Raw genomic sequence first — 57671 nt, forward strand, 5'->3', positions numbered from 1 at the left:
GTCCGGGCGTCTCCGGGGCCGCCCCCCCACCTCGCACGCGGGGCCCCCTATTCCGTTACCACCCTGGTGGGGGTCGATAACCCCCCCACAACTCTGCTAGATCCGAATCTGGGCGGCCGCGTTTGGCCGGTGCCGGGGAGACTGGCACACGGTCGCGGTGGGAGGAGTAGCGGATGGGCATGCTCGTGGAGTGCGACGGGGTCACGGTCTGGGATGCGGGAATGGTGTCGGCGAGGCTGTTCGCGGGCCAGGTGCGGCTGCTGGAAGACGTGTTCGGACTGGACAGCGGCATGATCGGACCGGACGCCGACTTCCTGTACGTCGACGCGCAGCGCTGGCGCGAGTTCGCACGAGCCCTGCTGGAGCAGCTCGCCAGGGTGGATTCGCAGGTGCCGCACGCCATGGTCGCGGGAATCGTGCAGCTTGTGCTCATCGTGGACGCGCGGGCGTCGGGGGTATGGCTCGACGTGCCGCCACGCTTCGTGCACCTACGACACGGGGCGGAGGGTCTGCAACACAGCATGGGGGGCGACCTGATCGCGATCGACCATCACCCGTGCGCCCGCACAGCGCGGGGGTAGGCATCAGCGGCGGATGGACCATCACTCGCCGGACGATCGCCCACCGGACCCCTCTGCGGGAGGACCTGTCGCAGGTCGTGACCAAACCCGGTAAGAAGGGCACCTTCTTATACGCGTAGCGATAAGAAGGTGCCCTTCCTTCGCCTTTAGGCGAGGTTGGCGGAACGGGGGTAGGCGTCGGCGGGGTCGGTGATGACGTTGACGAGGTAGGGGACGCCGGCGGAGAAGGCGCGGGACAGGGCGGCGGGGAGGTCGGCGGCCTTGGCGACGGTTTCGCCACCGCCGCCGAGTGCCTTGACGACCTCGTCGTAGCGCAGGCCGGGCTGGAGGTCGGCGGCGACGTCGTAGCCGTACATGGCGCGCATGGGGTGCTTCTCCAGGCCCCAGATGCCGTTGTTGCCGACGACCATGACGACCGGCAGCTTCTGGCGGACCAGGGACTCGACGTCCATCAGGGAGAAGCCGGCCGCGCCGTCGCCCATCAGGACGCAGATCTGGCGGTCGGGGTAGGTGACGCGGGCGCCCATGGCGTAACCCATGCCGGTGCCGAGGCAGCCGTACGGGCCGGGGTCGAGCCAGCTGCCGGGAACCGACGGCTCCAGGTAGCGCCCGGCGTACGAGACGAAGTCGCCGCCGTCGCCGATGGTGACCGCGTCGGCGGCCAGCACCTTGCGCAGTTCGCCGTAGACCCGGGCCGGTTTGATCAGCTCGGTGTCGGCCTGCATCTCCAGCTCGTGCTTGGCGGCCTGGGCCTGCTCGGCGTCCCGCAGCGTGGCCACCCAGTCCCCGTGGTCCACCCGCTCCCCCGCGTACGCCGCGAGGCCGGTCAGGATCGTGCGCAGGTCGCCGGCGGGCGAGACGGCGACGGTGACGTGCCCGGCGCGCTGGCTCGGCGCGTCCACGATGTGCACGACCTGGGCCGCGCCGAAGTCGCCGAAGCCGAGCCGGAAGTCGAGCGGGGTGCCCACGACGACGACCACGTCGGCCCCGTCCAGGGCCTTGCGGCGGGACTTGGCGAAGGCCAGCGGGTGGCTCGGGGGCAGCGAGCCGCGGCCCATGCCGTTGGCGAAGACGGGCACGGTCAGCGCCTCGGCGGCGGCCCGCAGCGCCTCGGTCGCGTCCCCGCCGTACACGTCGGAACCGGCGATGATCACGGGGCGCTGCGCGGCGGCGACGAGCCGGGCGGCCCGCTCGACCAGGTCCGGGTCCGGCTCCAGGACGCCGACCTGCGGCGCGACGGCCTTGCCGTCGCCGGTGCTGAAGACGACTTCGAGCGGCAGGTCCAGGAAGGACGGCCCGCGGTGCGGGGTGAGCGCGTGCTCCAGCGCGGTGGTCACGGCCGCGGTGATGTCGTCGGTGGACGTGACGGTGGCGGCGTGTTTGGTGACCGGCGCGACGATCGGCAGGTGGTCGATCTCCTGCAGCGAACCGGAACCCCAGCGGAACTGCGGGGCGCGCCCGCCCAGCACCAGCACCGGGGCGGCGTTGAAGAAGGCGCTGGTCAGGCCGGAGACGCCGTTGGTGACGCCGGGACCGGCGGTGAGCACCGCGACACCTGGGCGGCGCTGCAGTTTGGCGACCGCCTCGGCGGCGAACACGGCGGTCTGCTCGTGCCGCACGTCGTAGAGCGGGAAGCCGTCCTGGTGGGCCGCGTCGTACACCGGGAAGACGTGCCCCCCGGAGAGGGTGAACAGCTCGCGTACACCCGCGGCCCGCAAGGCGGCGAGCGCCAGCTGCCCGCCGTGGCCCGAAACAGCGCTGTCAGAGGTCTCAGCCATGACCGTGTCCCTTCGTGTGCCGGGAGCCTATCCAGCACGCGAGAAAATATGAAGAGGACTCACAAACTCGCGAACGTGCTTCCCCGGCGCGCCGCGGGTGACCCGGCGGCGCGCCGGTGCAGGCCGACACCGGGTAGGGAGCCCGGTCGCGGCGGTGTCAGCGGCCGATGAACTTCGGCTGGCGGCGCTCCACGAACGCGGTCATGCCCTCGCGCCGGTCCTCGGTGGCGAACAGCGCCGCGAACAGCTGCGACTCCCAGGCCAACCCGGCCGCCAGGTCGCGGTCCAGGCCGCCGTCGATGGCCAGCTTCGCCGCCTTCAGCGCCTGCGCGGGGCCGTTCACGTAAGCGGCGACCAGCGCCTTGGCCTGGTCGTACACCATGTCGGCGGCGCACACCCGGTCGGCGAGCCCGATCTCCAGCGCCTCCTCGGCGTCGACCATGCGGCCGGAGAAGATGATGTCCTTGGCCTTGGCCGGCCCGACCAGGCGCGCCAGCCGCTGGGTGCCGCCCGCGCCGGGGATGATGCCCAGCTTGATCTCAGGCTGGCCGAGCTTGGCGTCCTCGGCGACGACCCGCCAGTCGCAGGCCAGGGCCAGTTCGCAACCGCCGCCGAGGGCGTACCCGGTGATCGCGGCGACGACCGGCTTCGGGATGCGGGCGACGGCGTCGAAGGAACTGCTCAGCGCACCGGCGCGAGCCGACATGTCCACGTACGACATGTCCGCCATCTCCTTGATGTCGGCGCCGGCCGCGAAGACCTTGGGTCCGCCGTAGACGACGACTGCGGCGATGCGGCTGTCGGTCGTCACGGCCTGGGCGGCGGCCCGCAGCTCTTCCTGGACCTGGACGTTCAGCGCGTTCATCGGCGGGCGTTCCAACCGGATGGTGCCGATGCCTGCGTCGACTTCCACGTTCACGAACTCGCCCACCGCTGCCTCCTCATCGAGTGCCGATAGGACGAGCTTAGGCGGTTTGCACGGATCGCCTACGGTGAGGGCCGGAGGCTGCGATGATCGTCTATTACCGCGATCCCGCGGTGGAAGTCACCTCCACCGCGATCCACATCCACGACCGCGTCTTCCGGCTCGAGGATCTGGAGTACGTCTGGCACCGCGAGATCACCGCGGATCCGCGGTCCATGCGCCGGCTGGCCGGGCGCGGCGCGCTGAACGCCGGCGTCGTGGTCGGCGCGGTGCTGGCCCTGCTCGGACTCATCTACCTGATCGCCGCCACGGTCGGCGATCCCGGGGCGGCCGGGCGGGTGCTGGTGCCGCTGGCGATCGTCGTGCTGCTGGTCGGCCTCGCCGGTCCCGCGCTGGAGTGGACGCTGCACCGCCTCGACCACAGCTACGACCAGGGCATCTCGATGCACGAGATCTGGGCGGTATGGCGCGGCCGCGAGTTGCTCCTGCTGCGGGTGGCCGACGAGTCCCGCTTCGGCCGCATCTACCGCTCCGTCCAGCGTGCCCTCGAACAGCACCGCTAGCACCGCACGGCCGGCCCGTCCCGCGTCGGGGACGGCCCGGCCGCGGCGCGACGGTCAGGGACGCTCGACGATCTCCCTGCCGAGCGGCCACAGCGCGGCGGGCACCAGCTTGAAGTTGGCGATGCCGAACGGGATGCCGATCAGCGTGATGCACAGCGCGATGCCGGTGACGATGTGCGTCAGCGCCAGCCACCAGCCCGCCACGATCAGCCAGACGACGTTCGCCAGCGTCGAGGCCAGCCCCGCGCTGGGCTTCTCCACGATGGTGTACCCGAACGGCCACAGCGCGTACCGGGCGATCCGGAACGAGGCCACGCCGAACGGGATGGTCACGATCAGGACGAAACAGATGATGCCGGCCAGCCCGTACGCGATGGCCAGCAGGAAGCCGCTGCCGAAGATGAACCACAGGATGTTCAGTAGCGTGCGCATACCTACGATCGTGACCGGTCCGGGCAAGCCCGGTGCCGGTTCCGCCAGGACGCCGGTCAGCGGGCGCGGGCGGTGAACCGGCCGTCGACCGAGGTGACCTCCAGCGGCAGGCCGAAGGTCGCCGACAGGTTGTCCGACGTGATCGTCTCCGGGATCGGCCCGGCCGCGACGATGCCGCCCTCGCGCAGCAGCAGCGCGTGGGTGAAGCTCGGCGGGATCTCCTCGACGTGGTGCGTCACCAGCACCAGCGCCGGGGCGTCCGGGTCGGCCGCCAGCTCGGACAGCCGCGCCACCAGGTCTTCCCGGCCGCCCAGGTCCAGCCCCGCCGCGGGCTCGTCCAGCAGTAGCAGCTCCGGGTCGGTCATCAGGGCACGGGCGATCTGGGTGCGCTTGCGCTCGCCCTCCGACAGGGTGCCGTACTGGCGCTGCGCCAGCCCGGCCATGCCCCACTCCTCCAGCAATTCGCCGGCGCGGGCCTCGTCCATCGGGTCGTACGACTCCTTGAACCGGCCCACCACCGACCAGGACGCGGTGACCACCACGTCGCGGACCAGCTCGCCCGGGGGCACCCGCTCGGCCAGCGCGGCCGTGGACAGGCCGATCCGGGTGCGCAGCTCGTGCATGTCGACGCGGCCGATGCGCTCGCCGAGCACGTACACGGCGCCCTTGGTCGGGTGCGCGCGGCCGGCGGCCAGGTGCAGCAGCGTGGTCTTGCCCGCCCCGTTGGGGCCGAGCACCACCCAGCGCTCGTCCAGCTCCACCCGCCACGAGATGTCCCGCAGCAGATGCTTGCCCTCGCGGACGACGTCGACGCCTTCGGCGGCGATCACGAGATCGGGGTCGTCCGGGGCTACGGCCCGGTTGACCTCGTGGACGGTCTGAGCGACGCGGTGCAGTCCTGACACAGCCGATATCCAATCACGGCCGCACCCGCCGGAGTGCAGACCTGCCAGCCAGATCACAGTCCGGTCGGCACCGGGCCCCCACGAGCGCTGCCGGATCACATACGGTGAGGCGGCACACAGACCGACTGGGGAGGCGCTGTGACCGCCGTGATCGAGATCAGCGGGTTGTGCAAGACGTTCCACAGCCTGTGGCGCGAGGAGAAGACCGCACTCGACGGTTTCGACATGTACGTCGAGAAGGGCCAGGTCCACGGCTTCCTCGGGCCCAACGGCTCGGGCAAGACCACCACGCTGCGTACGCTGCTCGGCCTGCTGCGGCCCGACGAGGGTGTGATGCGCATCCTCGACACGCCCAGCGCCGACTTCGGCAGCGTGGCGCACCGGGTGGGCGCGATCGTGGAGAGCCCGGCCTTCTTCACCTCGTTCAGCGGCCGCAAGACCCTCCAGCTGCTGGCCACCGCAGGCGGGCTGCCCCGCGGCCGGGTCGACGAGGTGCTGACCACCGTCGGCTTGCGAGACCGCGCCGACGAGCCGGTCAAGGTGTACTCCCTCGGCATGCGCCAGCGGCTCGCCGTCGCCTCCGCCCTGCTCAAGCGGCCCGAGCTGCTCATCCTCGACGAGCCCGCGAACGGGCTGGACCCGTCCGGCATCCACGCCATGCGCACCCTGATGAGCGACCTGGCCGAGCAGGGCGTGACCGTGCTGCTCTCCAGCCACCTGCTGTCCGAGATCGAGCAGGTCTGCGACTCGGTCACCATCATCGACCGGGGTCGCCGAGTCGCGCACGGGCCCGTGTCCGTGGTGCTGGCCGGCCACGACACCGGCGAGCACCTGGTCCGGGTCGCCGACCCCGAGCAGGCCGCGCAGGTGCTGCGGGCCGCGGGCGCGACGGTGCGGTCCGCCGACGGCGTGCTGTTCGTCGGCGGCGTCAGCGGCCCGGCCGCGATCAGCGAGACGCTCGGCCGGGCCGGCCTCTGGGTGACGGAGCTGACACCGCTCACGCCCGACCTGGAGAGCGTCTTCCTGGACCTCACCGGCACCCGGCCCGCCGCCGACGCACCCCCGCAGATCGCCGTGCCGACCCGCCGCCGCCCACCCGCCGACAACTTCATCGACCTCGACGTACGCAGCGGGGAGAACGCATGAGCGAGCGCAGCGAGCGAGTCAGCAGCCTCAGGCGACATGCCGCCGACGAGCGCAGCGAGGAGAAGGCATGAATCTGGTACGTGCCGAGGTGAGCCGGCTGCTGTCGCGGCGGTTCACCCACATCATGGTGCTCGGCCTGCTCGCCGTCTTCGGGGTCACCGCGGCGACCACGCTGGCCAACTCCACCCGGCCCGACGCCGGGGTCTGGGCCGACGCCCAGCGGACCGCCTCGGAGCAGCGCGAGAGCCTCGCCCGGTTCAAGGCGAACTGCGAGGAGAAGTTCCTCGTCGACAAGGAAGCCGCGGAGGCGGCCTTCCCCGGCGGCTGCGGCGCCGTGGGCGACTCCACCGAGATCCAGGCCGCGCGCTACCTCGAGGACGCGTTCGTGTTCGAGCAGGAGATCGGAGGGCTGACCGTCTTCCTGGCGGTGTATCTCAGCTTCTTCGCCTTCGTGATCGCCGCGTCGTTCATCGGGGCCGAGATGAGCAGCGGCGGGATCACCAATCTGCTGCTGTGGCGGCCCCAGCGCTCCGCGATCCTCGGGGCCAAGCTCACCGCGCTGACCGGTGGTGTCGCGGTGTTCTCCGCCCTGTTCACGGCGCTCTACGTCGGCACGTTCTACCTGATCGCCTACACCTCAGGCTGGACCGGCCAACCCGGCGTGGCTTTCTGGGCCGACCTCGCCGGGCTGGGCGGGCGTGCCATCGCGCTGTCGACCGCCGCCGCCGCCAGCGCGTTCGCGCTGGCCACGCTGGCCCGCCACACGGCGGCAGCGCTGGGCATCGCGGTCGGCTACTTCCTGGTCTGGGAGGCGGGCGCGCGCATCGTCTTCGAGATCGGCGGCATGCTGCCGTACGACTCGTACTTCCTGTCCAGCTACCTGTCCGCGTTCGTCTCCGGCGACCTGACCTACTGGCACGGCCTCGACGGCACGGGCGACCTGGTGATCACCCGGCTGAGCGGCGGCATGGTGGTGGCGGGCCTCACCGCCGCCTTGATCGCCGCCGCGTTCGCCAACTTCCGCCGCCGGGACCTGACCTGATCAGTCGACGGTCGAGCCGAAGACCTCGTCGCGGACCGCGTCGAGGGCGGTGAGCAGCGCGCCCTGAAGCACGGGCTCGTCGGCCACACCGGTCACCACGACCCGCGGTGCGACCGGGCTGATCGCGGCGACCTCGTGCTGCACGCGCTCGGCCAGCGGGGTGCCGCCCGCCGCGCCGACCTCGCCGGCCAGCACCACCAGCGGCGGGTCGAGCACGATGCAGGAGGCCGCCACACCCAGCGCCAGCCGCCGGGCGACCTCGTCGAGCACCGGGCCGCCCTTGGTGCCCGCCGCGATCGCGGCCTTGACCGCCTCGGCGGCGGTGCCGGTCCGGAAGCCGTGCTCGCGGGCCACCTGGCGGACCGCGTCCGCCCCGGCAACCTGCTGGAACGCGCCCTTGCCGCGCCGGCTGACCTCACGCGGGATGTCCGCGCCGGGCACCGGCAGGTAGCCGATCTCACCGGCCGCCCCGGCGGTGCCGCGGTGCAGCCGGCCGCCGAGCATGACGGCCAGGCCGACGCCCTGGCCGATCCAGACCAGCAGGAAGTCGCCCACCTCGCGGGCCGCGCCGGTGTGGGACTCGGCGACGGCGGCGAGGTTCACGTCGTTCTCGAACACGATGGTGGTGTGCAGGTCGTCGCGCAGGGCCGCGGCGAGGCCGCGCTGCCAGCGGGGCAGGTTGAAGGCGAAGACGATGTCGCCGGTGTTCGGGTCGACCAGGCCCGGGGTGCCCAGCACGATGCGGCGTACGTCGCCCAGCGAGGCGCCGGCCTGCTCGGCCGCCTGCACGACGGCGTTGTGCACCAGCCGGACCGGGTCCTCGCCGCCACCGTTGGCGTCGGGCTTGGTGGAGACCTCGACCCGGCCCACCACCGCGCCGGTGATGTCGGCACAGGCGGCCACCACGTGCTCGTCGCCCACCTCGACGCCCACCACGTACGCGCTGTTCGGCGCGACGTTGTAGAGCTGCGCGTTGGGGCCGCGTCCGCCCGCCTGCTCGCCGACCCGGCGCACCAGGCCGCGCTCCTCCAGCCGCTCGACCAGCTGGGAGGCGGTGACCTTGGACAGGCCGGTCAGCTCGCCGAGCTGGGATCGGGTCAGCGGGCCGCGGGCCAGCAGCAGCTCGAGGGCGGCCCGGTCGTTGAGCGCGCGGAGCAGCCGGGGGGTGCCGGGCTGGGAAACTGCGGCCATGGTGCGTCATCCTAGAGTCGACATGCGGCAGCACCGGATGTCGGCGCGCGCTGGCTTTTAGTAAAGTTTCTTATTAGATTGGGTTACCTTAACCGGTACGGCCGTAGCCTACGGCCTACGAGCACAAAACCACTATGGATGGCAAGACCCGACACTCTGGCCGAAGGGCCCACCACCACGTCGGGTCGAAGCGGAGGACACCGTGACCACTGATCCAGGTCTGCGCCGGCTGGCACTGCGCACCATGCTGGCCGCGTTCCAGGGCCACACCGCCCCCGAGTGGGCCACCGGCCTGCTCGGCGAGGGCCTGGCCGGCTACACGCTGTTCGGGTTCAACGTGGCCGAGCCGGTGCAGCTCGCCGGGCTGACCGCACAGCTGCGGGCAGCGCGCCGTGACACCCTCATCGCCATCGACGAGGAGGGCGGCGACGTCACCCGGCTGGCCCACCGCACCGGCAGCCCGTACCCGGGCAACGCGGCGCTGGGCGCGATCGGCGACCTCGACCTCACCCGCCGCGTGTACCACTCCATCGGGCGGGAGCTGGCCGACGTCGGCATCAACCTGAACCTGGCCCCCACCGTCGACGTCAACACCGCCACCGACAATCCGGTCATCGGCACCCGGTCGTTCGGCGCGGACCCGGTCCGGGTCGCCGCGCACGCCGCCGCGGCCGTGGTCGGCCTCCAGCAGGCCGGCGTGGCCGCCTGCGCCAAGCACTTCCCCGGGCACGGCGCGACCATCGCCGACTCGCACCTGGAGCTGCCGACCGTCGACGTGACCCCGCAACTGCTGCGCGACCGCGAGCTGCCCCCGTTCGCGGCCGTCATCGCGGCGGGCACCAAGGCGATCATGACGGCGCACATCCGGGTGCCCGCGATCACCGGCGACGAACCGGCCACGTTCAGCGAGAAGCTGCTGGTCGACGTGCTGCGCCGGGAGTACGGCTTCACCGGCACCGTGGTCACCGACGCGCTGGAGATGCAGGGCGCGGCCCGTGCCGCGGGCGGCATCGGCCCGGCAGCGGTCCGGGCGCTGGCGGCCGGGGCCGACCTGCTGTGCCTCGGCGCGGACATCGATCTGGAGATCACCGAGCACGTCGCTTCGGCCATCGCCGGCGCGATCGCCGACGGCACGCTGCCCGTCGCGCGGGTCGAGCAGGCCGTCGCCCGCAACCAGGCGCTGGCCGCGTGGACGCACGGGATCGAGGAGATCGAGCTCAGCCCGCGGCTGGGTTACGACGCCGCGCGGCGTGCGGTGAGTGTCGAGGGCAGCCTGACCGGGTTCGAGCAGCCGTTCGTCGTACAGCTGCGGGCCGGGCACACCATCGCCGAGGGCGCCGTGCCGTGGGGCCTGTCGCCGCACCTCGACGGCACCCCGCAGCTGGCCGTCGCCGCCGACGAAACCAGCGCCGGCGCGCTCATCGACGCCGCCGCCGGACGGCCCATCGTGCTCGTCGGCCGGCACACCCACCGCAACCCCGCCGCCCGGTCGCTGGCCGAGCAGCTCGCGGCGGTGCACCCGCTCGCCGTGGTCGAGATGGGCTGGCCCGCAGGCTGGCGGCCCAGCGGCGTGAAGGCCTTCGTCACGACGTACGGCGCGAGCCACGCGAACGGCCGCGCCGCCGCCGAGATCCTGGGCCTCGTCTCGTAACCGTCGTCACTCCGACCCGGACTGGACCATCGGCCCGACTCGATGGCAGTATTCATGCTCACGCATCTAATGCGTGAGCATGAATCATTTCCGACAGGAGACCCGGCCGTGCCGTTCGATCACCCCAGCACCTACCTCTTCCTGCTCGCCGGGGCCCGGCAGGGCGGCAACACCGAGACCCTGGCCCGCACCGCCGCCGCCGAACTCCCGGCCCACGCCACGCAGACCTGGCTCAACCTCCGCGACCTGCCACTGCCCCCGTTCGACGACATCCGCCACACCGGCGACGGCGTCTACCCTCGACCCGAAGGCCCCGAGAAGACCCTGCTCGACGCCACCCTGGCCGCCGACAACCTGGTCATCGCCTCCCCGCTGTACTGGTACAGCGTCTCCGCCTCCGCCAAGCTCTACCTCGACCACTGGTCCGCCTGGCTACGCGTCCCCGGCGCCGACTTCAAGGCCCGCATGCGCGGCAAGACCCTGTGGACGGTCAGCGTCCTGAGCTCCACCGACTTCTCCACCGCCGACCCGCTCATCGGCACCCTGCGCCTGTCCGCCGCCTACCTAGGCATGACCTGGGGCGGTGCCCTCCTCGGCTACGGCAACCGCCCCGACGACATCCTCACCGACCCCGAAGCCCTGACCCGCGCCAAAACCTTCCTCACCTGACCTCCCACCCCGCCACAAGCCAAGATCGCGACGATCTTGCGCGAACTGTTGGGGATACGCCCGAATGGAGCGTGTCATCCCCACAGTCCAAGCAAGATCGTCGCGATCTTGGGTGGAGGGCGGGTGGGTCAGGCGGCGGCGGTGCGAACGAGGGTGCGGATTTGGCGGAGCAGGACCGAGAGGGGGGCCAGGTCGGCCTTGATGCCCTCGAGTTCGCCGATGGATTTGCGGGCTTGGGCGATGGTGGTGGCGTTGCGCTGCTCCCATTGGGTGACGCGGTCCTGGGGGGTGCCGGTCGGGGAGGCCGCCAGGACTTCTCCGGTGAGGGCTGCCAGGGCGGCGTAGAGGTCGTAGCGCAGGGCCATGCGGGCCAGGGTCTGCCAGCGGTCGTCCCGGGGGAGCTGGGAGATCTTGGTGAGGAGGTCGTCGACGCGGAAGCGCTCGGACAGGACGAAGTAGACGCCGGCCACCTCGTCGAGGTCGCGACCGGTCGCCGAGGCGACCTCGACGACGTCGAGCAGGGCGAAGCTGTACAGGGTGCGGGCACCCCATTCGGCCAGGTCCTGCGGGGCGCCCAGGGCGACCAGCTCGGCCTCGTGTTCGGCGATGCCCTCGCGCTCCGCGCCCAGGAACATCTCCTTCATGCGCGGGGCCAGCGCGGACACGCCGGGCTTGAGCTTGGCGATCTCGCCGGGCACGTCCAGGGGTGAGCGGCGGTTCTGGATGAGCCAGCGGACCGCGCGGTCCATGAGGCGGCGGGCCTTGAGGTAGACCGCGGTCTGCGCGGCGGTCGGCACCCGGTTGTCGGTGGCCTCGACGGCCGCCCACAGCGCGGGCAGTTCGAAGACCTCCCAGACGATCTCGAAGGCCCGGAGCACGTCCGCGGCGGACGCGCCGGTCTCCTCGACCGTACGGTGCACGAACGTGATGCCACCCCGGTTGACGGTCTCGTTGACCAGCACCGTGGTGACGATCTCGCGGCGCAGCCGGTGCTCGGCCATCTGCTGGGTCATGCCGTGCAGCGGCGTCGGGAAGTAGTCGGCCATGGTCTGCGCGGTCCACGCGTCGTCGGGCAGGTCGGAGTGGACGATCTCCTCCTCCAGCGCGATCTTCACGTACGCCATGAGCACGGCGAACTCGGGCGTGGACAGGCCCTCGCCGTTCTCCGAGCGCGCCACCAGCTCCTCGTCGGTGGGCAGGCCCTCCAGGGCCCGGTCCAGCCGGCCGGAGCGCTCCAGCTCGGTGAGCAGGCGGCGGTGCACCGGCAGCAGCGACAGGGTCTGCGCGCGGGCGTTGCCCAGCGCCGTGGCCTGGCCGTAGTTGTCGCGCAGCACCAGCGCGGCGACCTCGTCGGTCATGCTGGCCAGCAGCTCGTTGCGGGCGTCGCGGCCCAGCTCGGTGTCCGCGCCCAGCAGGATCTTGATGTTGACCTCGTGGTCGGAGCAGTCCACGCCGGCCGTGTTGTCGATGAAGTCGGTGAAGATCCGGCCGCCCGCGCCCTGCGCGCCCTTGCGCGCGTACTCGATGCGCCCGGCCTGGGTCAGACCCAGGTTGCCGCCCTCGCCGACGACCCGGCAGCGCAGGTGCCCGCCGTTGACCCGGATCGCGTCGTTGGCCTTGTCCCCCACCTCGGCGTGCGACTCTGTCGTCGCCTTGACGTAGGTGCCGATGCCGCCGTTCCAGAGCAGGTCCACCGGGGCGAGCAGGATCGCCTTCATCAGCTCGGCCGGGCTCATCGCGGTGACCGTGTCGGCCAGCCCTAGCGCGGACCGCACCTGCGGCGTGATCGGGATGGACTTGGCCGTGCGCGGGTGCACGCCGCCGCCCTCGGAGATGAGGGTGGGGTCGTAGTCGGCCCACGAGCTTCGGGTCAGGGCGAACAAACGGGCCCGCTCGGCGAACGACGTGGCCGCGTCCGGGTTCGGGTCGAGGAAGATGTGCCGGTGGTCGAACGCGGCGACCAGGCGGATGTGCTCGGACAGCAGCATGCCGTTGCCGAAGACGTCGCCGGACATGTCACCCACGCCGACGACCGTGAAGTCCTCGGTCTGGGTGTCCTGGCCCAGGTCGCGGAAGTGCCGTTTGACGGACTCCCACGCGCCCCGGGCGGTGATGCCCATGCCCTTGTGGTCGTAGCCGGCCGAGCCGCCCGAGGCGAACGCGTCGCCGAGCCAGAACCCGTACGAGGCGGAGATCTCGTTGGCGATGTCGGAGAACGTCGCCGTGCCCTTGTCCGCGGCGACGACCAGGTAGGGGTCGTCGCCGTCGTGGCGCACCACGTCGGCCGGCGGCACGATCTTGCCGGCGTCGAGGTTGTCGGTGATGTCGAGCAGCGCCGAGATGAAGCGCCTGTAGCACGCCACACCCTCGGCCTGCAGGGCGTCGCGGTCACCGCCGGCGGGGGCCTGCTTGAGCACGAAGCCGCCCTTGGCCCCGACCGGCACGATCACCGCGTTCTTGACCATCTGCGCCTTGACCAGGCCCAGGACCTCGGTGCGGAAGTCGTCGCGGCGGTCCGACCAGCGCAGGCCGCCTCGGGCCACCGCGCCGAAGCGCAGGTGCACGCCCTCGAAGCGGGGCGAGTACACGAAGATCTCGAACTTCGGCCGCGGCGCGGGCAGGTCCGGGATCGCCTGCGGGTCCAACTTGAACGAGATGTACGACTTGGGCCGCCCGTCGGCCGCCTTCTGGAAGAAGGAGGTGCGCAGCGTGGCCTGCATCAGCGTCAGGAAGTTGCGCAGGATGCGGTCCTGGTCCAGGCTCGCCACCGTCTCCAGCTGGCGGCCGATCGCCGAGATCAGCTCCTTGGCCTGGCTGCCGCGCTCGGTGTCGCTCAGCTGCAGGTTCGGGTTGAACCGGGTCTCGAACAGGGCCACCAGCATCGCCGCGATCTGCGGGTACGCCGTGAAGGTCGCCTCCATCGACTCCTGCGCGAACACCGTGCCGGCCTGGCGCAGGTACTTGGCGTACGCCCGCAGCACCACGGCCTGCCGCCAGGTCAGACCCGCGCGCAGCACCAGCTCGTTGAAGCCGTCGACCTCGGCCTCACCCCGCCACGCGGCGGCGAAGGCGTTCTCCACGTGCGCGCGCACCTCGGCCAGGTCGCGCGCCCCGGAGGGCAGCTGCAGGCCGAAGTCGTACACGAACACGGTCGCGTCGTCGCGGCGCACCTCGTACGGCCGCTCGTCGGTGACCCGCACGCCCAGCGAGTGCAGCACCGGCAGCACCGCCGACAGCAGCATCGGCTCGCCGTGCCGGTAGACCTTGAACCGCACGTCGTTGCCGGGCGTGGTGGCCTCGACCATGCTGCCCGAGCCGGCCGTGTAGCGCCGCCGGAACAGGTGCATCTCCAGCTGGCCGGGCTCGTCCAGCAGCTCCAGCTTGGCCAGGTCCTGCGCGCCCTCGTAGGGCAGGTGCCCGTCCTTGTAGGTCTCCGGCAGCGCATCGACGTACCGGGTGGCCAGCAGCTTGGCCTGCTCGTCGCCGACCTTGCGCTCCAGCACCAGGCGGAAGTCGTCGTCCCAGTTGCGGGTGGCGTCGCCGAGCATCTCGGCCAGCGCGTCGACGTCGACGTCGCCGGGCGGGTCGTTCGGGTCGGTGCGCACGATGAAGTGGATGCGGGCCAGGTTGGACTCGCTGACCCGGGTCGTGTAGTCGACGCCGACGCCGTTCAGCTCGCGCAGCAGGATGTCCTGCATGGCCAGCCGGTGCGCGGTGGTGAACCGGTCGCGCGGCAGGTAGACCAGGGCTGAGATGAACCGGCCGTAGCCGTCGCGGCGCAGGAACAGCCGCAGCTGCCGGCGTCCGGCCATGCGCAGCACCCCGGTCACGGCCTGGTACAGGTCGTCGGTGCTGATCTGGAACAGCTCGTCGCGCGGGTACGTCTCCAGGATCTCCAGCAGGTCCTTGCCGGAGTGGCTGCGGGCGGACAGGCCGGAGCGGTCCAGCACGTTGTCCACCTTGCGGCGGATCACCGGCAGGTCCCGCACGCTGGTGCGGTAGGCCGCCGACGAGAACAGGCCAAGGAAGCGCCGCTCGCCGCAGACGTTGCCGTCCGCGTCGAACATCTTGAAGCCGATGTAGTCCAGGTACGCCGAGCGGTGCACGGTGGACCGCGAGTTGGCCTTGGTGATCACCAGCAGGCGCTTCTCCAGCGCCTTGTGTTGTGCCTCCGGCGTCATCGACTCCAGCGTGCGGGTCGTGGAGGACGACTCGTCCCGCAGGATGCCCAGCCCGCTGCCGGGCACGGCGCGCATCAGGTCGGTCTCGCTGCCGGGCGCGCCGGGCACGTGGACCAGCTCGTACTCGCGGTAGCCGAGGAAGGTGAAGTGGTGGTCGGCGAGCCAGCGCAGCAGCTCCACCGAGTCGGTGATGTCGCGGTCCGGGACCGGCAGCTCGGCGCCGGAGATCTCGTCGGCCAGCGCCAGCGCCTGGGCCCGCATCCGCGGCCAGTCCTCGACCGCCCGGCGCACGTCGCCCAGCACCCGCTCCAGGTCGGCCTGCAGGTGCTCCAGCTCCGCCTCGTCGCGGATGGCGCCGACCTCGATCCGCATCCAGCTCTCGACCAGGTCGCCGGCGATGGCGTCGTCCGGCTCGACCTCGGCGCAGACCTCGGTCAGCAGACCCTGCTCGTCACGGCGCACCACCATCACCGGGTGCACCAGCAGTTGCACGTCCTTGCGCGCGGACAGCGCCGCGGTGACCGAGTCGACCAGGAACGGCATGTCGTCGGTGACGATCTCCACGACGGTGTGGCGCGGTTCGGCCGACAGGGACAGGCGCAACTTCAGCTCGCCCGGCATCCGTGAAGCCGCCAGCTCGCGGTGGGCCCGCGCGGCCTCCAGCAGGCGGGCGGGAGTCAGGTCGACGAGTTCCTCGTCGGGGGCGAAGCGCCAGTACCGCTGGACCAGCTGGGCCTCGGCCAGCCGGTCGTCGGCCAGGCTCGGGGTGTCCGGGTTGCCCCCGGCGGCCAGCGCGACCGCGGCCGCGATCAGGCGCTCGCCGTTGGGCAGGGGCTCGTCGAGGTCGCCGTCATCCAGGTCGTCCGGATGCGCCTGCGGCATGCCCTCGTTCTGGATGGTGTCACCGCTCGCACCGGCTTCGACCTCGGCAGAAGCGCTGCCGCCGCCGATTCGGCCGCCAGACTCCATGAAAAGCACTCCCCTTCGCCCACCACGCTGTGGGTCGTTGGTGGGACGGGCCGTTGCAGGGGCCGTCCCGTCGTCAACCCCAGCCTAGTCAGCACCCCCGGCCAGGCCCGCGTTCGGGGGCCGCCGACATCCGCGTCCACGAGTCCGGTGCCGGACAGCGGTGGTGCCACACGACCCAGGTCCTTACGGCAGAATGCCCGCATGGCCCTGCGCTCGAAGGTACGCCGTCCCAAGATTGTCCTCTCCCTGGTGGCGATGTCGCTGCTGTTCCCCGCACTTGCCGCCTGCTCGAAGGACGACGGCCCCGAGCCCATGCTCGACGCGTTCCTGGCCGGCTGGCGCTCGGGGACCTTCGACAAGGTCACCTTCGTCAGCCCGACCGGTCAGGGCGTCGCCGCCGACACGGTCAAGACCGAGTTGCGAGCCCTGGAGGGCGTCTTCCGCGACACTCCCCCGACGCTGACCAAGCAGACCCCAGCGGTGAGCGAGGGCCTGGCGACCACCCAGATCAAGGTCGCCCAGCCGCTGCCGGACAAGACCACCTGGGAGTACACCACCACGGTGCGGATGACCAAGGCCAAGGACACCTGGCAGGTCGTCTGGGAGCCGGCGATCGTGCACGAGAAGCTGACCAAGGGTGACGAGCTGGCGGTGCGCCGCCTCGCCCCGACCCGGGCCGGCGTCTTCGACGGCAAGGGCGAGGAGATCGTCAAGCCGCGGCCGGTCGTCGTCATCGGCGTCGAGCCGCGGAAGGTCACCGACATCGACGCGCTGGTCAAGGACCTGACCCCGATCTTCGCGTCCGGGGCGTACGACGTCAGCACAGATGACCTGGCCAAGCTGCCCGCCCGGGTGAAGGACGCCAAGCCGGACGCCCTGGTCGAGATCGTGACGCTGCGCCGTGAGGTCTACGAGCCGATCCGCGACCGCCTGCGGGCGCTCATGGACAAGGGGGTCGCGTTCCGCGAGGAGGACCGGCTGCTCTCGCCGACCCGCACCTTCGCGCGGGCGCTGCTCGGCACGGTCGGGCCGGTCACCAAGGAGATCATGGACAGCAAGCCCGGCGCCTACCAGGTGGGCGACCAGGCTGGCCTCGGCGGCATCCAGCGCACCTACGACGACCGGCTGCGCGGCGTCGCGGGCCAGAGCGTGGTCTCCAGCCGCAAGGCCTCCGACGGCACCGTCCAGGACACCGTCCTCTACCAGGTCGAGGACAAGGACGGGCAGAAGCTCCAACTCACGATCGACACAAAGACCCAGATCGCGGCGGAGAAGGCGCTCGCCACGGTCAAGCAGCGCAGCGCCATGGTGGCGATCCGGATCAGCGACGGGCAGCTCGTCGCGGTGGCCAACAGCGGCCCGGACAACCTCGCCTTCACCGCGCAGGTGCCGCCGGGCTCGACCTTCAAGGCCGTTTCGGCGTACGGGCTGCTCGACGCGGGCAAGGTGACGGCCAACCAGATCGTGCCGTGCCCGAAGTTCTTCACCGTCGAGGGCCGCCAGTTCAAGAACTCGAACTTCCTGGAGCTGGGCAACGTCGCGTTCCACACGGACTTCGCCAAGTCCTGCAACACCGCGTTCGCTTCGCTGGCCCCGCAGCTGGGGCCGGACGGTCTGGTCAACGCCGGCATGGCGCTCGGCCTCGGCCAGACCTGGGACCTGGGCGTGCCCGCGTTCACCGGCCGCGTCTCCGCCGGCGGCAGCGCCACCGAACTGGCCGCGGCCACGTTCGGGCAGGGCCAGACCATCGTCAGCCCCGTCGCCATGGCCGGTGCCGCCGCCGCGATCGCCCGCGGCCAGTGGAAGCAGCCGGTCCTCCTGCTCGACCCGGCCGCCGCCAAACCCGCCGCCGACGGCCCCGCCCTCAAGCCGACCACCCTCGACCCGCTGCGCGCCATGATGCGCGAGGTAGTCACGGCAGGCACCGCCACCGCCCTCAAGGACACCCCCGGCGGCGCCGTCTACGGCAAGACCGGCACCGCCGAGTACGACAACAACCCCGCGCACACCCACGCCTGGTTCATCGGCTGGCAGGGCGACATCGCCTTCGCCGTCTTCGTCGAGAACGGCATCAAGCCCAGCGAAACCGCCGTCCCCGTCACCGAATCCTTCCTCCGCAACCTCCGCTGACCACGACCCCGACGATCTTGCGCGAACGGCGGGTACGACACACTCGTACCGGGCGAAACACCACCCGTTCGTGCAAGATCGTCGGGATCTTCGGGGGCAGCGCGGTCCCAGGATGACGGTTAGGGTCGCGGGGCATGTGGCCGTTTCGGAAGAAGGCTGTGGCGGCGCCGGAGGCGCCCGAGCCTGAGATGACGTTCGACCCGTTCCTCGGGGACGCCGACGCGCGCCGGTTGAGCCGCCTGCTGGGTGATCGGGACTGGGCCGCGGCGCGGACCATCATCGACGACCCGGACCCGGCGCGGCACTCCTTCTACGTGGGCATCGCCTCGACGAAGTCCGGGCTGATGGAGTGGATCGACGACGCCGTCCGCACCGATCCCGAGCCGACCCTGCCGCTGCTCGTCAAAGGGCTCAAGGCGATCGGCTGGGCCTGGGAGGCGCGGGGCGGCGGCTACGCCGACTCCGTCTCGGACGACGCCTGGAAGGTGTTCGCGCAGCGACTGGTGGTCGCCGAGAACTGCCTGGACGACGTCCTCGACCGCGACCCGAAGAACGTCGAGGCGCTGGTCGGCATGATCACGCTGGCCAACGCCCGGTCCAAGGGGCTGGACGAGATCCAGCGGGCCTTCGCGGCGGTGATCGCCGTGGACCCGACGCATCAGGACGCCCACTGGTCGATGCTGCAGGCGGTGTGCCGCAAGTGGCATGGCAGCTCCGAGTTGATGTTCGAGTTCGCCCGCGAGCGCGCCGCGGCCCACCCCGGCACGGGCCTGCCGGTCCTCATCGCCTATGCGCACCTCGAGGAGTGGCTGTCCCGCAAACGCGACTACGCGTACCTGGAGCAGCCCGAGGTCGGCGCCGATCTGAAGGCCGCGGCCGAGCAGTCCATCTGGCACCCGGCCTTCCGGGAGGGCTTGGAGACGCCGCGCCTGTGGAACGCGTTCGCGATGGCGTTCGCGATGGGCGACAACTACGCCGAAGCCGAGCGCTGCTTCGCCCGCATCGGCGACGGCCTGGCCACTCGCAAGCCGTGGGCCTACTACGGCAAGCCCGGCAAGGCCTTCCTCAAGTGGCGCGACTGGACCCGCCACAAGCTCGAAGAAGGGGCCTGAGCCCGACGACGATCCTGCACGATCGGCCGGCGCACTGGCTCCCACCCGGACAGGACACCAACCGTTTGTGCAAGATCGTCGCTATCTTCGGAGGCCAGCGGGATACACGAGTCGCCATTAGGCTCGCGCGGCATGTGGCCGTTTCGTAAGAAGAGCAGGGTGGCGGCCGAGGAGCCCCCACCGGAGATCGCCATCGATCCGTTCCTCGGTGATCCCGATGCCCGGCGTCTGAGCGTGCACCTGGGCAACCGTGACTGGCCGGCCGCGCGCAGCATCATCATGAACCCCGATCCGGTGCTGCGTGGGTACTACGTCGGCATCGCCTCGTCGAAGTCCGGGCTGATGGAGTGGATCGACGACGCCGTCCGCACCGACCCCGACCCGACCTTGCCGCTGCTCCTCAAGGGCCTAGCGGCGATCAACTGGGCCTAGGACGCCCGGGGCAGCGGCACAGCTTCCACCGTGACGGAGGAGGGCTGGAAGCTGTTCCGGCAGCGGCTGGTGGTGTCCGAGAACTGCCTGGACGAGGTTCTCGACCGGGACCCGCGTAACGTCAGGGCGCTCGCCGGCCTGATCACCCTCGCCAAGGCCCGTTCCAAAGGCCTGCCCGAGATCCAGCGGCATTTCGACGCGGTGATCGCGGTCGACCCGGCCGACGAGCGCGCCCACGGTCGGATGCTCCAGGCGGTGTGCGGCAAGTGGTACGGCAGCTCCGAGCTGATGTTCCGGTTCGCGCGCGAGCGGGCCGCCGCCCACCCCGCCACGAACCTGGGTGGCCTGATCGCGGAGGCGCACATCGAGGAATGGCTCTCCCGCAAGAAGGAAGACGAATACCTGGAGCAGCACGAGATCCGCGACGAGCTGGTGGCCGCCGCCGAGGACTCGATCTGGCACCCGGCTCACCGCCGCACCCCGTACACCCCGCACGTGTGGAACGCGTTCGCCATGGCGTTCGCGCTGGGCGACCACTTCGCCGAGGCCGAACGCTGCTTCGCCCTGATCGGAGACGACCTCGTCACCCGCGACCCGTGGTACTACCACGGCAAGGCCGAGCGGTCCTTCCTGAAGCTGCGCGACTACACGCGTTACCACCTCGCCAAAGCCTGACCCGCGCGGCCGCTCGGCGCCGCCGGGTCTCGCCGGACCGCGTCAAGCGATCCGGGGCGGCGGTGCCGAGCTGCCCGGACGACGGGGCCGGTTCAGCGGGCGGCGGGCTGCTCCGGCCTGCCGGCCGGCGCGGGCTGTGGCCGGCGCAGCCAGATCAGGCCGAGCACAGGCAGCACGAGCGGCAGGTAGCCGTAGCCCTCGCCGAAGCCGGACCAGACGGTGGCGTCGGGGAAGTCCTGCGGCTGGAGCACGCTGAGCGTGCCGACGGCGAGCACGCCGACCAGCTCGACGGTGAAGCAGGCCAACGCCAGGCGGCGGCCGCCCGCGTCGCCGCGTACCAGACCGACCGTCGCGACGATGTAGAGCACCGCGGCCAGGGCGCTGAGCAGGTAGGAGACCGGGGCCTCGCTGAACTTCATGATGATCTGCACGCCGGCGCGGCAGGTCGCGGCGACGGCGAACAGGCCGTACACGAAGACCAGGACGCGGCCCAAGCCGGTGTTCAGGCCGGTGTTGACGGGCCTAGGCACCGAACACCTGGCCGATGCGCAACACCAGCACGGGCACGATGAGCGCGGCCACGCCGATGATCACGCTGCCGAAGCGGGTGGGCTCCATCTTGCCGACGATCCAGGCGCCCGCGGGCAGGAGGAGCATCGTCAGGGCGTACCCCAGGAAGGTCGTGGTCTCCCGCGGCGAGTGACCACCGATCCAGCTCGCCACGGCCGCACCGACCAGCAGCACCGCGGCGATGCTGACCACGACGGTGCCGATCAGCTGCACACGGTCCGGGGCGCGGTTGAGCGCGGCCGCCAGCAGCGCGACGGCGGCGAGCAGCAGGGCGACGACGGTCGTCGCGGTCGAGAGCACAGCGGGCATGCGCGCCACATTAACCGCCGCGACCGCCCCCACCGCGCGCACCTCCGCCCCGGGTAGCCCACACCACCGACCCCACTCGGCATTGATCATGAAGTTAGGGCAATGACACGCCGTCGAACACGTCCGTAGGTTCATGATCGACGGCGAAGGAGGGGGTCAGGCGGCGGTGCGTTTGTCGGAGGTGGGGGTGCGGGGGGTGGGGACGCGGGCGCGGGTGGGGCGTTTGGGTGGGAGCAACGGGGCCAGGCCGGTTACCAGGGTGGAGACGAGTTCGGCGGCGTGGCGGCCGTCGGGGTCGTGGTCGGGGTCGAAGACGGTCAGCTCCATGCCGAGGCAGTCGGGGGTGTTGACCAGGCCGGTGAGCAGGAGTTCCAGCTCGGTGAGCGCGATGCCGCCGGGCTCGGGGGCGTCGACGGCGGGCATGACCGCGGGGTCGAGCACGTCCACGTCGATGTGCACCCAGTAACCGGCGCAGTCGGCCAGGCGCTCGCGGGCCCACTGCGCGGTGCGGCGGGCGCCCTCGGCGCGCAGGGCGGTCGCCGGGCGGGTGGCGAACCCGGCCGCCTGCAGGTCGAGGCGGTACTCGTCGTGTTCGCGGATGCCGAGCACGACGACGTCGGTGTCGCGGAAGTACGGGCGGCGGCCCTCGATGCCGGCCAGCTCGGTCTGGCCCCGGCCGGTGACCAGCGCCAGGTCCTCGCCCGCGGCCGCGCCGACGTACGGCGCGTTGCCCGGGTGCCGGAAATCGGAGTGCCCGTCCACGAAGACCAGCCCGATCCGGCCGCCGACCTCCTCGCCGAGCCGCCGCATGGCCAGCGCCGAGCCGAGCAGGATCGAGCAGTCCCCGCCCAGCACCAGCGGGAACTCCCCGCCGTCGACGATCGTGCCGATCCGCTCCGCCAGCCGCACGCTGTACGAGTGGATCTGCAGCGCGTGCGCCACCCCGTCGCCGGGACGCCAGTCACCGGGGTCGTAGCGGGGCGGGGTGAGGCAGCCGGCGTCGCGCGCGTCGAGCCGGGTCAGCAGCTTCTTGTCGCGCAGCGCGCCCGGCGCCTTGGCGCAGCCGGGCACGGAGGTCTCGGTGGGCGGGCGCAGGCCCAGGTTCGACGGCGCGTCGAGAACCGCGATGCGGCGCATACCTCTCCCCCCTGGCCTCATACACGCTGGTGGGGAGTTCCCGGCGGCCCGCCGTGCGGGCGGGCCGTCCGGGACGGGCCACTAGCGGTTCTAGAACAAAGCGCTGGCCAGGGCACGCCGCGCGGCCGCCACCGCGGGGTCGTCCGGGCCGGCGACGGCGAACAGCGACACGAGGTGCTGGCGCACCGTCTCCCGATCGTCACCGTAGACGCGGCGCACCAGATTGACCAGCCGCTGATACGCCTGCTCTGCCTGACCGCCCAGCACCTCGACATCGGCCGCTTTCAGCTGCGCGGCAAGGTCGTCGGGCGCGGCGTCGGCGGCGGCCACGGCGGCCTGCGGGTCCACTCCCGCAACCCGCTTGGCCAGCACGACCTGGGCCAGGCCGGCCTCGGCGGCGGCGTCCTTCGGCGAATCCGACAAGATCTTGCGGTACGCCTTCTCGGCCTCGTCGAGGTCACCCATCATCAGGGCGTCGTCCGCCGCTTCCAGGCGCGGGTCATCGGGCACCGCCACCTCGACCCCGCCCGCCCGCAGCACCGCGTCCAGCCACTGCCGCAGCTGCGCGGGCGGCACCGGCCCGGCGAACGCGTCGATCGGCTGCCCGCCCACGACGGCGTACACCGTCGGCACGCTCTGCACCCGGAACATGGCCGCCAGCCGCGGGTCGGCCTGCGCGTTCACCCGCGCCAGCACCCAGCTGCCGCCGTCGGCCGCGTTGAACTGCGCCAGCGCGTCGGCCAGCTGGTCCACCTCGGGGTAACCCGGGGCCAGGAACGCCACCACGACGGGCTGGCTCATCGACTTCTGCAGGACCTCGTCCTGCACATTGGCCTCGGTCACGTCCACCACGTGACCGCCCCCCGCGGGCGCCCCGGGGAAGCCGCCGCCGTTACCACCGTCACCGCCGCTGCCGGCCGGTCCCGCCGCACCCGCGGCCGGGGTCGCCGCCGCCTGCTGACTGCGCGCGGCCAGCGCGCCGAGATCCACCGCGCCACGCGTGAAGATCGACTGTCCGGGTCGGAGATCGCTCATGGTTACCCAGTCTCCCACGCCCGTAACAATCCCCCCGCAAAGGTCCCACCCCACCCATAGATCACGGCGATCTTGCGTGGATGGCCCCATGTCCGCCCGATATAGGCGTGTCGTGGGATACATCCACGCAAGATCGTCGCCTCAGAAGCGGGCGGGTTCGCGGTAGACGCCCCATTCGGCGCGGAGGGCGTCGCAGATTTCGCCGAGGGTGGCTTCGGCGCGGCAGGCGTCGAGCATGGCGGGGACCATGTTGGCATCCGTGCGGGAGACGTCGATCATCTTCTGGAGGGCGGCGTCCACGGCGGCCTGGTCGCGGTCGGTGCGGCGGGCCTGGAGGAGTTTGACCTGCTCGCGTTCTACCTCGTGGGAGACGCGCATGATCTCGAGGTCCTTGGCGATGGTGCCGGTGTGGCAGTTGACACCGACGATGCGCTTGTGGCCTTCCTCCAGGGCGCGCTGGTAGATGTAGGCGGAGTCGGCGATCTCGGAGGTGAACCAGCCGTCCTCGATGCCCCGCAGGATGCCGCTGGTGATGGTGCCGTCGGTGCCGCGGTCCTTGATGCGCTGGAAGATGGCCTCGGCCTCGGCCTCGATCTTGTCGGTGAGGGCCTCGACATACCAGGAGCCGCCCAGCGGGTCGGCCACGTTGACGATGCCGGTCTCCTCCATGAGGACCTGCTGGGTCCGCAGGGCGATCTCGGCGGACTCGTCGGTGGGCAGGGCGAGGGTCTCGTCCAGGGCGTTGGTGTGCAGGGAGTTGGTGCCGCCGAGCACGGCCGACAGCGCCTCGACAGCGGTGCGGACCACGTTGTTGACGGGCTGCTGGGCGGTCAACGAGACGCCGGCGGTCTGCGTGTGGAAGCGCAGCCACTGGGCCTTCTCGCTGGTCGCGCCGTACACGTCGCGCATCCAGCGGGCCCAGATGCGGCGGGCGGCGCGGAACTTCGCGATCTCCTCGAAGAAGTCGATGTGCGCGTCGAAGAAGAAGCTCAGGCCAGGGGCGAAGACGTTGACGTCCAGGCCGCGGGACAGGCCCAGCTCCACGTAGCCGAAGCCGTCGGCCAGGGTGTACGCCAGCTCCTGCGCGGCCGTCGCGCCCGCCTCGCGGATGTGGTAGCCCGACACCGACAGCGGCTTGTACTTCGGGATCTCGTGGGCGCAGTACTCCATCAGGTCGCCGATGAGGCGCAGGTGCGGCTCGGGGTCGAACAGCCACTCCTTCTGCGCGATGTACTCCTTGAAGATGTCGGTCTGCAGGGTGCCGTCGAGCTTGCTCAGGTCGGCGCCCTGGCGCTCGGCGGCGACCAGGTACATGCAGAACACCGGCACCGCGGGCCCGGAGATGGTCATCGAGGTGGTGACCTTCTGCAGGTCGATGCCGCCGAACAGCACGTCCATGTCCGCGGCCGAGTCGATCGCCACGCCGCAGTGGCCGACCTCGCCCAGCGAGCGGCCGTCGTCGGAGTCGCGGCCCATCAGGGTCGGCATGTCGAAGGCGACCGACAGGCCGCCGCCGCCCGCGCCGAGGATCAGCTTGTAGCGCTCGTTGGTCTGCACCGCGTTGCCGAAGCCGGCGAACTGGCGGATGGTCCAGGTGCGGCCCCGGTAGCCGGTCGGGTACAGGCCGCGGGTGAACGGGAACTCGCCGGGCCAGCCGATGCGCTCGAAGCCCGGGTACGCGACGCCCTCGGCGGGGCCGTACAGCGGCTCGACCTCGACCCCGCTGAGCGTGGTGAAGTCCGCGTGGCGCTTGTGCGCCTTGTCGTACCGCTGCTGCCAGCGCTCGCGACCGGCGGCGATCTCGTTCGCGTCCACGTTTCCTCCCGGGGTCTGATACCTGGATCACAGGATTTCGAGCACAGCGTAGCCCGATTGCCTGAACGATCGCTCAGCCAGTCGCTACCCGCCGGTCACATCACCGCGGCCGCCAAGGCCGCGTGTGAACAGGTCACGGGCCGTTCAGAGACTGTTTACTCGGACCGGCCCTTCCTGTTATCTTCTGGCCCACCATGGCCGCGGGCCGCCTCTGGCCCGCGCGTCCCGGAGCGGGCGGCGAAAAGGCCCATCGCCCCAGGTGAACGCACGCGAGGGGGAGCCTGTGCAGATGCTGCGCCGGATGCGGTCGGTCAGCGCCAAGGCCCGCCGCGTGACCCGCCAGCCGAGCCGCGCCCTCAAATACGCGCTCTACCGCGCGCAGCTGCGCCTGCCGCTGGACGAGCAGCTCGCCGTGTACTCCGCGTACTGGAACGCGGCCTACAGCTGCAACCCGGCCGCGATCTACGAGAAGGCCCGCGAGCTGGCCCCGCACATCCGCGGCGTATGGGTGGTCAAGGCCGACCGCGTGCGTTACATCCCGGCGGGCGTCGACTACGTCGTCGAGGAGTCCCCGGCGTACTTCCGGGCCATGGCCCGGGCCAAGTACTTCATCAGCAACGCCAACTTCCCCGAGTACGTCGTCAAGCGGCCGGGCTCGGTGGTCGTGCTGACCCACCACGGCACCCCGCTCAAGCTCATGGGCATGGACGGGCTCACCTTCGCCGGGCGCGACGGCACGGGCAGCGCCGAGCTGCGCAAAGTCGTGGCCAAGTGGGACTACAGCATCGCGGCAAACCCCTTCTCCACGCAGGCCTGGAACACCGCCTTCCCGGGGCGCTACGAGTCGCTGGAGTACGGCTACCCGCGCAACGACATCCTGGTGAACGCGAAGCCGGAGCACCGCGACCGGGTGCGGGCCGAGCTGGGCATCGCCCCCGGCCGGCGGGTGGTGCTGTACGCGCCGACGCACCGGGGCGGCAACTCCGCCAAGACCTCGGTCTACCTCGACGTCGCCGCGCTGGCCGAGGCGCTGGGTCCGGACGCCGTGGTGCTGACCCGCTCGCACTACTTCTACGAGGACCGGCCCTCGGCCGCGGCCGGCGCGGCGCGGGTCGTGGACGTCACCAGCCACCCCCGGGTCGAGGACCTGTACCTCGCCGCCGACGTGCTGATCACGGACTACTCGTCGACCATGTTCGACTTCGCGGTGCTGGACCGGCCGATCGCCGTGTACGCGTCGGACTGGTCGTACTACAAGCGCACGCGCGGCGCGTACTTCGACATCGCCGAGGAGCACCCCGGCGTGTTCGCCACGACCCAGGAGCAGCTGTTCGAGCTGTTCGCCTCCGGCGCGGTCGACGGCGAGGACGCGCGGCTGCGGCGGGCGGCGTTCCGGGAGCGCTTCTGCGCCCTGGAGGACGGCCGGGCCGCCGAGCGCGTGGTGCGCCGGGTGCTGCTCGGCGAGCAGGTCGACCACCGCCCCGCGGCCGCACCGCGCGTGCCCCGCCAGGCCACCCCTGCCGACCAGCCCGCACTCTCCTGACCCCACCCACCCCGCCCGGCCCGCCGCCGGGCCCGCCCGCCAAGATCGCTCGACTTGCCGGGCACCTGTGCGTATCTTGAGCGCGCTTTCGCCCGCCTGCCTGGCAAGTCGAGCGATCATCAGGCCGTGCGCCGGGCGGTCGCACGATCGTGCGTGACTCTTTCATAGCGGTGAATACTTCGTTACCATCCGGTACACGAAATTGCTTCACGTAAGTGCGTCGGCGGCGGACACGTCGCGTCAGGCTGCGCGTGGGCCTGCTGTCCGATGCGGATCAGCGGCCCCGTCCCCCGTCCTGCCGAAGGGATCCACCCCATGTCCCGACGCGCCACCCGCCCCCATGCCCGGGTCAAACGCCCCCTAGCCGCCACGTTCGCACTGGTCACGGCCGGTGCGTTCGCGACGTTCGTGCCCGCCGCGGCGCCCGCCGCCGCGGCCGTGCTCGCCCCGAACGACTACTGCCTGGCCGAGTGCTCCGACATCCTGCCGCCCGGCCAGAACGGCAACGCCACCCTCGTCGACATCCTCGGCCACCAGGCGTTCGGCACCCGGCCCGCGCACTCGGCCGACCAGCTCGACCGGTACGCCAACCTCGTCTACAACTACGCCGGCCTCACCGACGAGCAGATCCCGTCGTACTTCAACGACGCCTCCTTCGGTGTGCCCGCCGGGCAGGTCGAACGCAGCTACTCCCCCCGCTCCGACGTGACCGTGGTCCGCGACAAGGCCACCGGCACGCCGCACGTCACCGGCACCACCCGGGCCGGGACCATGTTCGGGGCCGGCTACGCCGGAGCCGAGGACCGGCTGTTCACCATGGACCTGCTGCGCCATGTCGGGCGCGGCACGCTCACCCCGTTCGCGGGCGGCGCGGCGGGCAACCGCTCGCTGGAGCAGAGCGTGTGGCGCAACGCCCCGTACACCGAAGCCGACCTCCAGGCCCAGGTCAACGCCCTGCAGAACCTCGGCACCCGGGGCGCTCAGCTCTACACCGACGTGCAGAACTACATCGCGGGCGTGAACGCGTACATCGCCAAGTGCATGGCCGACCGCAACTGCCCCGGCGAGTACGTGCTCACCGGCCACCTCGACGCGATCACCAACGCGGGCGGCCCGGTGCAGTTCACGATGACCGACCTGATCGCCATCGCGGGCGTGGTCGGCGGCCTGTTCGGCGGCGGGGGTGGCGGCGAGATGGAGTCCGCGCTGGTCCGCGTCGCCGCGCGGGCCCGCTACGGCGCGGCCGAGGGCGACGCGGTGTGGAACGCGTTCCGCAGCCGCACCGACCCCGAGGCCGTGCTGACCGTGCACGACGGCACGAGCTTCCCGTACGGCGCGGCCGACGACAACGCCGCCGGAGTCGTGCTGCCGGACGCCGGTTCGGCCGTGTCCGAACCGGTCGTCACCAACCCCACCGGCTCGGCGACCAGCTCCGTCACCGCGCAGTCCGACATCGCCGCGGCCCTGGGCAGCCTGCGCATCGGCAACAAGAGCAAGGGCATGTCCAACGCCGCCGTGATCTCGGCCGCGCACTCGGCGACCGGCCACCCGATCGCCGTGTTCGGCCCGCAGACCGGCTACTTCTCCCCGCAGTTGCTCATGGTGCAGGAGCTGCAGGGCCCCGGCATCAGCGCGCGCGGCGCGGCGTTCGCCGGGCTCAACCTGTACGTGCTGCTCGGCCGGGGGCAGGACTACGCGTGGAGCGCCACCTCGGCGGCGCACGACATCACCGACACCTACTCGCTGCCGCTGTGCACCACCGACGGCAGCGCCCCGACCCTGGCCAGCAACAAGTACCTCTACCGGGGTGTCTGCACCGCGATGGAGGAGCTGTCGCACACCAACGCGTGGACGCCGAGCGTCGCGGACGGCACCGCCGCCGGGTCGTACAAGCTGGTCACGTACCGCACCAAGCTCGGCCTGGTGGCCTGGCGGGCCACCGTCGGCGGCGCGCCGCACGCGTTCACCCGGCTGCGCTCGACCTACCGGCACGAGGCCGACTCGGCGATCGGCTTCCAGATGTTCAACGACCCCGCCGCGATGGGCACCCCCGCCGACTTCAAGACCGCCGCGGGCAACGTCGGCTACTCGTTCAACTGGTTCTACGTGAACTCGACCGACACCGCCTACTTCATGTCCGGCAGCAACCCGCAGCGCGGCGCGGGGCACAACCCCAACCTTCCGGTACGCGGCGACGCGGCGTACGAATGGCTGGGTTACCAGCCCGACACCAACAACGCGACCTGGGCGGCCAACGCCACCCACCCGCAGTCGGTGAACCAGGACTACTACATCAGCTGGAACAACCGGCAGGCCAAGGACTTCGGGGCGGCCGACGGCGACTTCAGCTTCGGCTCGGTGCACCGCGGCGACCTGCTCGACGCCCCGGTCAAGGCGGCCATCGCGAGCGGGCACAGGTTCACCCGCGCCTCGCTGACCAGCCTCGTCGAGAACGCCGGGGTCACCGACCTGCGCGGCTGGAAGGTGCTCGACGACCTGCTCCGGGTGATCGAGAGCCAGGCCGTCACCGACACCGCGCTGGCCGCCGCCGTCACCAAGCTCAAGGCCTGGCAGCAGGCCGGAGCCCGGCGGGTGGAGACCACCCCCGGATCCAAGGTGTACGCCCACGCCGACGCGATCCGGATCTTCGACGCCTGGTGGCCGCTACTGGTGAGCGGCCAGTTCCAGGGCGCGCTCGGCAACGGCCTCTACCAGGCACTGGTCGACGCCATGTCGATCAACGAGTCGCCGTCCGGCGGCCAGAACGGCCCCGGCTCTCCCCTGCCCGGCTCGCTGAACTCGGCCCAGGCCCACAAGGGCTCCTCCTTCCAGCACGGCTGGTGGGGGTACGTCGAGAAGGACGTGCGGACCGTGCTCGGCGACCCGGTCGCGGGCGGGCTCGGGCGCACGTACTGCGGCAACGGTGTGCTCAGCGCCTGCCGCACCGTGCTGCTGTCCACGCTCGGCACCGCGAACGGGCAGGCCGCGACCGCGGTGTACCCCGGGGACGAGCACTGCGCGGCCGGGGACCAGTGGTGTGCCGACGCGATCCTGCAGTCGGCGCTCGGCGGCATCACCGCGCCGCTGACCGCCTGGCAGAACCGGCCCACGTACCAGCAGGTGGTGTCGTTCCCGGCCAAGCGCGGCCAGGACATCACCAACCTGGCCCAGGGACGCCCGGTCTCGGCCAACGGCAGCCAGCTGTTCTACCCGGTCGGCAACGCCGTCGACGGCAACCCGACCACGCGGTGGAGCAGCAGTTACGCCGACAGCCGGCAGATCACCGTCGACCTGGGCAGCGTACGCAGCATCGGCCGGACGATCCTGCGCTGGGAGGCGGCGTACGGGCGCTCGTACCGCATCGACGTCTCCACCGACGGCAGCACCTGGACCACCGCCTGGTCCACCACCACCGGCAACGGCTCCGTCGACAACAACACGTTCACCCCCGTCAACGCCCGCTACGTCCGCATGCAGGGCATCCAACGCGCCACCACCTACGGCTACAGCCTCTGGGAATTCGAGGTCTACACCCACTAACCCCGCCCCCACCTGCGACAACTCTTAAAGACTTGCGGCCTCCGAAGGACTCGGAGGCCGCAAGTCTTTAAGAGTTGCGAACGAGGGGTGGCCCAGGTCAGTGGGCGGCGGGGGCGGTGGCGTGGCCGTCGACGAGGTGGAGTTCGGTGTCGCAGGCGGCGGCCGCTTGCGGGTCGTGGGTGGCGAAGACGACGGCGGCGCCGCGGTCGGCTTCGGCGCGCAGGAGGGTCAGCACGGTCTGGCGGTTCGCGGCGTCGAGTTCGCTGGTGACCTCGTCGGCCAGCAGCACCGGGCCGCGCAGGGCCAGGCCGCGGGCGATCGCCGTACGCTGCTGCTGCCCGCCGGACAGCTCCTCGACCAGCTGCTCGGCCTGGTTCGCCAACCCGACGCGTTCCAGCGCCTCGGCGGTGAGCCGGCGCGCGTCGGCCGCCCGCACGCCCGCCGACACCAGTGCTACCAGCACGTTCTCGGCCGCGGTCAGGGTCGGGGCGAGCCCGTTGTGCTGCGGGATCAGGATGATGCCCTGGGTGACGGCCTGGTCGCGGTCGCGCAGCGGGGTGCCGTCGAGGGTGACCTGGCCCTCGACCGGGCGCAGCAGCCCGGCCAGCGCCCAGAGCAACGTGGTCTTGCCCGCGCCCGACGCGCCCGTGACGGCCAGGATGCGGCCCGGCTGGGCGGCCACGCTGATGTCGCGCAGCACCGCCCGGTCCTTGCCGTACGCCATGGTGATGCGGTCGGCGAGCAGCATCCGGGTCATCAGGCCACCTCACGGCTGTAGTCGGGGACGATCTGCCCGCGCCGGGAGTAGGCCGCCGCGTCGTCCTCGGGCTCGTACTCGTCGGCGACCACCACCGCGCTGCCCGGCTGGGCGGCGTGGGCCGGGGCCAGCAGCACCGTGCCGTCGGGGCGCGCGTGCACCCGCAGCCTGGTGCCGGGCGGGAGCAGCGCCAGCACGTCGGGCGGCAGGTGCACCGAGCCGTCCCGGCCGACCACGGCGAACTCCTCGCCGAGCCGTCCCTCGCCGCCGACCCGCCCGTCGCGGATGGTGACCTGGCGGCCCATACCCGCGCCGACCTCGGGGTCGTGGGTGACCACGACGACCGTGGTGCCGGCCCGGCGCACCGACTCCAGGGCCGCGATGACCTCGTCGCGGGCGCCCGAGTCGAGCTGGCTCGTCGGCTCGTCGGCGAGCAGCAGCCCGGGCTTGTGCGCCAGCGCCACGGCCAGCGCCAGGCGCTGCCGCTCGCCGGGGGTCAGCTCGTGCGGGCGCTGGCGCAGCCGGCCGCGTACGCCGAGCAGGCCGACCAGGGCCAGCACGTCGCGCGGGGCCGGCAGGTCGGCGACGCCGTGGGAGCGGGCGGCCCGCTGCGCGAAGCGCACGTTCTGCTCGGCGGTCAGGTAGGGCAGCAGGTTGCGCTCGGCGCCCTGCAGCACGACGCCCACCTCGGTGGCGCGCATCCGGGCGAGGTCCGACTCGGACGCCTTGGCCAGGTCGGTCTCGCCGACGGTGGCCCGCCCGGCGGCCGGCCGGATCAGCCCCGCGAGCAGCGAGAGCAGCGTGGACTTGCCGGAGCCGGACGGGCCCAGCAGGGCCACCGACTCGCCGGGCGCGATGTCCAGGTCCACCCCGCCCAGGGCGACCACGTCGTAGCCTTCCAGCCGGTAGATGTAGACCAGGCCGCGACAGGTAACCGTGCCGTTCACCGGCTGCCTCCTCGGATCAGTTCAGGGGTGGCCCGCTTGACCAGCCGGCCGCCGCGTACCACCGCCAGCACGAGCACGAGCAGCGCACCGGCGAACGCCAGCGGCAGCGCGTCCAGGGTGAGTCCGGGCACGAGCGCGCCGAGCACGTCCCCGGTCAAGTTGGGCGCTCCGGCGGTCCCGACGGTGACCAGCGGGATGCCGGGCAGCATCAGCGCCGCTGCCCCGACACCGACCAGCAGCCCGACGACCATCGGCAGGCCGATCAGCGCGAGCCGCTCCCGCCGCAGCGCGCGGCGCAGCACGTTCGGGCGTACGCCGGTGACGCGCAACGCGGCCAGCTCGGCCCGGCGGTCGCCTGCGCCCAGCCGGGTGCTGAGCATGAGCACGCCCAGCGCGAGCAGCGCGGCCGCGATACCGGCCAGCAGGTAGAGCCGCAGCCCCAGCGCGGGGGCGCGGCGGCCGAGCCGGGCCAGCTCGTCCGGCACCGTCTCGGTGCGCAGCACCTGCACGCCCTGGCCGGCCAGCTTCGCGGCGAGGTCGGCGGGGGCGTCCGGCGCGGCCCACACCTCGTAGCGCAGGTCGCTCGCGTCGGCCAGGCCCTGCGTCACGGAGGCGGCCCGGGTCGCCAGGTCGAGGTCGAACAGCAGGCCGCGCTCACCGGCGCGGGGCAGCAGCGCGGCCTTCTCCAGCACGCTGAACCCCTGCGGCGCCTCGGCGAACGCGGGCAGGTCGAAGTGCTCCGGATCGTCGCTGCTCGGCGCGGGGCCGGCCAGCACCGCGGGCAGCTCCGCGGGGGTGTCCAGGTAGGAGACGAGCACGTCGCCCTGGTCGGCGGAGTTCACGCTGAGGCCGAGCTGCGTGCCGGGAGTGACCCGTACGGTCGCGTTGGGCGTGCGGTCCACCAGGAAGTGCCACGCCTTCGACTCCGCGAAGCGCAGCGGCAGCTGCTGCCCGCCGGAGCTGAGCGACTGCACGGCCAGCTCCACCTGCACCGGGCCGCTCTCGCCGGCCTCCCGGCCGACCGCCAGGCCGACCACGCGACAGGGCGTGGCCGCGCAGGCGGGCGCGGGGGCGATGTAGTTGCGCGTGCCCTCCCGCAGCTTGCCCAGCCAGACGATGCTCGGCGGCTCACCCGGCGCGGACAGCACCGCGCCCAGCCGCGCCGGCGTCGCGCCGAGCGAACTCACCGTGGCTCGCGCGGTCAGCTGGCCGCCGACCTCGGCGACCTGCGGCGCGTCGGCGCGCAGGCGGCCCGCCAGCAGCGACAGCGTGGCGGCGTCGTGGTCGCGCCAGATGGCCACGGCGGGCAGCCGCTCGGACTGCACCCCGATCAGCTCGACCCGCTGGTTGTTGTAGAGCTCGTCGACGCGCACCACGGCCATCGAACGGTTCGTCGGATCGGCCGCGGCCAGCGCCTTGACCAGCGCCTGCGGGTGCTCGGCGGAGATGGCGTAGACGGTCGGCGCGCCGACCGCGTCGTCGGCCCGCTGGGCGCGGGCGTCCGCCGCGACGTCCCAGGCGGTGGCCGAGAAGGTCAGCAGCGCGACGGCGGCGGTGAGCACCGCGACGGTGCGGGCCGCGCCCGGCCGGCGCGACAGTTGCGCCGCGGAGAGCATGGCGGGCAGCCGGCCGCGGCGGCGGGCCAGGCCCAGCCGCACCCGCGACCACAGGCTGAGCAGGCGGCCCGCGAGCACGCCCGCGACGATGGCCAGTGCGGCCGGGGCCAGCAGCGCCAGCGGAGCCGACCGGTCGCGCAGCGCCGCGGCCAGCGAGGCGATCGCCAGCGCGGCGGCCACGCCCTCCAGCACGCCCGCGCGCCAGGTGCCGCGCTGCGGCACGCGCCGCAGCAGGCCGAGCACGCTGCGGCCGAGCGTGGCACGGGCGGCCAGCCAGGCGGCGAGGCAGGCGATCAGCAGGCCGCCCACGGCGGCGGCGAGCACGGGCCACCGGATCTCGGCGTGTACGCCCGCGGCGAGCACCGAACGTGCGGCCAGCTCGACCGCGCCCAGCCCGGCCGCCAGGCCCAGCGGAGCGCCGAGCACGATCAGCAGCAGTGTCTCGCCCAGTCCGAACCGGACCGTGCCGCCGGTGCCGTAGCCGCGCAGCCGGGCCAGCGCCAGCTCCGGGCCGCGCTCCTCGGTCAGCGCCGCGACCAGCAGCAGCAGCACGACGAAGGCGAGCAGCACCAGCGGCACCGCGATGATGGGCACGGTCCGCGCGAGGGCGTCCTGGTCCTTGGCGGCGTCCTCGACGATCGACGGGAGGGCCGTCTCGACCTGCAGCTCGAAACCGTTCAGCGCCAGGCCGAGCGTGCCCAGCTCGTCGCGCAGCGCGGTGACGTCGTCCAGCCGCACCTGACCGGGACGCAGCGGGTACGTCACGGACAGCGTGACCGGCACCGCGTCGCCCAGCCGCACGTCGTCCTCCGCGCCGGTGAACACGGCGTCCAGGCGCGGCGCGCCCTCGCCGCCCGACTGGGCCTGCGCGAAGTAGCCGTTGTTGCCCCAGTAGGAGTCGTCCGGGGCGAGCGGGGTGTAGAGGCCGACGACCTCATAGGACCGGACCGCCGCTTCGCCCTGCGCGGGGCGTACCGACACCTTGTCGCCGACCTCGACGCCGGCCTCGGCCGCGGCGCGCTCGCTGAGCAGCACCTGCTCGGCGTCGATGGCGCAGTCGCCGGTGATCCGCAGGTGCGCGCACGCGCCCTGGTGCCAAGCCAGCCGGGCCGCGAAGCGGTTGGTGCGGGTGCTGCTCAGCGTCGTGTCGACGCTGACCGAGCCGACGGGCCGGTCCAGCACCGCGGCCAGGTGAGGCGCCTTGGCCAGCGCCCCGTTGACCGTGGCCTGGGTGTCACCGACCGGCTGGTGTGCGGCCTCGGCGGTGTCGGCGCTGCCCTCGGCGGTCACGGTGACCGCGGCGGCGGTGGCCGGGGCCGCGCTCAGCGCGTCGGTCAGCACCGACTGCTGCGCGGCACGACCGTACGCCGGGGCGAGCACCGCCGCGGCGGTGGCGAACGCCGCGAGCGCCAGCACCACCGCCGACCGGCCGGAGCGGTGCCGGATGCCCCGCATCATGACGGACCAACCGGTCACCGTCGCCTCCACGCGTAAGAGCCCTATGTGCCCCGACACCTTAGCGATTGGTCAGTCCGCCCGTGAAGTCGCTTCGGCTATCGTTGCCAACCCGCATCCGAGCAGCTCTCGGCGCGGATTCACCTGCTCACGGAGCGTCATTTCGCGCATCCCGGCGCCGTGCCGCCGGGTATACGGCGTCACCGCATTTGCTCTGCACCCAATAGCTTGCTCTGCACCCACCGACGCAACAGAGCCTGCCCTCCGCGGCCCGCTGTTGCGTCCTGGGGTGCAGAGCAAGGGAATGGGTGCAGAGCAAATGCGTCGGCGGGGCATACCTGCCGGCGGACTGCGGACCGTGTCGGCGAACTGGCCACCGGGCGGACGCCGACCGCCGCCGTGACCGATGCGCGAGGTGCCCTGGCAGGGCGTGGGAGGACGGTGGCCCGCCCCTGCTCAGACCAGTTCGTCGAGCAGTTGGGTGGCTGCGGCGTACGGGTCGAGGGAGCCGGCGACGACCTTGTCGGCGAGCGCGGCGACGCCCTCGCCCGGCAGTTCGGCGAAGCGGGCGCGCAGCTGGCCCAGGGCCAGCGCCTCGATCTCGGCGGCGGCACGGCGGCGGCGGCGGACCGTGAGCTGATCGGTGTCGACCAACCAGGCCCGGTGCTCCTCGATGGCGGCGACGATGCCGTCGATACCCTCGGCCCGGGCCGCGACGGCCTTGACCACGCGCGGCCGCCAGTCGCCAGGACCCCGGTCGGACCCGCCAAGGGCGATCATGCCCTGGATGTCGCGGTGGGTGGCCTCCACGCCGTCACGGTCGGCCTTGTTGATGACGAAGATGTCGGCGATCTCCAGGATGCCCGCCTTGACGGCCTGGATCGCGTCGCCCATACCGGGTGCGAGCAGCACCAGGGTGGTGTCGGCCAACGAGGCGATCTCGACCTCGGCCTGCCCCACCCCGACCGTCTCCACGAGCACCACGTCGAAGCCGACGCCGGCCAGCACACGTACCGCCGCAGGGGTCGCCGCCGACAGCCCGCCGAGATGGCCCCGGCTGGACATCGACCGGATGTAGACGCCGGGGTCGGTGGCATGGTCCTGCATGCGAATCCGGTCACCGAGGATCGCGCCACCGGTGTACGGGCTCGACGGGTCGATCGCCAGCACCGCGACCCGCTTGCCGGCAGCCCGGAACGCCCGCACCAGCTCGTTGGTGGTCGTCGACTTGCCCACGCCCGGCGACCCGGTCAGCCCGACGACGATCGCGCCGCCCGCGGTCGGGGCCAGCGTCGCCGCGATCTCCGGCAGCGCCGCCGCCCCCGACTCCACCAGCGTGATCAGCCGCGCCACCGCCCTGGCCTCACCCTCCCGCGCCCGAGCGACCAACTCGGCGACCGACCGCTGCGGCGCAGGCGACAAGGACGGCATGCTCGGCTCGCTCATCAACTCAACCATTCACAGACAGCGGGACGGGGTCATCAACTTCGCCTCAGCTCTTAAAGAGTCGCGGCTTCCGGTGGCCCGGATTGCCGCGACTCTTTAAGAGCTGCGCCACGGACGGCGGCGCGGTGCGCCGGGGGCGGCGCGGAGCGGCGCCCCCGGGGCGGTGCTGGGTCAGGGGGCGACCTTGAGGATCAGGGCGTCGCCCTGGCCGCCGCCGCCGCAGAGGGCGGCCGCGCCGGTGCCGCCGCCGCGGCGCTTGAGCTCCAGGGCCAGGGTCAGGGCCAGGCGGGCGCCGGACATGCCGATGGGGTGGCCCAGGGCGATCGCGCCGCCGTTGACGTTCACGATCTCCGGGTCGATGCCCAGCTCGCGGGTCGACTGGATGCCGACCGCGGCGAACGCCTCGTTGATCTCGACCAGGTCGAGGTCGGCGGCGGTCAGGCCCTCCTTGGCCAGGGCCTGCTTGATGGCGTTGGCCGGCTGGGCGTGCAGGGAGTTGTCCGGGCCCGCCACGTTGCCGTGCGCGCCGATCTCGGCGAGCCAGGTCAGGCCCAGCTCCTGAGCCTTCTCCTTGCGCATGACCACGACCGCGGCCGCGCCGTCGGAGATCGGCGACGAGGAGCCGGCGGTGATGGTGCCGTCCTTGGCGAACGCCGGGCGCAGCTTGCCGAGGGTGTCGGCGGTGGTGTCGGGGCGTACGCCCTCGTCCTCGCTGATCACGATCGGGTCGCCCTTGCGGGCCGGGATGGTGACCGGGGCGATCTCCTCGGCGAAGCGGCCGTCCTTGATCGCGGCGGCGGCGCGCTGGTGCGACGCGGCGGCGAAGGCGTCCTGCTCGGCGCGGGTGATCTCGTAGCGGCCGTTGTGGCGCTCGGTCGACTCGCCCATCGAGCACTGGTCCCAGGCGTCGGACAGGCCGTCGTGGGCCATGTGGTCCTTGACCACGACGTCGCCGTACTTGTACCCGGCGCGCTGGCCGATCATCAGGTGCGGGGCGTTGGTCATGGACTCCATGCCGCCGGCCACCACGATGTCGAACTCGCCCGCGCGGATGAGCTGGTCGGCCAGCGCGATCGCGTCGAGGCCGGACAGGCAGACCTTGTTCACGGTGAGCGCGGGCACGCTCATCGGGATGCCGGCGCCCACGGCGGCCTGGCGGGCGGTGATCTGGCCGCCGCCGGCCTGCAGCACCTGGCCCATGATCACGTACTGCACCTGGTCGGGGGAGACCCCGGCGCGCTCCAGGGCGGCCTTGATGGCGACCGACCCGAGCTGCGTGGCCGACAGGTCCTTCAGGTTGCCGAGCAGGCGGCCCATCGGGGTGCGCGCTCCGCTCACGATCACAGAAGTCATGGGTTACCCCTCCGAGTGGCCTGGTTCACGTATCGCCTTAACGATGGTTCGGTCAGACTAACCGCATGACCGATCCCGCAGCCCTGTCGACCTCATCACAGGGCATTCCGTCACAGTCCGTGGGTCTGCAGCGCATCGATCACGTGGGCATCGCGGTGCCGGATCTCGACGCCGCCATCGCCTTCTACGAAGGTACGTTCGGGATGACCTGCGTGCACACCGAGACCAACGAGGAGCAGGGCGTCCGCGAGGCGATGCTCCAGGTCGGGCCGAGCCCCGGCGGCGGGGCCGTGCAACTGCTCGCGCCGCTGCGCCCCGACTCCCCCATCGGCAAGTTCCTGGACCGCAGCGGCCCCGGCATCCAGCAGATGGCATACACCGTCGCCGACATCGACGCGACCTGCGCCGCCCTGCGCGAGCGCGGGGTGCGGCTGCTCTACGAGACCCCGAAGCGCGGCACCGCGGGCTCGCGGATCAACTTCGTGCACCCGAAGGACGCCGGCGGCGTGCTGGTCGAGCTGGTGGAGCCCGGCCACGGCCACTGACGGCCCCGCGGCCACGGCGGCTGAATGATCGTTAAGCCGAGCGTGGACTTTTTCACACACCCGTTCCCGCCGAAGCTACCGACCAGTAACGTCCGGCTCACCTGACCCGCCATGTGTGCCCGACCACATGGCGACCCGCAGGAGGGCCCGCCAAGGATGGCCCGCAGACCCGGAACTCACCGCCCGCAGCGCGAGCGCGGGACGCCGCAGTTCCCTCACCACGGAGGTGGCGCCGTGCAAGACATCCTCGACGTGATCATGGAAGCCGAGAACGCGGCCGACCCGGCCGCGCGGCTGCGGAGCCTGGCCGACGTGCCGGTGCCCGCCTCCTACCAGGGGATGGTGGTACGCGAGGACGAGACCACCATGTTCGACGGACTGGCCACTCGCGACAAGGACCCGCGCAAGGCCCTCCACCTGCAGGAAGTGCCGGTGCCGGAGCTCGGGCCGGGCGAGGCGCTGATCGCCGTGATGGCCAGCGCGGTCAACTACAACACGGTGTGGACGTCCATTTTCGAGCCGCTGTCGACGTTCGGGTTCCTGAAGCGATACGGACGCTTGTCGGCGCTGACGAAGCGGCACGACCTGCCGTACCACGTGGTGGGTTCGGACGCGGCGGGCGTGGTGCTGCGCACCGGCGCGGGTGTGACGAAATGGCAGGCCGGCGACCAGGTCGTGGCGCACTGCCTCAACGTCGAGCTGGAGGACGCGGCCGGCCACGACGACACCATGCTCGACCCGCAGCAGCGCATCTGGGGCTTCGAGACCAACTTCGGCGGGCTGGCCCAGCTCGCCATCGTCAAGGCCAACCAGCTCATGCCCAAGCCCGCCCACCTGACCTGGGAGGAGGCGGCCAGCCCGGGGCTGGTCAACTCCACCGCGTACCGGCAGCTGGTGTCGCACCACGGCGCGAACATGAAGCAGGGCGACGTCGTGCTGATCTGGGGTGCGAGCGGCGGGCTCGGCTCGTACGCCACGCAGATGGCGCTCAACGGCGGCGCGATCCCGGTGTGCGTGGTGTCCTCTCCGGAGAAGGCGGAGATCTGCCGCCGGATGGGCGCCGACCTGGTCATCGACCGCGCTGCCGAGGGCTACCGGTTCTGGTCCGATGAGCACACCCAGGACCCGGCCGAGTGGAAGCGCTTCGGGGCGCGCATCCGCGAACTGACCGGCGGCGAAGACCCCGACATCGTGTTCGAGCACCCGGGCCGGGAGACCTTCGGCGCGAGCGTGTACGTCGCCAAGAAGGGCGGCACGATCGTCACCTGCGCCTCGACCAGCGGCTACGAGCACCAGTACGACAACCGCTACCTGTGGATGTCGCTCAAGCGCATCATCGGCAGCCACTTCGCCAACTACCGCGAGGCGTGGGAGGCCAACCGCCTGATCGACCTGGGCCGGGTGCACCCGACGCTGTCGAAGGTGTTCCCGCTGGAGCAGACGGGCCAGGCCGCCTACGAGGTGCACCGCAACACGCACCAGGGCAAGGTCGGTGTGCTGTGCCTGGCTCCGGCGGAGGGGCTCGGCGTACGCGATCAGGAGAAGCGGGCCCGCCACCTGCCCGCGATCAACCGCTTCCGCGGGGTGTGACCTCGGGCTCACCACTGGTGAAGACACGGAAGGCGGAAGCGCAACGGCGCGCTTCCGCCTTCCGGCATTTCCGGCAATACTGACTATTGGCTTCCGGTATGGATCTTCCGGCTGGAATGGCACTGGCACTTTCGGCCTCTCCGGCCCACATCCGGTGGGCGAAAGTGACCCCACGCCCTTGCGCGACACCCGGGGTCATCTGCGAGTATGTCCCAATGTCCCAGCAGCCCTCCTCCGTCGCGTTCTTCGATGGCGCGAATACCCAACAAGACTTCACAGTCGTCCTGCGCGGTTTCGACCGCGAGCAGGTAAACGCGTTTGTCGGTCGCCTGAACGCTCAGCTTGCCCAGTCGGAGCAGGCACGCGCGGAGGCCGAGCAGCGCATGAACGACGCCCAGCGTCGTCTGCGCCAGGCTGAGCAGCGGCTCAACTCGGTCGAGCAGAAGCTGACCGACACGAGCAAGCAGCTGGAAGAGAACAGCCGCCCCACCCTGTCCGGCCTCGGCACCCGCGTGGAGCAGATCCTGCGGCTCGCCGAGGAGCAGGCCAACGACCACCGCGGCGAGTCCAAGCGCGAGTCCGAGGGCATCCTGTCCGCGGCCCGCCTGGAAGCCCGCGAGATCACCGACAAGGCGCGTGCCGAGGCCGCCGCCATGAAGGCGACCGCCGAGCGCGAGGCCGGCAACCTGCGCACCGCCGCCGAGCGCGAGGCCGCCGAGGTCCGGGTGCAGGCCCGCCGGGAGGCCGACACGCTGCGCGCCGACGCCGACCGCGAGACCAAGCAGCTGCGCACCGCCACCTCGCACGAGGTCGCCGAGCTCAAGGCGACGGTCGAGCGCGAGGTCGCGACGCTGCGCGCCACGGCCGAGCGGGAGATCACCCAGCTGCGCGCCAAGGCCGCCCGCGAGGCGGAGGAGAAGCGCGCCGAGGCCTCCAAGATGCTGGCCGACGCGCGGGACAAGCGCGACAAGGACCTGCAGGCCCTGCAGCTGGAGCTGGCCGAGCGTCGCGAGAAGTCCGAGCGCGAGGAGTCGCAGCGCCACTCCTCCGCCGTGGCCGCCACGCAGAAGCTGGTCGGCGAGGCTGAGGAGCGCGCCCGTGCCGCCGAGGACCGGGCCAAGGAGATCGAGCAGCGCGCCGAGGCGCGCCGGGTCGAGTCCGAGCGGACCGCCGTCGAGACGACCGAGAAGGCTCGCGTCGCCGCGGAGAAGGCCGTCAACGAGGCCAAGGCCGAGGCGCACCGCCTGGTGTCCGAGGCCCGCAACGAGGCCGAGCTGACCACCACGGCCGCGCGCCGCGAGGTCGACGACCTCACCCGCCAGAAGAACGCGGTCACCGCACAGCTCGGCCAGATGCTGTCCGGCCTGGCCGGCATCGTCCCGGGCGTCGGTGCGCCGGCCCCGGCGGCCGCCGAGGAGAAGCCGAAGGCGGAGAAGGCCGAATAACGACCCGATCCACATCTGATCACGCCGCGCCCGCAACCTGTCGGGCGCGGCGTGACCTTTTATGTGAAGATGGACCGCATGTCGCACGGCGGAGACCTGTTCGCACTCGGTGAGGGCGTCTCATCGGAACCCAGCTTCGATACGTCCCTCAAGGGCTTTGACAAGAAGCAGGTGAACCGATACGTCGTCCAGGTCGAGTCCGAACTGGCGACCCTGGCCGCCGAGCGGGACCAGGCCATCTCGCAGCTTCAGGCGCTGGCCGGGCAGGTGCAGCAGCTCCAGCTGGAGCTGGCCGACGCCGCCCGCCGCGCCGTGCCGTCGCGGGTCTCCTTCCGGCACCTGGGCGCGCGGGTCGAGCAGATCCTGTCGCTGGCCGAGGACCAGGCCGACGACCTGCGCAACGGAGCCGCGCAGGAGATCGCCGACCAGCGTGCCGAGGCCGAGCGGCTGCTCGCCGACGCCCGTGACCGCGCCGCCACCGCGTCCCGCGACTTCGACCTGGCGCTGGCCTCCCGCCGCGCCGAGGAGCGCAAGGCCGAGGAGCAGCACCGCACCGAGCTGACCGAGGAGACGCAGCGGCTGCGCGCCGAGGCACGCGAGCTGCTCAGCCACGCCCAGACGGAGGCGCAGGGCACCCGCACCGCCGCGGCGCAGGAGGCCGCCTCCCGGCGCATCCAGGCCGACAAGGAGATCGCCGCCGCGCGCGCCGAGACCGAGCGCCACGCGGCGGAGAGCCGCGCTCAGGCCGAGCAGCAGCTCGCCGCGGCCGCCGCGGAGGCCGAGCAGCGGGTGGCGGCGGCCACGGCCGAAGCCGAGCAGCGGGTGGCCGCGGCGCACGCGGAAGCCGAGCGGCAGCTCGCCGCCGCGACCGCGGCGGCCGCGCAGAAGCTGGCCGAGGTCGAGGTCCAGGCGACCCAGCGCACCGACCAGGCCGAGCAGGAGGTGGCGCTGGCCCGTGGGCGAGCCGCCGCCGAGCAGGCCGCCGCGGACACGGCCAAGCAGCAGTACGAGGACGGCCAGACCCGCCTGGTGGCGATGCGGGCCGACATCACGCAGGTCGAGCACCGGCTCGCCGAGCTCAAGCAGCAGCTGCACGTCGAGCTGGAGCGCCTGGCCAAGGCCCAGCGCGAGGCCGAGGAGGCCGAGCGCCGCCGCGCCGAGGCGACCCGTCCGGCCGAGGAGCCGACCCAGGCCATCGCGATGCCCGCCCCTCCCGTGCCGGCTGCTCCACCCGCGCCTGTCGCACCGGTGCCGACCGCACCCGCGCAGCAGCCGGATCAGGCGCAGGGAAAGCCCGCGGCCCAGGCTCCGGCCGGGGACGAGCCCACGATCATGCTTGCCGGCAACGAGCCCACCATCAGCCTCGACGGCAGCAGCAGCGACGCCGGGGCCGCCAGCCGCTGAGCCGTTCGCCGTCGCGCTTGCCGGGCCGTCGCACGGTCCCCGTTTTTCATAGACGTTGGCCTATCTCATCGAATTCGCGAGCCGGATTTTCGATGAGATAGGCCAACGTCTTTCCCGGGCGGGCTCGGTGCGCGGCCGTCGGCCGGACGGCGCGCCGCGAACCCGTGTTCGCGACGGAGTCAGCGCGGCTTGTCGGCGAATGCCGCTACGGTGCGGTCGGCGTAGGCGCTGGCATCGCCGTACTCCATGGGGCCTGTCCAGTCCTTGGGAAGCGGGGTCTCGACCTGCGGGGCGACGCGGCGGACGATCTCGTCAAGCACCGTCTCGGCGTCGCCGACCCACAGGTGCTTCGCGCCGGGCACGCCCACGACCTCGGCGTGCGGGATCGCGGCGAAGCGCTCCTTCGCCTCGGCCGGGCGCAGGTAGTCGTCGTGCTCGGGCACGAGCGCGGTCACCGGGCGGCGCGACTGCGCCCATACCGCCAGATCCTCGGGCTGGGAGAAGCGCAGCGGCGGGGACAGCAGGATCGCGCCGGTGATCGCCGGATCGCAGCCGTACTTGAGCGCCAGGTCGGTGCCGAAGGACCAGCCGACCAGCCACAGATTCGGCAGCTCGTGGAACTCGGCGTACTCGATGGCGGCGGCGACGTCGAAGCGCTCCCCCACCGCGTTGTCGAACGCGCCCTCGCTGGTGCCGCGCACGCTGGACGTGCCGCGGCTGTTGAAGCGCAGCACGGCGATCCCGGCCAGCGCGGGCAGCCGCCAGGCGGCCTTGCGGTACACGTGGCTGTCCATCATGCCGCCGTGCGTGGGCAGCGGGTGCAGGCAGATCAGGGTGGCGACCGGGTCGCGGTCGGCTGGCAGCGCCAGCTCCCCGACCAGCTTCAACCCGTCGGCGGTATGCAGTTCGATGTCGTGGCGCCGAGCGGGCAGGATCGAGTTGGCACGGATCGCGGTCACGCCTACAGTCTGCCCGCGCACCGGCCCGCCCTACCCCCTGACGTCGCGGTGATCACACCCGGCCGCTCAGCCGTAACGGGGCGCGTTGCGGGACCGTTCGACGTTGGGTTTGCGCTGGTGCCGACCCTGCCAGCAGCTGCTGTGCCAGTGCCTGCGGTCGCCCGCGTCACCCCAGCCCTGCGACGGCCAGGCGACCACGTGCGGCACCCCGGGCCGGATGTCCTGGTGGCACCCCGGGCACTTGTAGACCTTGTCCGACCGCTCCCCGCTCAGATGCCGGACGGTGAACTCCCCGTCCGGATCGTCGTGCACGTACTCCACCCCGCGTCGCGACATGGCCTCATCGAGATCGCGCTCCGGGCGATCCTTCTTGTTGTTACGACGCGGACTCATGTCCCCAAGATACGGCGCGCCCCGCGAGACTCGACGATCTTGCACGAATGGCCCCTGTCACGCCCGTTTTGCGCGTGTCGTCCGGGACACCCGTGCAAGATCGCCGCCTGGACGGCGTGGGGGTCAGCGGTGGGTGTGGTCGCGGAAGCCGCGGCCGGTTTTGCGGCCGAGGTAGCCCGCCGTGACCAGGTGCTCCAGGAGGGGCGCGGGAGAGAAGCCGGGTTCGCGGAGTTCGAGGTAGAGCTCGCGCTGGATGGCGAGGGAGACGTCGAGGCCAACCACGTCGAGGAGTTCGAAGGGGCCCATGGGGTAGCCGCAGCCGAGTTTCATGGCAGCGTCGATGTCGTCTGCCGTGGCGTAGCTGGCTTCGAGCATCTTCACCGCGTCGTTGAGGTACGGGAACAGCAGGGCGTTGACTATGAAGCCGGCGCGGTCGGCGCAGTCTACGGCGGTCTTGCCGAGACTGGAGACCACGGCGTCGGCGGTGGCCAGGGTGGCGGCGCTGGTACGGATCGTGGCGACGACCTCGATCAGCGGCATGACCTGGGCGGGGTTGAAGAAGTGCAGGCCGACCACGTCCGCGGGGCGGTGGGTGGCCATGGCGCACTCGACGACCGGCAGGCTCGACGTGGTCGTGGCCAGTACGGTGCCGGGCTTGCAGATCTCGTCGAGGCTGGCGAACAGCGCCTTCTTGACGCTCAGCTCCTCGACGACGGCCTCGACGACCAGGTCCACGTCGGCCAGGTGGTCCAGGTTGGTGGACCAGGTGATCCGGCTGATGGCCGCGTCGCGCTCGGCCTCGCTGAGCTTGCCCCGCACCACGCCCTTGTTCAGCGAGGTCTTCACGGACTCGCAGACCTTCGCGGACTTCTCCGCGCCGCGGGTCACGCTCAGCACCTCGTACCCCGCCTTGGCGAAGACCTCGATGATGCCGGTGGCCATGGTGCCCGAGCCGACGACGCCGACGCTGCCGATCGGGCGGGCGGCGGCCTCGTGCTCCCCGGCGGCCGGGGTCAGCTCATCGGCGACCACGACCGGCGAGCCCTGCTTCTCGTACGTGTAGAAGCCGCGGCCGGACTTGCGGCCCAGCAGGCCCGCGGTGACCATCTGCTTGAGCAGCGGGGCCGGGGCGTGCCGGCGGTCGCGGCCGCCGCGGCGGTACATGGTGTCGAGGATCTCGTACGCCGTGTCGAGGCCGATCAGGTCCATCAGCGCGAGCGGGCCCATCGGCAGGCCGCAGCCCAGCTTCATGGCCGCGTCGATGTCCTCGCGGGTGGCGTAGTGGTTCTCGAACATGGTGACGGCGTGGTTCAGGTAGCCGAACAGCAGCGCGTTGGCGATGAACCCGGCCCGGTCGCTGATGGTCACGTCGGTCTTGCCGAGGCGGGCGATCAGCGCCTCCACGTCGGCGACGACCTCTGGCGCGGTCACCACGGTACGGATGATCTCGACGAGCTTCATCACCGGCGCGGGGTTGAAGAAGTGCACGCCGATGACCTGGTTGGGCCGGTGCGTGGCAACCGAGATCTCGGTGACCGACAGCGAGCTGGTGTTGGTGGCGAGGATGGCGTGCGGCGGGCAGACCTTGTCCAGCTCGGCGAAGATCGCCTGCTTGAGGTCCAGGTGCTCGGGCACCGCCTCGATCACGAAGTCGACGCTGTGCAGCGCCGCCAGGCCGACCTGGAAGTCGACCCGGGAGTGCAGCGTGTCGCGGTCCTGCTCGGACAGCTTGCCCTTGGCCACGGCGCGGTCGGTCGAGCCGGTCAGGTTGGCCCGGCCCCGCTCCAGCGCGCCCTCGCTGATCTCGACGGCCACGACGTTCAGGCCGTTGCGCGCGAATACCTCGACGATGCCGGCGCCCATGGTGCCGAGGCCGACCACGCCCACCGTGTTGATTTCGCGAGCCACAGTGCCCATCCCATCTCCCGAACGATCGCTAAGGTTACTCGGGAGTCTGCCATGGCCCATGCGTCCCCACAGCGGCTGCCGCAAGTGAACATAGCCACTCGTCACGTACTGACGAAAGCAAGGGCACCTTGCCATCGCTCCGCGATGTACAAGGTGCCCTTCTTAACATCTGGGTGACATCAGCCCAGGCCAGCGGCCGCGCGGGTAGGTCAGGGGGCGTCGCGCGGGGCGGCGCGCACGGCTGCGGCCACGGTCTCGGCACCCGCACGGCCCAGGGTGATCGTGTAGTGGTTCACATCCGGAACGTCGTGCTCCGTCACGCCGGGCAGCCACTCGCTCGCCCGGCCCGGCGGGTAGAGCGGGGAGTCCGGGTCGTCGAACATGCCGCGCGGGGCGCGCAGGAACACGGCGGGGCGGGGCAGCGGTTCCGGCGTCATACCCGGCAGCGCGTAGAGGTCCTGGCCGTCGCGGACCGCGGCCTCCATCCGGCACGCGGCCCGCAACTCCGGCTCCTGCCCGACCACGTCGTACGCGAGATACGGGTCGGCCCCCTCGGGCCACGGGTCGAACGACGGATGCTGCCGCCACAGCGCCAGGTACGCGGCCCGGTCCGGGAAGGTCATGTTCAGCCGGGCGAAGACGGCGCCCACGGTGGTGGCGATCGCCTCCTCCAGCGCGGCCGCGCCCGCCGATGCGTCGACGCCCGGCGGCAGCGGCAGCGCGGCCCCACCGTCGACCAGGACCAGGCGCTCGACCAGCTCCGGGAATCGGCGCGCGGTCTCGGCGACCACGAAGCCGCCCATGGAGTGGCCGACCAGAAGCACCGGGGTGTCGGTGTACGCGCGGATCACCTCGGCCACGTCGGCGGCGTGCTCGGCCATGCCGTACGGGCCCGGCAGGTCCCGGCTGCCGCCCCGGCCGCGCAGGTCCACCGCGACCACCCGGTGGTCGCGGCCCAGCTCCGGCCCGATCAGGGTCCAGGCCAGGTGCGACGACGTGATCCCATGCACCGCGACGATCACCGGACCGTCCTCGCCCCACACGCCCACCCGCAGCTCACCGCCGCGCACGGGCACGCTCTCCAGCCGGTACGCCACCAGGTCGCTCATCGCCGCTCCTCACTCGTCGTGCGCCGGATGCTGCCACACCGCGCGCGTCCTGCCAGTGGTGTCCGCCCACACAACTAAGTCGGTTGCTCGGGGCATGCGGGGGCGGGAGCATTCTCGGCATGTCGACACTCAAGGTCACCGCGGAACGGCTGGTGATCCACCCGCACCCCAATGCCGACGCGCTCGAACTCGCCGAGGTGGGACGGCTGCGCGCGGTGGTCGCCAAGGGCGCCTACCGCACCGGGGACCACGCCGTTTACCTGCCCGAAGGCTCGGTGCTGCCGGAGCCGCTGATCGCCGAACTCGGCCTCACCGGACGCCTCGCGGGCGCGAGCAAAGACCGCATCACCGCGGTACGCCTGCGCGGCGAGCTGTCCCAGGGCATCGTCTGCCTGCCCAAGGCACTGTCCGACCTGGACCTCGTCGCGGCCGCCGCGGCGGGCACGGACTTCGCCGAGGTGCTCGGCGTGGTCAAGTGGAACCCGCCGGTGCCGGTGCACCTGGCCGGTGACATGGAGCCCGCCGCCGACCTGCTGCCATGGCTGGAGGTCGAGAACATCCGCCGCTACCCGGACCTGTTCACGGCCGGGGAGCCGGTGATCGCCACCGAGAAGATCCACGGCTCGGCCACGCTGATGACGTTCGTCGCGGCGACCGGCGCCGTGTACGCGTCGTCGAAGGGCTTCGGCAAGCAGCGCCTGGCCATCAAGGAGGCCGGCACCAACCTCTACTGGCGCGCGATCCGGACGTTCGACCTGCCCACCTTCGCCGGGGCGGTCGCCGCCGCGGTCGGCGCCACCCGGGTCGGCGTGTTCGGCGAGGTGTTCGGCCGGGGCGTGCAGGACCTGCCGTACGGCGCGAACGCCGGGGTGCGCCCCGGGTACGCGGTGTTCGACGTGTGCGTGGACGACGGGGAAGGCGTGCGCTGGCTGACGCTGGACGAGTACGCGCCGCTCGCCGCCGAGCACGGGGTGCCCCTGGTTCCGGTGCTGTACCGGGGCGCGTACGACGAGCAGGCGCTGATGGCGCTGGCCGACGGCACCGAGACGGTCTCCGGCACGGGCGCGAACCTGCGCGAGGGCCTGGTCGTGCGGTCACTGCCCGAGCGCTACAGCCCGGTGACCGGCGGCCGCGCCATCGGCAAGCTCGTCTCCCCCGCCTACCTCACCCGCAAGGGCGGCACCGAGTACGAGTGACCGCCTTCCAGATCTTGACGGTTTCCCGTGGTCCCGACTACGGGAAACCGTCAAGATCTGCCTGGAGTCCGGTTGTTCGAGCCGGTCGCGTGGATCTCGACGGCGAGGCACTAGCCTGTCAGCGTGCGTTATGTCGTGATCACAGGTGTGTCCCGCGGGCTGGGCGAAGCCCTGCTCAACCAGTTCGAGACCGACGAGGACACCGTGGTGCTCGCGCTGGGTCGCGGCTTCACCGACGCGCAGCGCATCAATGCCGGCAAGCGGCTGATCCTGCGCCACTGCGAGCTGGCCGAGCCGTCCACCCTGCCGCACGCGTCCGAGCTGAGCGAGCTGTTCGAGGACGCCGACGAGGTGGTGCTGATCCACAACGCCGCGGTGGTCGCCCCGATCGGGCCGATCGGCGACCTGGAACCCGACGAACTGGCCAACGCGGTGGCGGTGAACCTGACCGCACCCATGCTGCTGACGAACTCACTGCTCGCGGCACTGCCCGCCACCGCCTCCCGCGCCGTGATCATGTTCGTCTCCTCGGGTGCGGCGCACCGGATCATCGACGGCTGGTCGGCCTACTCGGCGACCAAGCGCGGAGCCGAGGAGTTCTTCGCGCACCTGGCCGAGCAGTGCTCGGACGATCCGCGGATCAAGGTTGAGGTCGTCAACCCGGGCGTGATGGACACGGGTATGCAGGAGACGATCCGGTCCGCCCGGTTCGCGGGGCGGCAGCGCTTCCTCGACCTGTACGAGAACGACGAACTGCCCGACCCGGCCGCGATCGCGGCCCGGCTGATCGAGGACCACCTTCAGGCGTGAGGATGTTTCGGATTACTCACGAGTAGGCCTAGACTGCGCGCGTGACCACCACCTCATCCCTGCCGCCCGGCGCGAGTGTCGTCGAGGCCGGCGAGCTGATCTCGACGAACCCCGCCACCGGCGACGAGGTGGCCCGCCTGCCCGTCGCGACCGCCGCTGACGTGGCCGCCGCCGTCGAGCGGGCCCGCGCCGCCGCTGCCTGGTGGGCCGGACTGGGTTGGCGCGAGCGCCGCCGGCGCCTGCTGCGCTGGCGCAGCCTGCTGGTCGCCCGCATGCAGGAGCTGGCCCAGCTGATGCACCGCGAGGGCGGCAAGCCGGTCGACGAGGCGCTGCTGGAGATCGTCGTCTCGGTCGACCACGCCGCCTGGGCCGCCAAGCACGCCCGCAAGGTGCTCGGCCCGCGCCGCGTCGGCGGCTCGCTGATGCAGTCCGAGTACGCCGCGCACCTGGAGTACCAGCCGTTCGGCGTCATCGGCGTGCTCGGCCCGTGGAACTTCCCGATCTTCACGCCGTTCGGTTCCATCGCGTACGGGCTGGCCGCGGGCAACGCCGTGGTCTTCAAGCCCAGCGAGTACACCCCCGCCGTGGGCCAGTTCTACGTCGACGCGTTCAACGAGGTCGTGCCGGAGCACCCGGTGCTGCAGATCGTGCACGGCGGCGGCGAGACCGGCGCGGCGCTGTGCCGCTCGGGCGTGGACAAGCTGGCCTTCACCGGCTCGGCGGCGACCGGCCGCAAGGTGATGGCGGCCTGCGCGGAGACGCTGACGCCCGTGCTGATCGAGTGCGGCGGCAAGGACGCGCTGATCGTGGACGACGACGCCGATCTCGACGCGGCGGCCGAGGCCGCGGCCTGGGGCGCGAACTTCAACGCCGGGCAGGCCTGCGTCGGCATCGAGCGGGCGTACGTGCACGAGCGGGTCTACGACGAGTTCGTGGGCAAGCTGGTGGCGCGGACCGAGAAGCTGACCGTGGGCGAGCAGGTCGGCCCGATCACCATGCCCGGCCAGCGCGACATCATCGCCCGCCACATCGACGACGCCCTGACCAGCGGCGGCCGTGCCCTGCTCGGCGGCCCGGACTCGGTGCAGGGCTCGTACGTCAAGCCGACCATCCTGGTCGACGTGCCGGAGTCCTCGGCCGCCGTACGCGAGGAGACCTTCGGCCCGACCATCACCGTCACCAAGGTCGCCTCCGTCGAAGAGGCGATCGCACTGGCCAACGACTCGGCGTACGGCCTCGGCTCGGCGGTGTTCTCCAAGCGCCACGGCATGGCCATCGCCCGCCGACTGAAGACCGGCATGACCGCCGTGAACTCGGCCTTCTCCTTCGCCGTGCTCCCGACCCTGCCCTTCGGCGGAGTTGGCGCGTCCGGCTTCGGCCGCATCCACGGCGCCGACGGCCTGCGCGAGTTCACCCGCGCCAAGGCCATCGCCCGCCGCCGCCTGCCCAGCCTGCCGCCCCTGCTCACCTTCGACCGCAAACCCTCGGCCGTGAAACTGGCCCTGGCCGTGACCCGACTCCTACACGGCCGCGACCGCTGACCCACCCACGACAAAGGCCCCCGGCACATCCCCCGGGGGCCCCACCGTTTCCGCACTCGGGTGTCAGAAGAGGGTCAGTTCGTCTTTCTTGGTGCCGCGCAGGCGGTCGTAGTCGACGACCACGCAGCGGATTCCTCGGTCTTCGGCGAGGACTCGGGCCTGGGGCTTGATCTCCTGGGCGGCGAAGATGCCGGCCACGGGGGCCAGCAGCGGGTCGCGGTTGAGCAGTTCCAGGTAACGGGTGAGCTGCTCCACGCCGTCGATCTCGCCACGGCGTTTGACCTCGACGGCGACGTGGCCGCTCGACGCGTCGCGGCAGAGCAGGTCGACGGGGCCGATGGCGGTCATGTACTCGCGGCGGACCAGGGTGAAGCCCTCGCCGAAGGTGTGCGGGGCGGCGGCGAGCAGTTCCTGGAGGTGGGCTTCGACACCGTCCTTCTGGAGGCCGGGGTCGGGGCCGAAGACGTGGGACGTGTCCTCGAAGATCTCCTCCAGGGCGATCCGGAGCTCCTCGCCGGCCTTGTTGACCACGCGCCACACGCCGGGCTCCTCGACCAGCTTGCAGGGCGGGCTCATCCAGTTCAGCGGCTTGTAAGCCCGGTCGTCGGCGTGGATCGAGACCGAACCGTCCGCCTTCACGATGAGCAGGCGTTTGGCGGAAGGGAGATGGGATGACAGCCGTCCGACGTAGTCGACGGTGCACCGGGCGATGACGAGACGCACCGAACCAGCCTAAGGGACGCGTATCCGTCGTAGCGTTCGCGTCCGTTGCACCGCCGGGGCATGCTGGGATCGTGCTCGAACTACTGACCGGCACGGGGCTGGCCACGGCCGCGGGGCTCAACGCGTACATCCCGCTCCTCGTGATCGGCATGCTGGACCGGTACACGAACCTGATCAATCTGCCTTCCACCTGGTCCTGGCTGAGCAACGGCTGGGTGCTGCTGATCCTCGCGGTGCTGCTGGCGATCGAGTTCGTCGCGGACAAGGTGCCGGTGGTGGACAGCGTCAACGACGTGGTGCAGACCGTGGTCCGGCCGACCGCGGGCGGCATGGCGTTCGCGGCGGGCACGGGTTCCGAGACCGTCACGGTCACCGACCCGTCGGCGTTGTGGACGCAGAAGCTGTGGATACCGATCGTGATCGGCCTGCTCATCGCGTTCACCGTGCACGGCGCGAAGGCGACCGCCCGGCCGGTGCTGAACGTGGCCACGGTCGGCATGGCGGCCCCGGTGGTCTCGACCGTCGAGGACGGCGCGAGCGCGGGCCTGTCGGTCGTCGCGATCATCGTCCCGTTCCTGGTGATCATCTTCCTGATCGGCCTGGTGTGGTGGATGGTGACGGCCAGACGACGCCGGCGGCAGCGTCGCGCGATCGGGGCACTGTCGGAAAAGTAGCTCTGGCCACCAGGCGTGGCGAAAGCGTGATAAACGGGCGAAAACGTCATACTCTCGCGGAGGAGTTCCATCCGATCCCCCGTGGAGGTCTCGTGGCCAGCGTCGCCGAGGTCAAAGCCGCCATCGATGCCGCCATGCTGCACGTGCAGGAAGGCCAGGACGCGGTCCGTTCCGCCAACGACCGGCTCGGCGAGGCGCAGCTCAGCCTCGCGACCGCCGTCGAGGGGTCCGGGCACGAGGCCGTGACCGCCGCGCAGGCCGCACTCGCCCAAGCCGCCTCGGAACTCGAGGAATGCCTCACCGCGACGCTGCACGCGGTGGAGCAGGCTGAGTCGTACGTCGCGACGCTGTGAGCCGGGTATGAGTCTCGTTCAAGATCTCGCGGATCAGCTCCGGGTCGCCCGGGAGGAACTGCCGCTGCCGCAGGTTTCGGCAGCCGCCGAGCGGCTGCGCAGCGCGACCGGGCTGCTGGCCTGGGTGCTGCACCACAGCGCGACCCCGGTCAGCGTGCCCGACCTGAGTCGTGCCGTCGAGCGCCTGGACCACGCCGCCGCCGCGCTGCGTGTCGCCCAGGACCGGCTCGACGAGTACGCGCTGGCGCTGGGCATGCCCATCGACACTCACGCCCGCCACCACGAGGGCTGGCCGAGCGCCGTGCCCGCCCAGGCCCCGCGCGGCGAGGCCAGCGGCTCCGCCGACTGCCGTCTGGCCGACTGGTGGGGCGAGCGGATCGCCGCGCTCACCGGCGAGGAGTTCTCCGCGTCGACACTCGTCGGCGACCGCGCCGACGCCGCACAGTCCAGCGCCGAGCTGCTGCGCCGCTGCGTGCAGGCGGCCCACGACGGCGACCGCCGGCGGCTGCACCGGCACCTGGCCGCCGCCGGACCCGCCGTCGGCCTGGGCCTGGCTGCCATCGCGCCACCGCTGCTGCGCCAGCTCGCCGCCGACCTGGTCGGCTACCCGCCGCGGCTGGAGGACCTGGCCCGGGTACGCCGGGCGGCCCTGCCGCTGCCCGCCGAGCTGCTCCCGGCACTGCCCGCCGAGGCGGCCGCGGAGATCGTGGCGCGGGTCTGCCACACCACGCCCCAGCGCACCGCCGACCGAGCTCCCACCCACCCGGTGGACGCCGCGACCGCCGCCGCGCTGCTGGTCGCCGCGCTGCTGCGGGCCAACGGCCGCTCGCCCGACGAGCTGAACCAGATCATCGAGGCCGAACGGGCCGCTGCCGGGGCCGCCCAGCAGCGGGCCGCCGAACGGGCCGAGGCCCACCGGGCCGCGCTGCGCATCACCGACAGCGGCCGCCGCCGCTCCGCCGTCGACGAGCTGGGCCGCGTCACGCAGCCCACGCGCCGCCGCAGCGGTGGCTGAACAGGACGCCGCGACTGCGCCGACCAGCCGAGGGATCGTCGCGGCGGTACGCAGGGAACTGGCCGCGGCCCGGCACGCCGCCCGCGCCTCGCTGGCCGCCACGGCGGCGGCCCGGGTCGCGGCGCTCGCGCAGCTCGACGCCGTCCGGCGCTCGGCCCCGCTCCGGCGCGACGAGCTGCTGACGACCCGGGACACCGCCCTGGCCGAGGCCCGGGCCCGCCGGGAACGCGAGACCATGAAACTCGGCCGAGGGCTGCTCGGGCTCGCCGAGGCGGCCGCGCCCGGCACCGCGGGCAGCCCGTGGACGGCTTGGCGGCCCGGCATGAAGCCGGAACAGCAGGCCGGGCTCACTCCCGGGCTGCTGCGCATCGGCGCGCTGGTGCAGGAACCGGCTCCGCCGACAGCCGTCCCGGCCCTGGTGCCGCTGCTGGACACCGCGCACCTCGACGTGTCCGGCGACGGCACGGCCGCGGTGGACGCCCTGATCGGGGCGGTGCTGCTGCGCGCGCTGGCGTCGGTGCCGCCCGGTTCGCTGCGGATCAGCGTGTACGACCCGGGCCGGCTCGGCGGCGCGCTGGCCGGGCTCGCCCCGCTGGCCCCGGCGGGTCTCATCTCGTACCTCGGGCCGGGCGGGCTCAGTCCGCTGCTCGACGACCTCGCCGAGCAGGTCCGCCGGATCAACGAGAACGTGCTCGGCGGGGTCTACCTCAGCGTCGCCGAGCTGGCCGCCGAGACCGGCCGCCGTCCCGAGCCCTGGCGGATCGCGGTGCTGCTGGCCGACCCGAACGGCGCGGAACTGTCCAAGGCCGAACGTGCCCAGCTCGACCGGGTCACCCGCACCGGCGTCGCCGCCGGGGTGCACCTGATCAGCCGCGGGTTCGACCTCGCGGCGGACGCCGACGTCGAGACGATCGCGCTCCGGGCCGGCGGCACGGCACGGACCAGCCTCACCGGCGAGATCCCCGTACGCCTCGACGCCCCACCCGGCGCCGCCCTGGTCACCGGGGTCTGCCGCGCGCTGGCCGAGCAGGCCACGGCCGGGCCGCCGCCGGTGCCGTTCGCCGCGCTGCTGCCCGACGCGATCTGGCAGCAGTCCTCGGCCGAGGCGCTGCGCGCGCCCATCGGCGAGGGCACCGACGGCCGGCTGGTGGAGCTGGTGCTCGGCGACGACCCGCCGCACGCCCTGATCGGCGGCCCGTCCGGCTCCGGCAAGACCAACCTGATCTACTGCTGGCTCGCCGCGCTCGCCACCCGCTACTCCCCCGCCGAGCTGTCGCTGTACCTGCTGGACTTCAAGGAGGGCGTGTCCTTCGCCCGCTTCGCCCCCGGCACCCGCGACCCCAGCTGGCTGCCGCAGGTGCGGCTGGTCGGCGTCAACGTCAACAGCGACCGCGAGTTCGGCCTGGCCCTGCTGCGCCACCTGGCCGAAGAGCTCAAGCGCCGGGCCGCTGCCGCCAAGCAGCACGAGGCGACCAAGCTCGCCGAGCTGCGGGCCGAGGACCCGCAGGGCGCCTGGCCGCGCATCGTCGCCGTGATCGACGAGTTCCAGGTGCTGCTGGGCGCGCGCGACGCGGTGACCAGCGAGGCCGTCGACCTGCTGGAGGACCTGGCCCGCCGGGGCCGCTCGCAGGGCATCCACCTGGTGCTGGCCAGCCAGGACGTGTCCGGCATCGAGGCCCTGTGGGGCCGCTCCGGGCTGGTCTCGCAGTTCACGCTGCGCGTCGCGCTGCCCAAGGCGCGCCGCATCCTGTCCGATGTGAACCTGGCCGCCGAGCTGATCCCGCGCTGCCATGCCGTGGTCAACGCCGACTCCGGCGTGCCGTCGGCGAACACCATCGTGCGGCTGCCCGACGCCGGTGACCGCGCGACGTGGCTCGGGCTGCAGGAGCAGCTGTGGTCGGCCCGGCCGGAGGAGGCCGAGCCGCCTCGGCTGTTCGACGGCGACTCCCGCCCGCTGTTCCCGTTGCTGCCCCCGCCGCCGGCGCCGGACCTGCCCGCTTCGGTGGGCGCGGTCGCCCTGCTCGGCGAGACCATCGACGTCACGGGCCGTCCCGCCACGCTGCGGCTCAACCGCGCGCCCGGCCGCAACCTCGCCGTGCTCGGCACCCGGGCCGACGAGGCCTGCGCGGTGCTGCTCGCCGCCGGACACGCCCTGGGCAGCCAGCACACGGCCGGCTCGGCCCGGTTCAGCGTGCTGTGCCTGGACTCCGACGCGACCACACCCGCCAAGTCGCTGCACGCGGTGCTCGACGCCCGACACCGCTGCGGCTGGTACGACGCCGACAGCGTCACCGGCCTGCTCGCCGAGCTCGCCGCGGACACCGGCGAGCAGCCGCACTACGTGTTCGGCTTCGCCATGGACGCGGTCGCCGTGCAGCTGGCCGCCAAGCCCGGCCCCGGCCTGCCCAGCGGCCACGAGCTGCTGCGCACCGTGCTGGCCCGGGGGCCGGAGCGGCGTACCCACCTGCTCTGCTGGTGGCGCACGGTGTCCCGGCTGCGAGACGACCTCGGCGGGCCGGGCGCCCGATTCGACGCGATCGGCGCGTGGGTGGCACTGGACGTGCACGGGCCCGAGCTGTCCGCGCTCTACCCGCAGCCCGGCGGCCCGGCCTGGTTCCCCCGGCTCAACCGCGCCCTGCACTTCGACCGCTCGGTGCACCACCGCGCGCAGATCATCATCCCGTACGAGGTGGCCCCGTGACGTCCCCGCCGACGGTCCGCTACCGCGCGCTGATCGCCGACCTGGTCGCCGCGTCCCGGCGGCACGAGACGGCGTTGACCGCGGCCGTCCAGTCCCACGCCGACGGCATCGCCACCATCGAGCACGACCTCGCCGCGGCCGACGACGCGGTGGTCGCGGCGACGGCCCGGATGGCCCACGCGCAGCGCCTGGTCGCCCAGACCGACCTCGCGGCGGGCGCCCTGTGGGACGAGCTCAAGCAGGTACGAGGCCGCCGCGGCCGCCGCCTGGGCCCCGTGCCGCCGCCCCTGCCGCTGCCCGACTCCCCCGCCACCACGGATCCGATCGCGCTGCTCGAAAGCGCCGCCGCCCGCATCGACCGGGCTCAGCGCGGTGGCGAGAAGCTGCCCCCGCTGATCCTGCCGCTGCTGTTCGCCCTCGGCGCGGCCTGCTCGGCCGTGGTCACCCTGCTCGCGGCCTTCCTGCAGGCCCAGGGCCCCGTCGGCCTGCTGGCCGGCTGGCTCGTCCTGCTCGGTGCGCCCCTGTCCGGCCTGCTCCCGGCCGGCGAACTCGCCGACCGCTGGTTCGGGGCCCGCCTCGACCCCGGTGCCATCGCCCTGACCATCCTCGCCGGCATGCTCGCCACCACCGCCCTGACCCTTGCCTGACCGCGTGGACGGTCAGGGGAGGTGGTGGCGTTCGCGGACGACGGTGACCAGTTCGGCCATGATGTCGGTGAGGGCGAAGTCCTTCGGGGTGAAGACGCGGGCGACGCCGGCCTCGCGGAGCACCTCGGCGTCGTCGGAGGGGATGATGCCGCCGACGACGACCGGCAGGTCGGCCAGCCCGGCGGCACGCAGCCCGGCCAGCACCGCGGGCACCGCGTTGAGGTGCGAGCCGGACAGCACCGACAGCCCGACGAGGTCCACGTCCTCCTGCACCGCCGCCGCCACGATCTGCGCCGGGGTCAGCCGGATGCCCTGGTAGACGACCTCGAACCCGGCGTCGCGGGCGCGTACGGCGATCTGCTCCGCGCCGTTGGAGTGTCCGTCGAGGCCCGGCTTGCCGACGAGCAGCCGCAGCGCCGGGCGCTCCAGCTCGCGGGCCGTGGCCCGCACCCGCTCGCGCACCCGGGCCAGCGAATCGTCCCCGCTGCCGGACACGCCGCTGCTCAGCCCGGTGGGCGCGCGATACTCCCCGAACACCTCGCGCAGCACCCCGGCCCACTCCCCGGTGGTGACCCCGGCCCGGACGCACTCCAGCGTCGACGGCATCAGGTTGCGCGATCCGGCGGCCTCGGCACGCAGCCGGTCCAGCGCTTCGGCGGCCACCGAAGCGTCGCGCTCGGCCCGCCAGCGGGTCACCGCGTCGATCGCCGCCTTCTCCACGGCCGGGTCGACCTGCTCGATGGCCTGCGCGCC

General features: G+C 72.2%; 45 protein-coding genes and 1 pseudogene (1 of these 46 running past the window's edge). 24 read left to right on the forward strand and 22 right to left on the reverse strand.

All coding sequences use genetic code 11. The features are described from left to right. Positions 1-173 precede the first annotated feature (173 nt). Positions 174-581, forward strand: coding sequence for a DUF6086 family protein (locus tag AB0B66_RS00810; RefSeq protein ID WP_360520742.1), 408 nt, complete (start codon positions 174-176; stop codon positions 579-581). Positions 582-727: 146 nt separating this feature from the next. Here the strand turns inward: AB0B66_RS00810 and AB0B66_RS00815 are convergent, their stop codons facing one another. Beyond that, on the reverse strand, positions 728-2359 hold the full coding sequence (locus tag AB0B66_RS00815; protein WP_360520745.1) for an acetolactate synthase: 1632 nt from the start codon (positions 2357-2359) through the stop codon (positions 728-730). Between the two features lie 157 nt (positions 2360-2516). Continuing rightward, positions 2517-3290, reverse strand: a complete 774-nt coding sequence (locus AB0B66_RS00820; RefSeq protein WP_360520748.1) for an enoyl-CoA hydratase-related protein — start codon at positions 3288-3290, stop codon at positions 2517-2519. A gap of 80 nt (positions 3291-3370) precedes the next feature. Here AB0B66_RS00820 and AB0B66_RS00825 point away from each other — a divergent pair, with 80 nt between their 5' ends. After that, positions 3371-3847 carry a DUF6232 family protein gene (locus AB0B66_RS00825; protein WP_360520751.1) on the forward strand — a complete coding sequence of 159 codons (477 nt, stop codon included), beginning with the start codon at positions 3371-3373 and terminating at the stop codon, positions 3845-3847. 54 nt (positions 3848-3901) lie between these two features. Here AB0B66_RS00825 and AB0B66_RS00830 read toward each other — a convergent pair whose 3' ends face one another. Both AB0B66_RS00830 and AB0B66_RS00835 read right to left on the reverse strand, forming a co-directional pair. Next, a complete protein-coding gene (locus tag AB0B66_RS00830) occupies positions 3902-4279 on the reverse strand; it encodes a YccF domain-containing protein (protein ID WP_203693621.1) in 378 nt (125 codons plus the stop codon). 56 nt (positions 4280-4335) lie between these two features. Then, positions 4336-5175 (reverse strand): ABC transporter ATP-binding protein, encoded by an 840-nt coding sequence (locus AB0B66_RS00835; protein WP_360521720.1) that lies wholly within the window; start codon positions 5173-5175, stop codon positions 4336-4338. Positions 5176-5322: 147 nt separating this feature from the next. Here AB0B66_RS00835 and AB0B66_RS00840 point away from each other — a divergent pair, with 147 nt between their 5' ends. Together AB0B66_RS00840 and AB0B66_RS00845 are read left to right on the forward strand one after the other, a co-directional pair. Continuing rightward, the gene (locus tag AB0B66_RS00840; protein WP_360520755.1) at positions 5323-6330 is read left to right on the forward strand and encodes an ATP-binding cassette domain-containing protein; all 1008 of its coding nucleotides are present in this window, start codon (positions 5323-5325) and stop codon (positions 6328-6330) included. A gap of 67 nt (positions 6331-6397) precedes the next feature. Further along, the gene (locus AB0B66_RS00845) at positions 6398-7372 is read left to right on the forward strand and encodes an ABC transporter permease subunit (protein WP_360520758.1); all 975 of its coding nucleotides are present in this window, start codon (positions 6398-6400) and stop codon (positions 7370-7372) included. Here the strand turns inward: AB0B66_RS00845 and AB0B66_RS00850 are convergent, their stop codons facing one another. After that, on the reverse strand, positions 7373-8563 hold the full coding sequence (locus AB0B66_RS00850) for an ROK family transcriptional regulator (protein WP_360520761.1): 1191 nt from the start codon (positions 8561-8563) through the stop codon (positions 7373-7375). Between the two features lie 202 nt (positions 8564-8765). Between AB0B66_RS00850 and AB0B66_RS00855 the strand changes: the two genes are divergently transcribed. After that, positions 8766-10214: a glycoside hydrolase family 3 N-terminal domain-containing protein gene (locus tag AB0B66_RS00855; RefSeq protein WP_360520764.1), complete on the forward strand. Its 1449-nt coding sequence runs from the start codon at positions 8766-8768 to the stop codon at positions 10212-10214. 108 nt (positions 10215-10322) lie between these two features. Beyond that, positions 10323-10883, forward strand: a complete 561-nt coding sequence (locus tag AB0B66_RS00860; RefSeq protein WP_360520767.1) for an NAD(P)H-dependent oxidoreductase — start codon at positions 10323-10325, stop codon at positions 10881-10883. 128 nt (positions 10884-11011) lie between these two features. Here the strand turns inward: AB0B66_RS00860 and AB0B66_RS00865 are convergent, their stop codons facing one another. After that, entirely contained in the window at positions 11012-15946 is a 4935-nt protein-coding gene (locus AB0B66_RS00865) for an NAD-glutamate dehydrogenase (RefSeq protein ID WP_360521723.1), read from the reverse strand. 288 nt (positions 15947-16234) lie between these two features. Here AB0B66_RS00865 and AB0B66_RS00870 point away from each other — a divergent pair, with 288 nt between their 5' ends. The 4 genes from AB0B66_RS00870 (at position 16235) to AB0B66_RS00885 (ending at position 20382) form a co-directional block, all read left to right on the forward strand. Further along, a complete protein-coding gene (locus AB0B66_RS00870; protein ID WP_360520770.1) occupies positions 16235-18163 on the forward strand; it encodes a penicillin-binding transpeptidase domain-containing protein in 1929 nt (642 codons plus the stop codon). A 134-nt stretch (positions 18164-18297) separates the two neighbouring features. Then, complete coding sequence (locus AB0B66_RS00875; RefSeq protein WP_360520773.1) at positions 18298-19275, forward strand: hypothetical protein; 978 nt, start codon at positions 18298-18300, stop codon at positions 19273-19275. Between the two features lie 159 nt (positions 19276-19434). Continuing rightward, complete coding sequence (locus AB0B66_RS00880; RefSeq protein WP_360520776.1) at positions 19435-19707, forward strand: hypothetical protein; 273 nt, start codon at positions 19435-19437, stop codon at positions 19705-19707. A gap of 30 nt (positions 19708-19737) precedes the next feature. Then, positions 19738-20382, forward strand: a complete 645-nt coding sequence (locus AB0B66_RS00885; RefSeq protein ID WP_360520779.1) for a hypothetical protein — start codon at positions 19738-19740, stop codon at positions 20380-20382. Between the two features lie 92 nt (positions 20383-20474). Here AB0B66_RS00885 and AB0B66_RS00890 read toward each other — a convergent pair whose 3' ends face one another. From AB0B66_RS00890 to AB0B66_RS00910, 5 genes and pseudogenes are all read right to left on the reverse strand, one after another. Next, positions 20475-20912, reverse strand: coding sequence for a hypothetical protein (locus tag AB0B66_RS00890; protein ID WP_360520782.1), 438 nt, complete (start codon positions 20910-20912; stop codon positions 20475-20477). Beyond that, the gene (locus AB0B66_RS00895) at positions 20905-21261 is read right to left on the reverse strand and encodes a hypothetical protein (protein ID WP_360520785.1); all 357 of its coding nucleotides are present in this window, start codon (positions 21259-21261) and stop codon (positions 20905-20907) included. Before AB0B66_RS00895 ends, AB0B66_RS00890 begins: the two co-directional genes overlap by 8 nt. 237 nt (positions 21262-21498) lie before the next feature. Then, a pseudogene (locus AB0B66_RS00900) lies at positions 21499-22398 on the reverse strand (arginase family protein); the annotation flags it as partial. A 90-nt stretch (positions 22399-22488) separates the two neighbouring features. Next, positions 22489-23433, reverse strand: a complete 945-nt coding sequence (locus tag AB0B66_RS00905; protein ID WP_360520788.1) for a tetratricopeptide repeat protein — start codon at positions 23431-23433, stop codon at positions 22489-22491. A 141-nt stretch (positions 23434-23574) separates the two neighbouring features. Next, the gene (locus AB0B66_RS00910; protein ID WP_360520791.1) at positions 23575-25248 is read right to left on the reverse strand and encodes a methylmalonyl-CoA mutase family protein; all 1674 of its coding nucleotides are present in this window, start codon (positions 25246-25248) and stop codon (positions 23575-23577) included. A 289-nt stretch (positions 25249-25537) separates the two neighbouring features. On the opposite strand from AB0B66_RS00910, the gene AB0B66_RS00915 reads away from it, so the two are divergent. Both AB0B66_RS00915 and AB0B66_RS00920 read left to right on the forward strand, forming a co-directional pair. Then, positions 25538-26791 (forward strand): CDP-glycerol glycerophosphotransferase family protein, encoded by a 1254-nt coding sequence (locus AB0B66_RS00915; protein WP_360521726.1) that lies wholly within the window; start codon positions 25538-25540, stop codon positions 26789-26791. 315 nt (positions 26792-27106) lie between these two features. After that, positions 27107-30331, forward strand: coding sequence for a penicillin acylase family protein (locus tag AB0B66_RS00920; RefSeq protein WP_360520794.1), 3225 nt, complete (start codon positions 27107-27109; stop codon positions 30329-30331). A gap of 97 nt (positions 30332-30428) precedes the next feature. Here the strand turns inward: AB0B66_RS00920 and AB0B66_RS00925 are convergent, their stop codons facing one another. The 5 genes from AB0B66_RS00925 to AB0B66_RS00945 form a co-directional block, all read right to left on the reverse strand. Beyond that, a complete protein-coding gene (locus tag AB0B66_RS00925) occupies positions 30429-31088 on the reverse strand; it encodes an ATP-binding cassette domain-containing protein (RefSeq protein ID WP_360520797.1) in 660 nt (219 codons plus the stop codon). After that, positions 31088-32035: an ABC transporter ATP-binding protein gene (locus AB0B66_RS00930; RefSeq protein WP_360520800.1), complete on the reverse strand. Its 948-nt coding sequence runs from the start codon at positions 32033-32035 to the stop codon at positions 31088-31090. The genes AB0B66_RS00925 and AB0B66_RS00930 overlap by 1 nt, the downstream gene beginning before the upstream one ends. Then, entirely contained in the window at positions 32032-35127 is a 3096-nt protein-coding gene (locus tag AB0B66_RS00935) for an FtsX-like permease family protein (RefSeq protein WP_360520803.1), read from the reverse strand. Before AB0B66_RS00935 ends, AB0B66_RS00930 begins: the two co-directional genes overlap by 4 nt. Before the next feature lie 435 nt (positions 35128-35562). Then, positions 35563-36564 (reverse strand): methylmalonyl Co-A mutase-associated GTPase MeaB, encoded by a 1002-nt coding sequence (gene meaB / locus AB0B66_RS00940; RefSeq protein ID WP_360520806.1) that lies wholly within the window; start codon positions 36562-36564, stop codon positions 35563-35565. A gap of 159 nt (positions 36565-36723) precedes the next feature. Next, a complete protein-coding gene (locus AB0B66_RS00945) occupies positions 36724-37905 on the reverse strand; it encodes an acetyl-CoA C-acetyltransferase (protein WP_360520809.1) in 1182 nt (393 codons plus the stop codon). Positions 37906-37970: 65 nt separating this feature from the next. On the opposite strand from AB0B66_RS00945, the gene mce reads away from it, so the two are divergent. The 4 genes from mce to AB0B66_RS00965 all read left to right on the forward strand — a co-directional run bounded on the left by mce (position 37971) and on the right by AB0B66_RS00965 (position 42889). Then, complete coding sequence (mce, locus tag AB0B66_RS00950; RefSeq protein WP_360520812.1) at positions 37971-38450, forward strand: methylmalonyl-CoA epimerase; 480 nt, start codon at positions 37971-37973, stop codon at positions 38448-38450. Between the two features lie 234 nt (positions 38451-38684). Continuing rightward, positions 38685-40040, forward strand: a complete 1356-nt coding sequence (ccrA, locus tag AB0B66_RS00955; RefSeq protein ID WP_360520815.1) for a crotonyl-CoA carboxylase/reductase — start codon at positions 38685-38687, stop codon at positions 40038-40040. Positions 40041-40255: 215 nt separating this feature from the next. Continuing rightward, the gene (locus tag AB0B66_RS00960; RefSeq protein WP_360520818.1) at positions 40256-41485 is read left to right on the forward strand and encodes a cell division protein DivIVA; all 1230 of its coding nucleotides are present in this window, start codon (positions 40256-40258) and stop codon (positions 41483-41485) included. Positions 41486-41563: 78 nt separating this feature from the next. After that, on the forward strand, positions 41564-42889 hold the full coding sequence (locus AB0B66_RS00965; protein WP_360520821.1) for a hypothetical protein: 1326 nt from the start codon (positions 41564-41566) through the stop codon (positions 42887-42889). Positions 42890-43068: 179 nt separating this feature from the next. On the opposite strand, the gene AB0B66_RS00970 is transcribed toward AB0B66_RS00965, so the two are convergent. The 4 genes from AB0B66_RS00970 to AB0B66_RS00985 all read right to left on the reverse strand — a co-directional run bounded on the left by AB0B66_RS00970 (position 43069) and on the right by AB0B66_RS00985 (position 47258). Further along, positions 43069-43848 carry an alpha/beta hydrolase gene (locus tag AB0B66_RS00970; protein ID WP_360520824.1) on the reverse strand — a complete coding sequence of 260 codons (780 nt, stop codon included), beginning with the start codon at positions 43846-43848 and terminating at the stop codon, positions 43069-43071. Positions 43849-43914: 66 nt separating this feature from the next. Next, the gene (locus AB0B66_RS00975) at positions 43915-44184 is read right to left on the reverse strand and encodes a hypothetical protein (protein ID WP_203696968.1); all 270 of its coding nucleotides are present in this window, start codon (positions 44182-44184) and stop codon (positions 43915-43917) included. A 180-nt stretch (positions 44185-44364) separates the two neighbouring features. Further along, a complete protein-coding gene (locus AB0B66_RS00980; RefSeq protein WP_360521729.1) occupies positions 44365-46149 on the reverse strand; it encodes a 3-hydroxybutyryl-CoA dehydrogenase in 1785 nt (594 codons plus the stop codon). A gap of 209 nt (positions 46150-46358) precedes the next feature. Beyond that, entirely contained in the window at positions 46359-47258 is a 900-nt protein-coding gene (locus AB0B66_RS00985) for an alpha/beta hydrolase (protein WP_360520827.1), read from the reverse strand. Between the two features lie 119 nt (positions 47259-47377). Here AB0B66_RS00985 and AB0B66_RS00990 point away from each other — a divergent pair, with 119 nt between their 5' ends. From AB0B66_RS00990 to AB0B66_RS01000, 3 genes are all read left to right on the forward strand, one after another. Then, positions 47378-48454 (forward strand): RNA ligase (ATP), encoded by a 1077-nt coding sequence (locus AB0B66_RS00990; RefSeq protein WP_360520829.1) that lies wholly within the window; start codon positions 47378-47380, stop codon positions 48452-48454. A 123-nt stretch (positions 48455-48577) separates the two neighbouring features. Next, positions 48578-49264, forward strand: coding sequence for an SDR family NAD(P)-dependent oxidoreductase (locus AB0B66_RS00995; RefSeq protein WP_360520832.1), 687 nt, complete (start codon positions 48578-48580; stop codon positions 49262-49264). Positions 49265-49305: 41 nt separating this feature from the next. Next, on the forward strand, positions 49306-50805 hold the full coding sequence (locus tag AB0B66_RS01000; RefSeq protein ID WP_360520835.1) for an aldehyde dehydrogenase family protein: 1500 nt from the start codon (positions 49306-49308) through the stop codon (positions 50803-50805). Between the two features lie 63 nt (positions 50806-50868). Here the strand turns inward: AB0B66_RS01000 and nucS are convergent, their stop codons facing one another. Beyond that, on the reverse strand, positions 50869-51528 hold the full coding sequence (nucS, locus tag AB0B66_RS01005) for an endonuclease NucS (RefSeq protein ID WP_360520838.1): 660 nt from the start codon (positions 51526-51528) through the stop codon (positions 50869-50871). A 71-nt stretch (positions 51529-51599) separates the two neighbouring features. Between nucS and AB0B66_RS01010 the strand changes: the two genes are divergently transcribed. The 5 genes from AB0B66_RS01010 to AB0B66_RS01030 all read left to right on the forward strand — a co-directional run bounded on the left by AB0B66_RS01010 (position 51600) and on the right by AB0B66_RS01030 (position 56918). Next, on the forward strand, positions 51600-52202 hold the full coding sequence (locus AB0B66_RS01010; protein ID WP_360520841.1) for a DUF4126 domain-containing protein: 603 nt from the start codon (positions 51600-51602) through the stop codon (positions 52200-52202). 92 nt (positions 52203-52294) lie between these two features. Further along, a complete protein-coding gene (locus AB0B66_RS01015) occupies positions 52295-52555 on the forward strand; it encodes a hypothetical protein (RefSeq protein ID WP_120318357.1) in 261 nt (86 codons plus the stop codon). 7 nt (positions 52556-52562) lie between these two features. Continuing rightward, positions 52563-53570, forward strand: coding sequence for a hypothetical protein (locus tag AB0B66_RS01020; protein ID WP_360520845.1), 1008 nt, complete (start codon positions 52563-52565; stop codon positions 53568-53570). Then, entirely contained in the window at positions 53563-56271 is a 2709-nt protein-coding gene (locus tag AB0B66_RS01025; protein WP_360520848.1) for an FtsK/SpoIIIE domain-containing protein, read from the forward strand. The genes AB0B66_RS01020 and AB0B66_RS01025 overlap by 8 nt, the downstream gene beginning before the upstream one ends. Continuing rightward, positions 56268-56918, forward strand: coding sequence for a hypothetical protein (locus tag AB0B66_RS01030; protein WP_360520851.1), 651 nt, complete (start codon positions 56268-56270; stop codon positions 56916-56918). The genes AB0B66_RS01025 and AB0B66_RS01030 overlap by 4 nt, the downstream gene beginning before the upstream one ends. A gap of 12 nt (positions 56919-56930) precedes the next feature. On the opposite strand, the gene AB0B66_RS01035 is transcribed toward AB0B66_RS01030, so the two are convergent. Then, positions 56931-57671, reverse strand: partial view of a protein meaA gene (locus AB0B66_RS01035; protein WP_360520854.1) — the final stretch only. Its footprint extends 1251 nt past the window's final position; only the last 741 of its 1992 coding nucleotides appear in the window; its start codon lies off the right edge, out of view; it ends in the stop codon at positions 56931-56933.

Source organism: Catellatospora sp. NPDC049111 (assembly GCF_040648615.1).
Lineage (GTDB): Bacteria > Actinomycetota > Actinomycetes > Mycobacteriales > Micromonosporaceae > Catellatospora > Catellatospora aurea.

Excerpts from the sequence above, each read along its gene's own strand:
- AB0B66_RS00845 (WP_360520758.1), top strand. The coding sequence starts at position 6,398 with ATGAATCTGGTACGTGCCGAGGTGAGCCGGCTGCTGTCGCGGCGGTTC.
- AB0B66_RS00865 (WP_360521723.1), bottom strand. The coding sequence starts at position 15,946 with ATGCCGCAGGCGCATCCGGACGACCTGGATGACGGCGACCTCGACGAG.
- AB0B66_RS01020 (WP_360520845.1), top strand. The coding sequence starts at position 52,563 with ATGAGTCTCGTTCAAGATCTCGCGGATCAGCTCCGGGTCGCCCGGGAG.
- AB0B66_RS00915 (WP_360521726.1), top strand. The coding sequence starts at position 25,538 with ATGCTGCGCCGGATGCGGTCGGTCAGCGCCAAGGCCCGCCGCGTGACC.
- AB0B66_RS00905 (WP_360520788.1), bottom strand. The coding sequence starts at position 23,433 with ATGAGCGATCTCCGACCCGGACAGTCGATCTTCACGCGTGGCGCGGTG.
- AB0B66_RS00825 (WP_360520751.1), top strand. The coding sequence starts at position 3,371 with ATGATCGTCTATTACCGCGATCCCGCGGTGGAAGTCACCTCCACCGCG.
- AB0B66_RS00815 (WP_360520745.1), bottom strand. The coding sequence starts at position 2,359 with ATGGCTGAGACCTCTGACAGCGCTGTTTCGGGCCACGGCGGGCAGCTG.
- AB0B66_RS00975 (WP_203696968.1), bottom strand. The coding sequence starts at position 44,184 with ATGTCGCGACGCGGGGTGGAGTACGTGCACGACGATCCGGACGGGGAG.
- AB0B66_RS00895 (WP_360520785.1), bottom strand. The coding sequence starts at position 21,261 with ATGCCCGCTGTGCTCTCGACCGCGACGACCGTCGTCGCCCTGCTGCTC.
- AB0B66_RS00925 (WP_360520797.1), bottom strand. The coding sequence starts at position 31,088 with ATGACCCGGATGCTGCTCGCCGACCGCATCACCATGGCGTACGGCAAG.
- AB0B66_RS00960 (WP_360520818.1), top strand. The coding sequence starts at position 40,256 with ATGTCCCAGCAGCCCTCCTCCGTCGCGTTCTTCGATGGCGCGAATACC.
- AB0B66_RS00990 (WP_360520829.1), top strand. The coding sequence starts at position 47,378 with ATGTCGACACTCAAGGTCACCGCGGAACGGCTGGTGATCCACCCGCAC.
- meaB (WP_360520806.1), bottom strand. The coding sequence starts at position 36,564 with ATGGTTGAGTTGATGAGCGAGCCGAGCATGCCGTCCTTGTCGCCTGCG.
- AB0B66_RS00875 (WP_360520773.1), top strand. The coding sequence starts at position 18,298 with ATGTGGCCGTTTCGGAAGAAGGCTGTGGCGGCGCCGGAGGCGCCCGAG.
- AB0B66_RS00850 (WP_360520761.1), bottom strand. The coding sequence starts at position 8,563 with ATGGCCGCAGTTTCCCAGCCCGGCACCCCCCGGCTGCTCCGCGCGCTC.
- AB0B66_RS00985 (WP_360520827.1), bottom strand. The coding sequence starts at position 47,258 with ATGAGCGACCTGGTGGCGTACCGGCTGGAGAGCGTGCCCGTGCGCGGC.
- AB0B66_RS00810 (WP_360520742.1), top strand. The coding sequence starts at position 174 with ATGGGCATGCTCGTGGAGTGCGACGGGGTCACGGTCTGGGATGCGGGA.
- AB0B66_RS00945 (WP_360520809.1), bottom strand. The coding sequence starts at position 37,905 with ATGACTTCTGTGATCGTGAGCGGAGCGCGCACCCCGATGGGCCGCCTG.
- AB0B66_RS00830 (WP_203693621.1), bottom strand. The coding sequence starts at position 4,279 with ATGCGCACGCTACTGAACATCCTGTGGTTCATCTTCGGCAGCGGCTTC.
- AB0B66_RS00870 (WP_360520770.1), top strand. The coding sequence starts at position 16,235 with ATGGCCCTGCGCTCGAAGGTACGCCGTCCCAAGATTGTCCTCTCCCTG.
- AB0B66_RS00920 (WP_360520794.1), top strand. The coding sequence starts at position 27,107 with ATGTCCCGACGCGCCACCCGCCCCCATGCCCGGGTCAAACGCCCCCTA.
- AB0B66_RS00965 (WP_360520821.1), top strand. The coding sequence starts at position 41,564 with ATGTCGCACGGCGGAGACCTGTTCGCACTCGGTGAGGGCGTCTCATCG.
- mce (WP_360520812.1), top strand. The coding sequence starts at position 37,971 with ATGACCGATCCCGCAGCCCTGTCGACCTCATCACAGGGCATTCCGTCA.